At 41.3% G+C, this 49,418-nt stretch carries 40 protein-coding genes (1 of these 40 only partly in view); 7 read left to right on the top strand and 33 right to left on the bottom strand.

Annotation, left to right across the window (positions count from 1 at the left end):
- Window positions 1-183 (top strand): integrase core domain-containing protein (locus DW677_RS18730; RefSeq protein WP_242992138.1); only part of this gene is annotated, 183 nt, incomplete at its 5' end.
- Here the strand turns inward: DW677_RS18730 and DW677_RS08650 are convergent.
- The 14 genes from DW677_RS08650 to DW677_RS08570 form a co-directional block, all read right to left on the bottom strand.
- Complete coding sequence (locus tag DW677_RS08650; protein WP_147324946.1) at window positions 180-611, bottom strand: IS66 family transposase zinc-finger binding domain-containing protein; 432 nt, start codon at window positions 609-611, stop codon at window positions 180-182. The two genes, DW677_RS18730 and DW677_RS08650, sit on opposite strands and share 4 nt — an antisense overlap.
- 617 nt (window positions 612-1,228) lie before the next feature.
- Entirely contained in the window at window positions 1,229-1,588 is a 360-nt protein-coding gene (gene tnpB, locus DW677_RS08635; RefSeq protein WP_117566954.1) for an IS66 family insertion sequence element accessory protein TnpB, read from the bottom strand.
- Window positions 1,582-1,818 carry a hypothetical protein gene (locus DW677_RS08630; protein ID WP_117566953.1) on the bottom strand — a complete coding sequence of 79 codons (237 nt, stop codon included), beginning with the start codon at window positions 1,816-1,818 and terminating at the stop codon, window positions 1,582-1,584. Before DW677_RS08630 ends, tnpB begins: the two co-directional genes overlap by 7 nt.
- 474 nt (window positions 1,819-2,292) lie before the next feature.
- Window positions 2,293-2,985 (bottom strand): thioesterase domain-containing protein, encoded by a 693-nt coding sequence (locus DW677_RS08620; RefSeq protein ID WP_117566950.1) that lies wholly within the window; start codon window positions 2,983-2,985, stop codon window positions 2,293-2,295.
- Window positions 2,985-4,505, bottom strand: coding sequence for a hypothetical protein (locus DW677_RS08615; RefSeq protein ID WP_147324944.1), 1,521 nt, complete (start codon window positions 4,503-4,505; stop codon window positions 2,985-2,987). Before DW677_RS08615 ends, DW677_RS08620 begins: the two co-directional genes overlap by 1 nt.
- Window positions 4,506-4,518: 13 nt before the next feature.
- Entirely contained in the window at window positions 4,519-6,078 is a 1,560-nt protein-coding gene (locus tag DW677_RS08610; protein ID WP_117566946.1) for an MBOAT family O-acyltransferase, read from the bottom strand.
- 1 nt (window position 6,079) lies between these two features.
- Complete coding sequence (locus DW677_RS08605; protein ID WP_117566944.1) at window positions 6,080-6,322, bottom strand: acyl carrier protein; 243 nt, start codon at window positions 6,320-6,322, stop codon at window positions 6,080-6,082.
- A gap of 24 nt (window positions 6,323-6,346) precedes the next feature.
- Window positions 6,347-6,775, bottom strand: a complete 429-nt coding sequence (locus tag DW677_RS08600) for a MaoC/PaaZ C-terminal domain-containing protein (protein WP_117566943.1) — start codon at window positions 6,773-6,775, stop codon at window positions 6,347-6,349.
- On the bottom strand, window positions 6,772-7,692 hold the full coding sequence (locus DW677_RS08595; protein ID WP_117566941.1) for a transketolase C-terminal domain-containing protein: 921 nt from the start codon (window positions 7,690-7,692) through the stop codon (window positions 6,772-6,774). The genes DW677_RS08600 and DW677_RS08595 overlap by 4 nt, the downstream gene beginning before the upstream one ends.
- A gap of 3 nt (window positions 7,693-7,695) precedes the next feature.
- Window positions 7,696-8,529, bottom strand: coding sequence for a transketolase (locus tag DW677_RS08590; protein WP_117566939.1), 834 nt, complete (start codon window positions 8,527-8,529; stop codon window positions 7,696-7,698).
- The gene (locus DW677_RS08585; protein ID WP_117566937.1) at window positions 8,522-9,367 is read right to left on the bottom strand and encodes an aldo/keto reductase; all 846 of its coding nucleotides are present in this window, start codon (window positions 9,365-9,367) and stop codon (window positions 8,522-8,524) included. The genes DW677_RS08590 and DW677_RS08585 overlap by 8 nt, the downstream gene beginning before the upstream one ends.
- On the bottom strand, window positions 9,367-11,169 hold the full coding sequence (locus DW677_RS08580) for an HAD-IIIC family phosphatase (RefSeq protein WP_117566936.1): 1,803 nt from the start codon (window positions 11,167-11,169) through the stop codon (window positions 9,367-9,369). The genes DW677_RS08585 and DW677_RS08580 overlap by 1 nt, the downstream gene beginning before the upstream one ends.
- A 351-nt stretch (window positions 11,170-11,520) precedes the next feature.
- A complete protein-coding gene (locus tag DW677_RS08575; protein WP_117566934.1) occupies window positions 11,521-11,733 on the bottom strand; it encodes a hypothetical protein in 213 nt (70 codons plus the stop codon).
- Window positions 11,711-13,342 (bottom strand): transposase, encoded by a 1,632-nt coding sequence (locus tag DW677_RS08570; RefSeq protein WP_242992137.1) that lies wholly within the window; start codon window positions 13,340-13,342, stop codon window positions 11,711-11,713. The genes DW677_RS08575 and DW677_RS08570 overlap by 23 nt, the downstream gene beginning before the upstream one ends.
- Before the next feature lie 9 nt (window positions 13,343-13,351).
- Between DW677_RS08570 and DW677_RS08565 the strand changes: the two genes are divergently transcribed.
- Window positions 13,352-13,720 carry a transposase gene (locus tag DW677_RS08565; RefSeq protein ID WP_117566932.1) on the top strand — a complete coding sequence of 123 codons (369 nt, stop codon included), beginning with the start codon at window positions 13,352-13,354 and terminating at the stop codon, window positions 13,718-13,720.
- Here the strand turns inward: DW677_RS08565 and DW677_RS08560 are convergent.
- The 14 genes from DW677_RS08560 to DW677_RS08495 all read right to left on the bottom strand — a co-directional run bounded on the left by DW677_RS08560 (window position 13,717) and on the right by DW677_RS08495 (window position 31,402).
- The gene (locus DW677_RS08560) at window positions 13,717-15,129 is read right to left on the bottom strand and encodes an oligosaccharide flippase family protein (RefSeq protein ID WP_181968329.1); all 1,413 of its coding nucleotides are present in this window, start codon (window positions 15,127-15,129) and stop codon (window positions 13,717-13,719) included. The genes DW677_RS08565 and DW677_RS08560 overlap by 4 nt on opposite strands.
- 62 nt (window positions 15,130-15,191) lie before the next feature.
- Window positions 15,192-16,292, bottom strand: coding sequence for a polysaccharide pyruvyl transferase family protein (locus DW677_RS08555; RefSeq protein ID WP_117566929.1), 1,101 nt, complete (start codon window positions 16,290-16,292; stop codon window positions 15,192-15,194).
- A 10-nt stretch (window positions 16,293-16,302) separates the two neighbouring features.
- Entirely contained in the window at window positions 16,303-17,403 is a 1,101-nt protein-coding gene (locus DW677_RS08550; protein WP_207658983.1) for an O-antigen ligase family protein, read from the bottom strand.
- A gap of 91 nt (window positions 17,404-17,494) precedes the next feature.
- Window positions 17,495-18,664 carry a glycosyltransferase family 4 protein gene (locus tag DW677_RS08545; protein ID WP_117566926.1) on the bottom strand — a complete coding sequence of 390 codons (1,170 nt, stop codon included), beginning with the start codon at window positions 18,662-18,664 and terminating at the stop codon, window positions 17,495-17,497.
- Window positions 18,664-19,788: a glycosyltransferase gene (locus DW677_RS08540; RefSeq protein WP_117566924.1), complete on the bottom strand. Its 1,125-nt coding sequence runs from the start codon at window positions 19,786-19,788 to the stop codon at window positions 18,664-18,666. The genes DW677_RS08545 and DW677_RS08540 overlap by 1 nt, the downstream gene beginning before the upstream one ends.
- Window positions 19,789-19,794: 6 nt before the next feature.
- A complete protein-coding gene (locus DW677_RS08535; RefSeq protein WP_117566923.1) occupies window positions 19,795-20,829 on the bottom strand; it encodes a peptidoglycan bridge formation glycyltransferase FemA/FemB family protein in 1,035 nt (344 codons plus the stop codon).
- On the bottom strand, window positions 20,823-21,836 hold the full coding sequence (locus tag DW677_RS08530) for a hypothetical protein (protein WP_117566921.1): 1,014 nt from the start codon (window positions 21,834-21,836) through the stop codon (window positions 20,823-20,825). Before DW677_RS08530 ends, DW677_RS08535 begins: the two co-directional genes overlap by 7 nt.
- A complete protein-coding gene (locus DW677_RS08525) occupies window positions 21,833-23,128 on the bottom strand; it encodes an ATP-grasp domain-containing protein (RefSeq protein WP_117566919.1) in 1,296 nt (431 codons plus the stop codon). The genes DW677_RS08530 and DW677_RS08525 overlap by 4 nt, the downstream gene beginning before the upstream one ends.
- Window positions 23,129-23,131: 3 nt before the next feature.
- The gene (locus tag DW677_RS08520; RefSeq protein ID WP_117566917.1) at window positions 23,132-23,794 is read right to left on the bottom strand and encodes a sugar transferase; all 663 of its coding nucleotides are present in this window, start codon (window positions 23,792-23,794) and stop codon (window positions 23,132-23,134) included.
- A gap of 20 nt (window positions 23,795-23,814) precedes the next feature.
- The gene (locus tag DW677_RS08515; RefSeq protein ID WP_181968328.1) at window positions 23,815-25,092 is read right to left on the bottom strand and encodes a DegT/DnrJ/EryC1/StrS family aminotransferase; all 1,278 of its coding nucleotides are present in this window, start codon (window positions 25,090-25,092) and stop codon (window positions 23,815-23,817) included.
- 16 nt (window positions 25,093-25,108) lie between these two features.
- On the bottom strand, window positions 25,109-27,064 hold the full coding sequence (locus tag DW677_RS08510; RefSeq protein ID WP_242992136.1) for a nucleoside-diphosphate sugar epimerase/dehydratase: 1,956 nt from the start codon (window positions 27,062-27,064) through the stop codon (window positions 25,109-25,111).
- A gap of 244 nt (window positions 27,065-27,308) precedes the next feature.
- On the bottom strand, window positions 27,309-28,304 hold the full coding sequence (locus tag DW677_RS08505; RefSeq protein ID WP_117566915.1) for a kinase: 996 nt from the start codon (window positions 28,302-28,304) through the stop codon (window positions 27,309-27,311).
- 129 nt (window positions 28,305-28,433) lie between these two features.
- Window positions 28,434-29,741 (bottom strand): HAD-IIIA family hydrolase, encoded by a 1,308-nt coding sequence (locus DW677_RS08500; RefSeq protein ID WP_117566913.1) that lies wholly within the window; start codon window positions 29,739-29,741, stop codon window positions 28,434-28,436.
- A 47-nt stretch (window positions 29,742-29,788) separates the two neighbouring features.
- A complete protein-coding gene (locus DW677_RS08495; protein WP_181968327.1) occupies window positions 29,789-31,402 on the bottom strand; it encodes an O-antigen ligase family protein in 1,614 nt (537 codons plus the stop codon).
- 296 nt (window positions 31,403-31,698) lie between these two features.
- On the opposite strand from DW677_RS08495, the gene DW677_RS08490 reads away from it, so the two are divergent.
- Entirely contained in the window at window positions 31,699-33,288 is a 1,590-nt protein-coding gene (locus tag DW677_RS08490; protein WP_117566910.1) for a hypothetical protein, read from the top strand.
- A gap of 308 nt (window positions 33,289-33,596) precedes the next feature.
- Here DW677_RS08490 and DW677_RS08485 read toward each other — a convergent pair whose 3' ends face one another.
- Window positions 33,597-35,231, bottom strand: a complete 1,635-nt coding sequence (locus DW677_RS08485; RefSeq protein WP_165860009.1) for a hypothetical protein — start codon at window positions 35,229-35,231, stop codon at window positions 33,597-33,599.
- 557 nt (window positions 35,232-35,788) lie between these two features.
- On the opposite strand from DW677_RS08485, the gene DW677_RS08480 reads away from it, so the two are divergent.
- The 4 genes from DW677_RS08480 to DW677_RS08465 all read left to right on the top strand — a co-directional run bounded on the left by DW677_RS08480 (window position 35,789) and on the right by DW677_RS08465 (window position 42,083).
- Complete coding sequence (locus DW677_RS08480; RefSeq protein ID WP_117566906.1) at window positions 35,789-37,642, top strand: sugar phosphate nucleotidyltransferase; 1,854 nt, start codon at window positions 35,789-35,791, stop codon at window positions 37,640-37,642.
- 333 nt (window positions 37,643-37,975) lie between these two features.
- Complete coding sequence (locus DW677_RS08475) at window positions 37,976-40,210, top strand: GH25 family lysozyme (RefSeq protein WP_117566905.1); 2,235 nt, start codon at window positions 37,976-37,978, stop codon at window positions 40,208-40,210.
- 413 nt (window positions 40,211-40,623) lie between these two features.
- Window positions 40,624-41,058, top strand: a complete 435-nt coding sequence (locus DW677_RS08470) for a hypothetical protein (RefSeq protein WP_117566903.1) — start codon at window positions 40,624-40,626, stop codon at window positions 41,056-41,058.
- Window positions 41,055-42,083, top strand: coding sequence for a type II TA system antitoxin MqsA family protein (locus tag DW677_RS08465; protein ID WP_117566902.1), 1,029 nt, complete (start codon window positions 41,055-41,057; stop codon window positions 42,081-42,083). Before DW677_RS08470 ends, DW677_RS08465 begins: the two co-directional genes overlap by 4 nt.
- 78 nt (window positions 42,084-42,161) lie before the next feature.
- On the opposite strand, the gene DW677_RS08460 is transcribed toward DW677_RS08465, so the two are convergent.
- From DW677_RS08460 to DW677_RS08445, 4 genes are all read right to left on the bottom strand, one after another.
- A complete protein-coding gene (locus DW677_RS08460) occupies window positions 42,162-44,279 on the bottom strand; it encodes a glutamine synthetase III (protein ID WP_117566900.1) in 2,118 nt (705 codons plus the stop codon).
- A 212-nt stretch (window positions 44,280-44,491) separates the two neighbouring features.
- Entirely contained in the window at window positions 44,492-45,358 is an 867-nt protein-coding gene (gene fba / locus DW677_RS08455; protein WP_117515719.1) for a class II fructose-1,6-bisphosphate aldolase, read from the bottom strand.
- Between the two features lie 143 nt (window positions 45,359-45,501).
- On the bottom strand, window positions 45,502-46,989 hold the full coding sequence (gene thrC / locus DW677_RS08450; protein WP_015552275.1) for a threonine synthase: 1,488 nt from the start codon (window positions 46,987-46,989) through the stop codon (window positions 45,502-45,504).
- A 505-nt stretch (window positions 46,990-47,494) separates the two neighbouring features.
- Window positions 47,495-49,418 carry the 3' portion of a TRAP transporter permease gene (locus DW677_RS08445; RefSeq protein WP_117566898.1) on the bottom strand. Its footprint extends 50 nt past the window's final position, so 1,924 of the gene's 1,974 nt are visible here — the last part of the coding sequence; the start codon falls outside the window, past its right edge; it ends in the stop codon at window positions 47,495-47,497.

The raw sequence follows: 49,418 nt of genomic DNA, 5'->3' as shown, positions 1-49,418 counted from the left end.
TGGTTTCGTAGCTTCAAATATGAGGAAGGCTATCTTACGCAGTATGCCAATATCCGGGAAGCACGAGCGGCTATCAAAAGCTATGTACATACCTACAACTTTGAGCGCTGTCATTCAGCGATCAACAATCAGACACCCGCATCATATTATTATCCGGCACTGCTGATTGATCATGCTGCTTAACGGGGGCACCTCCCTAATTCAGCTACAGATATCGGTTCATTATAAAATGCTTGAATTTTTGTCTTGACAACTGAACCACTATAGTTGGCCATGGTCTCCCGGGGAAGTTTTACTCCCAACTGGAACATTCCTGATTCCTGACGGTAATACGGAGTACCGACAAATGTTTTGTGGTACATCACATACGCTACAATCGAAGCAGATGCAGGGCTATGTGGGAACAAAGCGGTTGGCGTAGTGGCTTTTACAAGCGTACCATCGCCATCTTTCCTGCATTCCGGACATACCGCAACCTCCTGTTTATAAAGAATACGTTCTACCTTTGCAGGTGTTATACGCAGTTCTTCGCGGACATCGGTATAGCCAATGGTTGTCATTTCTGCATTGCAGTACGGGCAGCGACGTTCTTCCTCCGTTAATGGAATCACGATTTCGCGAACCGGAAGGCTGGCATAAAGTTCTTTACGCGTAGCCTTGGGTTTTCTTTGTCGCGTATGGCTTTTTACTTCTACCGTTTTTGCTGGTTCTGCAGTTGCATTCTGCTGTTCCTGTTTCTTATCTGGAGCTTTTGTTTTTTCACTTCGAACGCCAAAGAACTGTCGCTGAAATTCCTTTAAGGTTTCTTCCAGATTTGCTTTTAACGATTGCAGTTCATCGACAAGCTTACGAAGATCTGCGATGACAGCATCTTTTTCCTAAATCCGTTTTTCCTGCTGATCAATAATGGTCTGCATCAGCTTGATCTGATCTTCTTTTACCATGAGCACTGCCTTCCTTTCATGATACTTCCATTATACAGGAAAGCAGTGATGCTGACAAACCGGTCTGAAAACAGTATCGTCATTTTGACGGAAGCAAATCTTGCTGAAATCGCATGAAAACCAAAGCTTTTTTCTTGATTATCAGCTACTTATCCACAGTCTGGGATCTATAAGTTTTGAACTGCACGAATAAGTTCCTCTATCCACGAAAGCTTGTGGATAGCATGAAAAAAGCGGGATAAAAACCAAAGAAAAGATTTTCATTTTCAGCTATTTATACAAAATCAGAAATCTTTTTTCTCTTTGGATGACCGGATCGCTTTTGGCTGGTCAATTGCAAGACCTTCCATAAGCCACCGGAATTCCTGACGTGTTAATAATCTGGCTTCCGAAGCATTGCGCGGCCATTGAAAACGACCATTTTCATCAAGTCGTTTCTGATAGAGCACAAAGCCATCCTTGTCGTAATGGAGTGCTTTTAATTTCCGGCTATCCCTGCCACAAAACAGATACAGTGCATTTGCATAAGGATCCAACTGATAGGTATCTCGTATAATAGCCATTAAACCATCAAAACTTTTGCGCATGTCGGTTCGTCCGGTGATGATGAAAATCTTAGCTACACCGGACAGCTCGCCTAACATAACTGCCGCAGCGCAGTGATGGTATTTCGAATGGTTTCACTTGCTGCCGTATTTTGAATCTCCACGGAAAATCCAGAATAGATTACGCGGATTGCCGGTGCGTATGCAGCTGTCTCATTGCGGGGCTGTTCTGTTATTTCACTTTCCGCAGGAACCGAAAAATCAACTGCTACAACTTCATGCTGTTCCTGACAGGAAGATACGGGATTCTCTGGGATTTCGCAAGCCATGTTTCGAAATCTCCGGATATGATAATAAAGACTGCTGCGCTGAATGTGATTCCGCTCACACCAGGCCTTATCAGTAAGACCACTTGTGCGGCATTCTTGAATCAGTTCCATCCATTCCTGGTCAGAACGTTTGGGATGTCTTTGAACCATTCTTGTCCAACTCCTTTGTTGTGTACTATGAGTATACTGGACAAGCAACACTTCACTTTGAACCAAACTTGTCCAATGTCTTAACTCACTTGGATTAGAATGATTGTCGCATGAATTAGCTGGAATGGAAAGACGGTGGGTTATTCAGCGCTTACAAAATATGATGAATGGTTTCAAAAAGAATGCAGTCACTCTGCAGTTTTGGGAGACCGGATGGGATGAAAGTAAAGGTCAAATCCTTCTCCCCACGCCAAATACAGCGCCGCTCATTTGGCGTGGGGAGAAGGATTTGACCTTTACGTTCCTTTTACACTCCAATTAGTCTTAATCTGATATCTCTAAATTTATCAGTTCTACAATTTTCTCAGTATTCTCTTTCTCATGAAAGAAAAAATGATTTCCCGGATAATAGTATTCTTTTATTTTCTTTTGGGAATACCTTTGCCATCCACACATTTCATTTGCTAATGGATCCTGCACAGCACACATACACACTATATTACAATCTATTGCTTCTCGGCTCGAATAAGCTCCAATAAAATTTTTCAATATTCTGAGATCATTTCGAATAGATGGCAACAAGTTTTCTCTGAAAAAATCACTATTCAAAACAGACTCCGGCATCTGATTGATTCGTTTCAGGAAAAGTTTAATTTCTTCATCATCCTCAAAGTTAAAATCTGTATCATTGATCTCATCTGGCGGCATACAGGCCAGTAAATACAGTCCCTTGACATTATAACCTGCATTGAGTAGATTTTTCCCTAATTCAAATGCTATGAGTGCACCCATACTATGTCCCAGAAGAAATATCTCATCTTGTAGAGTTATCTTCTCCCGGAGTTCCTGCATCTGATATTGTATACAATCTTCCATAGAATAATATAGTGGCTCCTCGTACCTGGACCAGTGGCCACTATATTCTGCACATATTGCAAAGCAATGAATCCCTCTAATAAGTTTTGCAAAACTTTTGGCATTGCCGCCCGCACATGGAAAACAGATTAATTTCTTCATTAGTTGTAGGAAATTTCCACCTTTCCATCTTCATTCACAGTTAAAGTCAGGCTTCCAATCATCTTCCGATAATTATTTTCAAAAATAATTACATTTATTTTTGTTTTATCGGTTAACATCTGTTGATCATTTAGTGTAATAACCGGAAACTCATTTTCAACCGAAACATGGTAACTGGTATCATCCCATATTCCCAATACACCCTCCGCAGTCAATGCTTCATCCTTTGCGTTTGTATATTTGATCTCTCCGCCCTTTATCACTCGTATATATCTGCCGCTATCCGAAGTCAATCCCCAGTCTGACAATACTCGCTGATCTGCAACATTTTCCGGCCATTGTATTTCCTGTGTACCAGCCACAATCAGAGTAAAGCGATTATCACTTACAAGTTTTTGCCATTCGGCTAATGACTTCGCCTCTTTCATCTGTTTCTGAATTTCGCTGCTCTTCTCAACATCTGCTTTCAAATCTAATACCGTCTGAGCATGCTGTTCTTCCTGTTTCTGAAATTCCTGATATGCTTCATCCCATGAAGCATATGCCGGATCTCCCTTATGATTTTCCAGATTATAATTTTGTGAAATGTACTTTTCCAGGAATTCTGTATATTTTTTGGCTCCAAACAGATTAACATGATTCTTGTTGTAAAAATCCGTAGAAAAGTCCAAATTCATCTCGTCATAATACTCATTCGCATTTAAATACTGAAATCCATAGCTTTGAATCATGTCTGCCATTGTATTATATTTTGCCTGATGTTCTTTCGTAATCCAATATGGACAAACCACAAACAGTACGTTCAGTTTTTCTGTTCTACAATATGTAAGCAGCTCTTTTAAAAGTCTTATATCGTTTTCTGGCAATTCCGCCCGTTCATCTGTATTGAAATTCTCCGGCTGTTCCAGATATCCATACTTATCGACCCATTCCCAGCCTTTATTTACAACATTTTCATCATTGTCAATCAATTTCCAGGCTTTACTTGATCCCAGATTTCCAACATTTGTATGATACTTCGCAATATCCAGATAATAGGATAATACATCTGTATCTTCTGGAATTTCACGATTTCTGAAATATTCATTCAAAATCTTATACCGTGAAAGTGATGTCATATCCATGGAATCTGTTCCATTACGCACACCCTGCTCTGCAGGCTCATCCGAATAATACTGAAACGCTCTTATTCCCACGACAAAAAGTTCTGGATTCTGAAGTTTTCGTGCCTCCTCTATATATGCTTTTATGCTTTCTGCTGGTATCGAATTCGTTGCATAGTTATAAGAAGTATAGCCACATTCATTCCATGCCTTAAGCGGCTGCCAATATACAAAAGCTGCACTGCCGCCTACATACACCATATCTACTTTTTCCTGTCTTAATCCTGCAATATGTCTACGGTCATCATCAGTATTTCGAAATAAATATGTAACGCCAAAGAATACCTGAACTATTATACCTACAAATATGCAAAACCCCAAAAAACTTATAACTCTTTGCCTATCAATTTTTTTCATTTACATACACCATCTAAAATCCCTGATATATGAACATCGACGCATCATACCCGGGTCCATACTTTCCATATATTAACACTAACACAAACATAGCGAGCCAGATAAACCAGCGAAATAACACACACTGATTCTGAATCCAATTCCGTGCATAACCATATTTTTCGCGTAAAACTGCTACAATCAGCATCATTCCTGTCACGAAAATAATCAAATTTATATCCTGCCAGGTAATCCCTGTCTTCAAAATACTTTGATCAAAAAATATCCAGGGATTCGCATAGCCTCTTTTTAATAAAACTTTTGCAGCATCTTTCAATCTGTTAATACCGCCTGTAACACCCACACTGAAAAAAGTTGCACCAACTGCATAAATTACATAGGTTCTGGCAGATTGAAAGAAATGCCAGGCAAAACACTCTGTTTTCATGTGAAGCTTCTCGGTAATCTGTTGAAACCATGGAGCACATAAATCTCCAAGCATGAGAATTACCCAGTACCACAGGCTGACACCGATGATATACCGCCAACCACCATGCCAGATTCCCATAATCATCCAAAGCATAAACATCCCAACGAGATTAACTAAAAATTTCCCTGTTTTTTTGCCATACTTTTTTCTTGCCACCTTTCCAAAATTAACCATTGACTTTGATTTTAACAACGGGTACAGCACATAGTCCTTTGCCCATGTGCCAAGCGTAATATGCCATCTCTGCCAAAACTCCTGCGAGGATCTCGAAAAGAATGGATTGTTAAAGTTTTCCGCCAGCGGAATCCCAAATAATTCTGACACTCCCAGAACAATATCCATGCAACCGGAAAAATCAGCATACATCTGCAATGGATATAATAAGATTGCAATCCAGGAATAAAATCCGGTATATGTACCAGGATCTGCATTAATGGCAGAAACGATCATTCCTACTCTTTCTGCCAGCACAATTTTTTTCATAAATCCCCAAAGAATCCGCTGTGAGCCAAACGCAAGATTCCGGTATTCAAACCTGTGGGGACTATAAAGTGTATTTAACTGTGTGTACCTGCTAATTGGGCCCGTTGTCAGCTGTGGGAAATAACATACAAAAAGGAACAGCTTAAGCGGATTCTTCTGTGGTGTAATATTCTCCCAATAGCAGTCAATAATATACCCCATAACCTGCAATGTATAATATCCCATTCCAAGAGATGCCGCTATTTTCCAGTTAACCAGCGAATCCAGCACAGAAACATCACGCCATGCCGTCAGTCTCAATGCAAACGGCACCCACAATCCACGTCCCTTTACAAAAAACCAGATTGCTATATTGACTGCCAATGCCACAAATGTAACAACCAATAACCCCTTTGCTTCTCTTCCTAATGCATCCCTTTTTTTCTGAATCCACATTGTAGACAAATAAGCTATCATTGTGGAAACCACAAGATAGCCTATTGTACATGGTGTTGCTGCAAAATAATAGAACACTGCGCTGAGAACCAGTAATATCATCCACTGAATGCTTTTAGGTACTACGTAATATACCAATACACCAACCGTTACCAGCGCTAAAAAATAAAACGATGTGATAGACATACTACTTCCCTAACTCCAGAATGATGTCTACCATTTCGCCAACATTCTTCATTGTAACCACTTTGCCCATAGGAATCTTAAATCCGAATTCTTCTTCTACACCAACAATCAGATTGATATGCTCAAAAGAATCCCAGCCATCAACATCATCCGCAACCGTCTCATCGTGCAGCTCGATGGAATCATCATCTAAAACCTCTCTGAATACCCCATTTAATCTTTCATAAACTTCTTCTCTTGTCATATTTCATTTCCTCCTGATAAATATTTATTTCATAACTAAGACTTTCATTTTTGCCTTAGACACGGGCTTATTATCCTGATTCTTTATTGTAACCTTTAAACGAATCAGCTTTAGTGCTATTTCTTTATCTGTCACTTCGGCTTCTACAGTTAAATCATCTCCCACAAATACTGGTTTCGTAAAGGATAATTCTTCAAAACTATGAATCAAACTGTATTTTCCCGGCAAATACATTCCGGCAACGGTTGAATATAGTGACGCAGTAAGCATTCCAAACGCTGCATGTCCCTGAAACTTTCCATTGCTTATCTCCAAAGCAAATGTATCATCCTTATGCAACGGATTTTCATCTCCAGATATCACCCTGAATGCATCTTCCATTTTTTTTGTAATGGTTTTATGAAAAACAGCTTTCATGCCAACTTCTATTTCCGCAAGGGTATATTCGTTCATAGCGCCACAGCCTCCTTCAATCGTCTGTAAATGCTTACTGCATCAAGCGCATTTACCTTCCGCACCATTTGCTGGGTTCCATATCCTTCCGCAAACGCGTCATTTAACCCAATGGGATATACTTTTGCGTGAAGCCCGTTATAAGCCACAGTTTCCGCAATGATACTTCCAAGACCGCCATAAATATTATGCTCTTCCACCACAGCTATTTTACTGATTGTCCTGGCCGCTTCTATAATATCCTGCGTATCAAATGGTTTTACGCCAACGATATTTATAATTTTTGCAGAAATACCATCCTGCCCAAGCAGATCACACGCTTGCACCACCTCATCCAGTATGCTTCCTGTCACAAATACTGCCAGATCTCTTCCATCTCTGATAAGGTCATTTTGCCCTGCATGATATGTATAATCCTCTGAAAAGTATTCTGCTTCGTGATTCATGCCAATTCGGATATACACCGGCCCATTATGCTCATATGCAGCCTGTACGCAGGCTACCACCTGTCTTGGCGTAGCCGGTGAAAGAATCAGCAGATTTGGAATTGCCCTAAGCACAGAAATGTCTTCTGTTGTATGATGGGTCGGTCCCAGTGAGCTCCATGCCAGCCCACTTCCCATTCCCACTATCTTTACATTCAAATTTTGAAAACAGATATCGTCTCTTATGAATTCCATAGAACGATACGCCAGGAATGCACCAGCTGTAAATACAAACGGCTTTTTCCCCGCTGATGCCATTCCAGCTGCTGCAGCGACCATGTTTTCCTCGCCTATGCCAAAATTATATATCTGATCTGGAAAATTACGACGAAACATCTCATCATATCCGGTTCCACTATCTGCAAGCATATGAATCACGTCATGATCTTTCTCGGCTAATTCCATCAGTTTTCCAATATATGCACTATTCATCGCTTACTCCAATTCACTATCCGATATTCCCAGTTCTGCTTTAAACACCTTAAGATCTTTTCGTCCTGGAAGTTTAAAATGCCAGTTGGGGTTATTCTCCATGACAGAAACACCTTTTCCCTTTACCGTGTTGGCAATGATTACTCTTGGCTTCTTTTCCTCTGTCTTCTGAAGTATCGCATTCTTAAAAGCTTCCATATCATGACCATCTGTCTCCAGGACTTCCCATCCAAAGCTTGCCCATTTTTCTGCCCACCGCGGATTACCTATCGTTTTTTCCACAAAATCCATCTTCTGAATTCTGTTGCAATCCAAAATGGCTATAAGATTATCTGCTCCCAGGGCGGGTGCTGTCATAATTGCTTCCCACACAACCCCTTCTTCCAGCTCCCCATCGCCAAGCATTACATAAACCTTTGCCGGACTATGATCCATTTTTAATGCCAGTGCGATTCCTAATCCCATAGAAAGCCCATGTCCTAATGATCCTGTTGTTGCTTCAACCCAGTCGCTGTCTCTCATACACGGTTCGCCGCCTATAAGTGAATTTTCCGTCAGATAAGAATCATACATCTTCTCCGAGATCATTCCTGCTTTCTGCATTACTCCGTATAAAGCTAACCCCGCATGTCCTTTGCTTAGAATAAACCGATCTCTGTCTTTCCACTTTGGATTACTCAGGTCATACCTGAGAATATCCTTTAAATACAACGCATAAAGCATCTCAAGGCAGGAATAACAGGATGCCAGATGCGCCATTCCACCCTTATAGCCTGTAATAAATATCTTCTTTCTTAATGCCTGCAGTTCCTCTGTCTCTAGTTTTGTATTAGCCAAAATCAAATACCTCGTCCGGATCGATGCCTATCCCACCACAATATGGAATTGCATCAATTTCCTTCATTTCATCTTCATCCAATGTAAAATCAAACACCTCGATATTTTGAACCAGTCTGTCTTTTGCGGTGGTTTTAGGAATAGCAACGATTCCCTTCTGCAACTCCCATCTAAGGCAGATCTGTGCTGGTGTTTTTTCTTTTCTGTTCGCAATTTCAACTAATTTTTCATTGCTTAATATCTGACCATTGCCAAGCGGACTGCTTGCCTCTACCTGAATGTTTCTTATCTTACAGTAATCTAGTATTTCAGACTGATTCAATCCTGGATGCAGTTCCAACTGATTTACCATCGGTATAATCTCTGCCGTTTTTTCCAGTGCCGTAAGATGATGCTCTTTAAAATTGCATACTCCAATTGCCCGAACAAGACCGTCCTTATATAACTGCTCCATCCCCCGCCAGGTATCTGCATTGACTTCTGCCCAGTCCGGATATAATTTCATAGAAGCCGGCCAATGAATCAGATACAAATCAAGATACTCTGTCTTCAATTTTTTCAGGGATTTCCTGCAAGCCTCCTGAACCGCCGCAGCACCTCTGCTTGTATTCCAAACCTTATCAGACAAAAACATTTCCGTTCTCTTTATTTCTGCTGCCGCCAATGCCTTTGCCAACGCAATTTCATTGCTATAAGCAGCCGCTGTATCAATCAAACGATAGCCCGACTGATAAGCACTTTCCACTATTTCAGCCATTTGAACCCGATCTGTGATCTGCCAGGTGCCAAGGCCAATCCGAGGCATCTCTACCCCATTCCTTAATTTTACATATTCCATTATTCTTTCCGTTCGTTTACAGCTATGACATGCTGTTTTTTCTTATAGGAATCATCAATCATAAATTCCCAAACCGTGTTTCCCGCTTCATCTTCTGTAATTTTTTTAAATCCCTGCAACGCATAAAATTCTTTTACCATCGCATTTTTTGCAGTCGGATAATAGTAACCTACTAACTTTTTAATACCCGCTGCTTTTGCCTTTTCCACCAGTTCATCCATCATCGCGAACTCCATATCGCGCTTCAGGACCCTGCAGCTCATAAGCCATAATTCCATATGCAGTTCATCACGATGATCACCATCTATTCGGCCAATCACAATACTTACAACTCCGTTATCACCAAACTTATCGCCTAATTTACCATATAATGTAATGCGATCTGGATCGGCAGCTACATTCTCAATATCACTCTGGCTATAACGTTTCGTAGTGAGATTAAACTGGTTACTTTTATTCGTCAACTGTGCTATTCGTGACATATACATCGGCACAAAACTTTGAATTTCACCCTTCATCTCAAGCGATTTCAAATAATCTTCATAATTTACAAAAGAAGACTGCAGTTTGCTTCTTTTTGCATTTTCCTGATACATTTCATTTCGCTTCAGATCATCCTGTGACAAAGCTGTAACCTCAAAAAATCCAGACTTATCCAGTATCTGTATATAATGCTCTACGCCATCCATGACCGGCACTGCCACTCCGGGCACCTGATCTTCTACAATCGCACGCTCAGCAGGATTGTCATCTACAAAAACAAAACTTTCCGGAAGCAGAGTAAGCTCCTGAGCTGTTTCCGTAATATTGATGCTCTTAGGATTCCAGTTCGCCTTAAAAACCACAAAATCATCTTTCTTCAACACACTATCCGGACGTTCAAAACCACTCACCGCATTCGCTTCATCATTTTTTGAATTGACAGTCAGCAGTATTCCTAACTGTTTATGCAGTTTAATATATTCTTGAAATTCACTATACGTCTGTGCAAGAGATGTCTCCTGACCGATTTCAATATTATCCGCTCCATCATCTCCAACAATTCCGCCCCACAGCGTATTATCCAAATCAAGATTGAATGCCTTTTTGTTTTTTCCATAAATAGATTTAATAATATTGGCTACATTAAATGCCAAATATGGAATTGCCGGCACTGCTACTGCGTACTTATACATGTGCCAATAATAAGGCTCCGACCATTTATCCAGTCCGTAAGAAGCAGAAATATAGTTTACATCACAAATATAGAAATTATCATGTTTCTGTGCATACTCATAAAAAGCGCAATTAAGCATCGTCACAAAATTCACTCTTCCATGATAATCACTTGCATCTTTATTTCCCATTAACCTGAAAAATGGATATTCAAAATTATTCTGAACAATCGGGCAATGATATCGCTCTGCTACAGAATCCCATAAGCCATAGAACTTATCAACAACAGCCTGTTTCTTTTGCTCGACTACCTCTTTCTGATCAGACAGCACAGGAAAATCTATAATATTTCTAACACATGTGCAAATATAAATAATATCCGGCTTAAACTCTTCCAATTCCTGATTCGGGAACATACCATCCTCATAATACTGATTATATTCAGACTCATAAAAATAGGGCTTAATTCCATAATTTAAAAGAAACAGTTCCAGAGTGAGTTTAATATTCTCTGTTGTTTCTCCCCCTAAAATGGCAATCCGCTTTTCTACAAAATTTCGATTCACGTCAGCCAATAACTGCCTTTTTAAGGATTTCTTTTTCTTAATAATATATTCAGCGTCAAATGAATAACTTAACTCTTTCATCCTCAATGTATCCTTCCCTCATTTTGCATTCATTAATTTTTAATGTAAGCGTTTAAATTTTAGCCGCTGATATAAAAATTCCCGGTCACCTTTCAGTGACCGGAGTACCTTGACAATTCTGACCTCCATAGTCGGTCAAAAAAGTTAAGTGCTCAACTTTTTTAATTCTGTATTGTATGAGACTATTATTGCAGAAAATGAATCAGAAAAACAGGTACTTACTATAGTGCGTTTACTCCATATCAACCCAACTGAATGAATTATACTATATCATGAAGTAAAGTAAAAGTCAAATCCTTCGCTCCACGCCAAATTATTGTGAACTCTGCAAAAAAGTTACACTAAACGCCATCATGGACTCAAAAACGTCATAATCTCATCAAAATTTTTACCGCTTTTCAGATAGGCTTCCATGATGGCGTCAGCTTCCATTCGGCGTTTCTGTTCCTGCAGTTCCTCAAGCTTTTCTGATAGTTTATCATATCGGTCTTGCAGCTTGGACATACCAGATTTCACTTTGGATATTTCGGTTTCAATTGCCTCAATCGTCTTCTTCCTCGCCATTATCCTGCGCCTCCTTGCTTATGTATGACTGGCTGATATTCAGAAGCTTACCATATTCCTCAGCTCTTTTTTTGATGTCTGTTTCATCAAAGCCAAAAGAGTTCAGAATTAACTTTTGAGTTCTGGTAACTGCATGATCTAATTTATAGTTTCTGCCGTGACGGCGGACAATTTCAATCTTTTCAAGCTCACGGATTGCGGCTGGAACAGTCATATACTTTTGTTTTGTTTCCATCCGGATCATTTGTTCTTTGAGAAGATTATAAATCCGGTTACGGACAATTAATGCCACAAATTCTATAAAAATTTTAGATGACATGCTTCGCGATGACTGAACACGTTCGCTTTTGGAACCAATAAATGTCTTATCAGATTGAAAAAGCTTTTCCGAAATATCCCGCCCTTTATACTGGATCAGAGCCTGAGAGGCTGTCATTTTCTCAGAAGTAATGATGCAAAAGTATCCGCACAGCTGCAACTCTCGCTCAATCACATCGGTTCGTTCATCAGCACCCAGAAAAATCCCCTGTTTGCTGTAATGCAGATGAAAGTACTCCTGATAAGTTTTACCAAACTTTTCATCTTTTCCGACGTGTCTGTCCATGAACTGCCGCAGCTTCTCAATTCGCTGTTCCAGGCGTTCCCTTTCAGCGGCCTGCTTCGATAGATTGTAATAAATGTGAAAATATCTTTCTGCAGTATCATCTTCATAAAGCCTGGCTGTCGTTGTGATGCCATACACCTTGTAAGCACGAATTGCGGCTTCCCGCTTTGCTTCAAATGTTCCTCGGTTTTCAAGCACAAGAGAAGATACCAGTGTTTTGCAGCCTTTGCACATGATGATGAATGAATATCCATTTTCATCAATGTAACGGATATTTTCTTTACTGAAATAACCGCGGTCAAGGATAAAGCCTATCTGCTTATATCCGTACTCCAGGACCTTATCAACCATAAAAGTAAACTGGGATACATCTGTAACAGAACCCGGATACTCTTCATAAAAGAGTGGAATCCGGTTTGTTTTATCCATGGCGATTGAAAGGTTGAATACTGGAAATCCCTTATCATCCTTGGCTTTTCCGAACTCGACAATGTCGATGTCTCCTGCTTCACTGTTCTTGTTCGTGGAATCATAAGAAACATAAACTCTGCTCTTATGATCGCGCTTGGCATTCCAATCATCCAGGAAGCCAATACACTGATCTTTCGAGATTGTGTTAAGGAGCCGGCTGACCTTAGAATCACTGTATATCGTCATTTTATCTGTCAAAAGAGGATGGGTAAAAGCAAAATCCGGATAGTATTGTCCCGCGTTTTCCTCTTCTATGATCAGGTAAGAAACAAGATCCAGAATCAATCCAGTGTCACTGCCAAAGCGTTTTTTTAGCATCGGAATAAGCTTATACTCATTCAGTATTTTCTGGATGATAACGCATGAACCAATCTTAAGGCAACAGCTTCGATATGCCAATGGAAGCTCCTCTGGTAGCTCTACATCCGGAAAATAGCTTTGAAACTTTTCATTCGGAATCATAAGCGTTGAATCAGAAGAGGATATTTTTCCGACGATAGTTCTTAGCGGTACGGAGTATTGTTTTTCCGCCATAAATTTGATATGGAGTATGATTCCATTATCAAAACTGCCTATGGGGAAAATCCATTCCCCGAAACTCCTGCAAAAAAGCGCGGTCGCAAGAAAAAGAGCAAAGTATTAAATTTGATCTGCAGACTGCATAATTACAAGGAATCAGTCTGCCTGTTTATAAAGAATCTCTGTGTACCATTTGATAATAATCAGGCGGAACGTGATCTGAGAATGGTAAAAGTAAAAACCAAAGTCTCTGGATGCTTCCGAAATGAAGAAGGTGCACAGGAATATCTTACAATTATGAGTTATATCGGATCAGCTCGCAAGCACGGAATAAATGTTTTCACAGCTATCCGCGAAGCACTGAACGGAACCCCTGATATCATTTTCAACTAACTGGGTTCTGAACAGTTACCGAAAAACTTAAATATATTAATTATATATTTATAATACAAACATACTATAGCTACAAATAAAATAGTCCCTACAAAATATTTATATGGACATTCAAATGTAATCACACATGCTTGTAGCATTAGGATCATATAAATAAAGGTATCCTTTAAAAGATTAGTTTTTAAATCAACCACTTTTTTTACGGTTTTACTTCGAATATAAAAGGTTATAGCGAAGCCAAGCAATGTTGTGAATGCAGCTCCAAGATTACCGAACAATTTTACAAAAAGAAGATTCAAAACTATGTTTACGACAGCCCCCCATGCAGTTGAACTCAGTAATCCACTAGTATATTTAGCGGCTCTAAAACTACTTGCAAGAAAACCTGCAAGGCCCGCAAATAGATATGCAATTAATAAGAATGGAACATATTTCCATGCATCAAAAAAATTTTTAGAAAATAAAATTTTAGCCATTGGTTTAGAAAACAATATTAAACCAGAGCAAGCTAACACATTTATTACATTAAAATAATTGTATACATTTGTTTGAAATTCTGAGTTATCATCTTCATTTACATTTTTAATTGCTGAGATTGTCCAAGCTGATACAAAAATATTAGTGAACAATGTTAAAATAGAAGGTATTTTATATGCTACACTGTAAACACCACTTGCTGCAACACCTAAGTATGCAATTATAATATATTTGTCTGCTGATGTGTTAATCCACCAAGCAATGCCATTAGGAATCGTAGGAATACTAAATTTTAGCATATCTCTAAAGAGTTGGACATTAATGGATGTTATTCTAATCTTTATCTGAGCCGCAACTAAAAGATAACTACAAGTAACTACATAACCGATTACCATTGCTAAAAGATATGCCGTTAATCCCTTATGAAATACTGTCAGCCCTAGAATATTTATTATTGCAACAACCAGGGTCTGGAGAATTCCTGAAACAGCAAATACTTTTGTCTTCCCAATTCCTTTTGTATATTGAGATAAAACTTGCTGTAAATTCAGACCGCCCAGAATAGCTAAAAACCATCCCCAATATTTAAATATATCTATATTGAAGATTTTTATTAACGGGGTAGCCAAAATAGCTATTAATTCACCTATACCTATAATGACAAGTGATATAAATAATACATCTTTGGAATCTTCTTTACTATCAAATGTAAACCTAAGCGTTGATTCCATAATACCCAGGGTTAAAATAGGGTAAACCATATTAATTGTATTAGTTATCAAATCAGCAATTCCATATTCTTCTGTTGTCAGAAATGCTGTATACAAAGGTAACAGAAAGAAAATTAGCAATTTTGATGCAAAATTGCTAATTGTAAATGCAATGGTATCTGAAAATAACACTTTAAGTTTGCTTGAACTTTTCTTACTCATTTTAATAGTGTCCTTTATTGAGTATATCATGTTTGTCTATCATATATATTAAGTATATATACTTATTTTGATTCAGCATGAATCATATCTAGAAGTACTGATTCGGATTCCTTTTGCAACTGCTGTAGAATCTTATTCACATTAGTATAGTCAATTTGAGTTGTCTCTATTGGCAACGGCATATCGATCATACGATTTTCAAGATTAAAAGTCTTCAAAATACTGTTCACTCTTGAATTGGTATTATTGTGCTTTAACGATTCCACATAGAATTCTTTGTTAAATAAAATACTTAAAGCTGTTCCGTGAAAAGAGTTCGTAACAACACATTCTGCACCAGAAATTAATCCCAGAAAAATATCAGGTCCTTTATCGGAAAAGCTTTTTGTGTTTTTTCCATAAGTTCCTTTGAAAACTGATGATACAATAAAGAGTTTACATTTTCTTGATTTGGCCAAACTATTAGCAAACTGAATCAGTGAAGGAGATTTTTCTGCTTGATATACAAAAATATACTTACCCGCCACAGGAGTCATTACGTTTTTCCACTCTTCGGAGGACAGCAACATTACTGGATCTACGACCATTGTAGCCTGTAAATCACAGGTTCTTTTTACAATATCAATTCCATTTTCTTCTCGGACAGTAATTTTATTAAATCTACATAAATGTTTTTTACAAGATTCAACATATTTCTTAGGAATGGAACTATATCCAAAGCTTGCAGCGTAACTATTTTTTTTAAAATCATCCTCAACAAAATCCAGAAAATAGTGATAGTCCTCAAAAGTACAATCGCAATTCCAAACTTGATCACTTCCAACAATATACACGCCAGCGATATTTCCTGCATTACTAATAGTGGTATCGAAATAAGGTTCTGTTAACTCTAAATATGAACGAAAATGATCAAAATTAGCATGTTTATGGCGGCGTAAAAATTGCCAAATTATACTCTTAAATGTTCTCAAATTGTATCCATCTGTCTTAAATGTAATCTTTTTATTCCAAAAATTCACACCTTCTGAAAAGTAATTCAATATTTGGGTAGAATAACCTAATTTCCTTATTTTTGTCTGTAATGCATAAGCTTGCAAAACAGCGCCATAATTATCCGATTGATGGAATGTTAAGGTAACGACATCTAGTTTCTTCTTTTCCATTGCGCTCCCTTCATTTTGAACTTAAACTGTATTTATGACAGCAGGCCAAACCCATTGCGCAAAAGACAGCATATGCTATCAAATACAATTGATCATAAAGTACATTTCCTGTTAATGAATAGATCAGCATAAAACTTTGCCCTGCTATAGAGATTGCTAAAAATGAGCTCATATCGTCATCATGAATTTTATGATATGTGTTTACACATGTCCATAATATTTTGCTAAATATTGTTATGAATATTAGGAAACCAATTACACCAGTTTCTGCCAACAGTTGCAAATATACATTATGAACTTCATAATAATTGTTTAAATAGACCATGTTGGATAAATATCTATACGAAGCCCAACCGTTTCCCCATAAGGGATTTTGCATAAATAATTCTATAGCTCTATAATAAAGAGCTGTTCTGCCAGAGGTCGCATCATTATCAAAAATAAATGAAACATCTGGGATTAAATCACAAGAAAATATAATTGCTATATATAAGGGGACTAATAGGATTACTAATACCCACATAATCCGCTTGATATTAGGCTTAGCCTTTATAATTAGTGTTCCGAGTATAGCGATGACACAAGCTAGAAACTGCCCTCGTTTACCGGTGAGTAAAAGTGCTACCGTGCCAATACTAACGCCCATTAGTTTAGTGATAATATTGCTCCTGTACGAAAAGAGTATTGTTATGATTCCTACAACTAAGTATAGTGCATTTGTAGCAACCGTTATTGCAATTCCTGCATTATAAACTCTACTGGATGTATCTAAAAATAAGTCTCCTGCAGTTCGAAAAAATTTGGATGCCATTACCCTTGCCACTGGAGCAACACCATTTATAATAGTAAAAATTGCAAAAAGACTTCCTATCCATTTATAACTGTATACGCATATCGGAATCCAATCATCGTATGCATATAAAGAAACAATAAGAAATACTGCTGTTGTAAAACATAAAAATCGTCCGTAATATCCATTTTGTATATCATAATTTCTAATCACAAACGTGAGCAATGGAACAATTGTGCCTAATGTAATCAATAAAAATTGCTTATTGGGTTTGAGTTTTCTTTGAGCTATAACCAGAAGTGTGCTCAGTAACATTCCCATAGTGATTACTGCACGCGGTATTGCCCCGATATATGAATACATATAGAAAGAACATAAATATATAACTATAGTTATACAATACATATTAGTTTTAAGCATTTATATATTCCCCAATAATTTTAAGCATATTTTGCTTACAAGCTTCAGCTGAGAAATTTCTCTCAAATAAATCGATAATTTCTGGTTCATACGCCTGTTTTTGTATAGTATCTTTAGAAGCATTTATGTCTTTTATAGCTGCAACAAATTCTTCCTTTGAATTCGCTTCATAACAGTAATTATTCCAAAATTCCTTAGGAATTATATTCCTATATCCTTCATAGCTCTCAGATGTTGCAATAATTCTCTTTCCAAATTGAAATGCTTCAGCTGTTTTTGTTTTCATACCGCCCCCAACAAAAATTGGTGAAATTACAACATCAGCATTAATATACCAAGAATCTAATTCATCTACTGTTCCAATAACTGTAACACCATGTTGATTAAATCTTTTTGCATATTTCTGCATGTTTTTTCCGATTATATTTAATTCAGAAATCGTATCTATTTCACTTATTACATTATGTATAAACCATTCTATACCTTGTACATTGGGATAATAATCTGCCCCAACAAATAAAAGACGCAATTTATTTGTTTTAGGTATATTATAAGATGTAAAATCAATTTTCTTTTCTATAACAGTATGGGGTAAATAAAATACAGATGTATCGCCATAATAATGTTGGTAAAGTGATTCATCCCGATCATTTAAGACTGCTATTTTATCAGCATACTTTGCAGTTAACTGCTCATTATAAATTAGACCGCTATTATACGGAATACTTTTTAGACCATTTTGTTTAATCCATTGTCTACATAAATCTGCCTTAATATCATGAAAAAAAGCAATTATTTTTATATGTGAATAGGCCGTTTTAATATCTTTACATAATTTTCCTAAAATAGATTCATCGATAAAAACGACAGAAATATTATTTTCTCTTATAATCCGTAAGATTTCAGTACGTACCTTTTTATTTGCGCAGAGACCATTCAGTAAAAAAAAGTTAAGAGTTCTTTCAGCCTTAGACTTATATGCATTAATAATATAATTTATCGGAAGCATTGTTTCTTGCTTTTGAAATCCTGGGTTAATAGCAACCGTGCAGATATCATCTTCATTAAATACTTTTTTAATTGCATTGAGGTGTGAAAGTGAACCTATATGCGCGCCTATATTAGGCATTAACAAATATGGTGATATAAATAAAATTTTCATTACATTTCCTCAGAAATTAAAATATTACCAAGAGCTTTTGCAGCATTAGCAATATTAAATACACTATGTTTTTTTTCTTCAACATTCGAGTTCCTTTTATGACATTTTGTGTTTTCGATGGCTTCAAGCCATTTGTACTCATCATTTAAGGAAACGTACTCGACCATTCCTGAAAAGTCCGCTTCCAAAGTTATTGCTGAGGATACTACACAAGGAAGATCTGCCATCTGTGCTTCAACCATTGTAACTGGTAAACCTTCAAATTTTGACGGCATTACCATAACATCGAATGCCCATAGCAATTGAGGGACATCTCCTCTAAGTCCCAAAAATTTTACAGCTTCTTGAAGTCCTAAAAGAACAGCCTTTTGCTCTAAATTTTTTCGTTGGTCTCCATCACCTACTAAAACCATTACACTCTTCGGATTTCTTTTATAATATTCTTTAAAGATGTCCAACAAAAAGCTTTGATTTTTTTGATATGATAATCTTCCAATATTTCCAATTACAAGATGGTTCTCAATTCCAAGTTCTTTTCTATATATCTTCCTAACTGTTTCGTCAAAAATATATTTTTGAACCTCGACACCATTATATATAGTACAGTATTTATGAGTACTTACATTTTTCTTGCCAAACATCCATGTGCCGGCTAATTTAGAACATGCTAAATATCTATTTGTATTATGGCATACATACTGTACACATATTTTATGCGCTATTGTTTTAAAGGTCCTTCTCAATACATTACTGTCATCAATTTTTGTACAATGAGAATGAACGTATATCTTTTTTATTCCACCTCTTTTTGCTGCGTAAATATATGCTGCTGCTACATATGCCGAATCAGAGTTTATATGGATTATTTCATAATTATTTGTTCTTACAATATCCTCAACCCATTTTATAATAGAAAAAGCCGAATGCGATCCAAGCGGCATTGTATATATTATTCCACCTTTTTCTGCTATAGCTTTAACGTATTTTTCTTCAGGTAAACCTCGTTGCATTAAATAGTCGTATATGATTACATTACTATCAAAATGCTGTCCCCATTTGTATACAATTGTAGCAACACCAGCTTTTCCAATGTTAGCAGCTCCTGTAACAAGTACTCTTTTCATTCTTTTTTATCCTCTATAACTTGGGAAAAAGGAGGAATTTGTGTTTCCTCTCATCCCAAGAAGTTCATTATAAATATTTTGAACAAATATTTTTTTTCCAATATAAAAACGTTTTTCATCGTCCAATCTATAAAATGATTTTTTAAATTTATAGAGATTATCATTCCCACTGCCAACACCACCTCCAAGATAAAAGGTTTTATAGCCGTTAGCGCATCCCCATAAAGCAACTTCATAAAGCAATAGATTAGTCGGTGCCAAGTTTGAGTATTCTTTGATAGAACCTGACAAATGATAATTCAATTTTCCATTTGCTGCTAATATAATAGAGGCTGCAATAATGTTGTTTTCATATACTGCATAAAACACTTGCGCATTTTGTGGTAAATCATTCAGAATACTTTGATAAAAATTTGAGCTAAAATAATAATACTTTTCTGCATTGTCCTTATCCATCGTAGAATTATAAATGTTTCTAAACGTTTGGAATATTTCAGGATATCTTCCAGAATATACTACAACTCCATTTTTTTTTGCTTTCCGTATCATGTTCCTATTTTTGCTCGTGATGTTATTCCAAATAATATCAGGTGATACGATATTCATCGCTATGGTATTCCCTAGAGGTATAACTTCATAATTTCCAGAACACTTTTTATAATTCTCTAGTAATGGATGGAATCTTGTAAATTCACTGATAATGTTATTGTTTACGCACCACCCTTCATAGTCTTCAAATAAATTACTATAACATTCGCCTTCAATAATCCATCCCCCATATCCATATGGACTCGAGAAATCAAAATATGTATTTTCCGACATCAAACCGCTGAAGTGAGGATCTCTTGCAATATCCCGTTTCATTACTACGTTAATTCCTCTTGTGTTTCCTTTCTCATAAAAAAAGAGAAGTGGTTCTCCATCTCCATGAATTTTAAATGCCTTAACATATCCGCTTAACCAATATACATCATAATCTTTAAATGATTTAACTATTTTATCCCATGTATCACTATCTTCTAGTGTATATGTACTTAACATTCAATAATCCCCTTTAATATTAAATCTGCCATTCTCTCAATATCTGAAGCGTTGTACCGCTGATCACACACAATACTTAATTCATGATTATATATATACAGCATTTGTTCTGTTAAAACATGATATTTAGACACTGGCCAGTGTACTGGACAATATACTTCTCGTTCTATTAAGAAATTTCTAATTGCATCTCGATTATTCAATAAAATAGGAACAAATAAAGGACACCCTCCGTCATCAAAGTCAGGTATAAATAAATATTGGGATAATTTGTCTTTTAAAATCTTTGCGTTTTGATGTCTTTTTTTTGTTACTGTATCTATATCAATGTGCTTAATCACATCAGCATCTTCTTGTTTTCCACATTGGATTTCTTTCAAATCATCTAAAAATTGTTCACTGCTACTAAATAACTGTAAGTAATCCTTTTGGTCAATTATACCGTTAATATAATTAGCTTTTTGTTCCATGGCTCTTTGACGATTATTTATATATTGTAAATCTGCATTATGAACTGCAATTCTGTCACTAAAGCCTTTTTTACTCCATGCGAATCCTCCCGTAACTATACCACACCATTTTCTAACACTTCCAAAATAGTAATCAGCATCATCTGCATATTTGGAAAATATACTATGTGTCAAATCACGAATAATAATACATGGATATGAGTCATAACGATCATGTGAAATGGTTCCAAAATAATCCATTACTAATAGTACATCTACTGTAATGTCATTTGGCCGTTGTTTCAACACACCATTTTCTAGGACTACTGGATAAAACTGTACCTCTAATCCTTCATCAATAAATGGGGTAATGATACTGTCACAGCACCATGAGGGTAGTCCTATTGTTTGGACTTTTTTCTTAAGCATTATGTCTTTGATAATATATCGAAGAGCAACCCTGCCTGAAATAAATAATCTTGCATATTCAGGCAGTAATGTATTGGCTTTTAAATTTACAGGAACATTCCAAAATTCGCTCCCTATTTCTTTTCTCATATCATTCGCCAATCTATTAAACATTCAAAGTTCGTTACATCAAATGTGGGGATACCTAGTTCTTTTTTTACCGCCATTCTTTCGGCGAATGCATTATCAATAAATATGGATGGAACCGTATTATCAATATATTTGTACTTAGGCTCATTATTAGGAACTTCAATAATCTTATTAAAAATGTTTAAACCTAATTTGATGTTCCTAGCAGTTTCGTATATATCATATGCGTGTTTAGTTATCAGGATTAATTCAATTTTTTTGTTTAAACACTGATATAAAAATCGCATTGCCTCTGTATTGTATGTTTCTCTATTGAATACTAATGTATCGTCAAAATCAATATATACTCGCTTATATTCATATTCCAAAAAATATCTATCAATATAGCTTTTATCCAATATTACTTTTTGCTTGTTCGGTAAGATATTTATATCCATACCCGAAAAATCGGCCAATGCTAATAATGGCAAATTTGCATCCAGATTTTTACTTAGATTAAAAGTACCTGCAAATCGCGTAGATATTTCTAATAGTTTATATTTCCCATTAATATCTTTTCGACACTGAATATACCAGTAACCTCTAAACTTAATTCGTGTATTAATCTGTTTTACAATATTACTTATTTCATCAGTTATATCAATGGCTACAGCTCTCGAACTAATTCCATTTAAAATACGCGCACGAATTCTTGGCTGGATAAATTTAATATCTCCATTACGATCTGTAAAACAGTCAATTGTAATCTCTTCTCCGGGCAAGTATTCGCATAGTACATACTCGACAGATTGATCAAGTTTGAATAATTCTTCATAGTTGTTTATAATAAAAGCGTTTCGTCCACCTTGTCCCTTATCATCCTTAGCAAATATCGGAAATTCGATTTCAGAGCTATTCCTTGAATAGGTCTTAGGAACAAAGCTTGTATCTTTAAGAGTTTTATAGGTTAATGATTTATACCTGCAAATTTTAGTTGTTTCATATGGTGAACAAACAATGGTTGCATTTATCCGTGACTCATTTTCCATTAGAATCATCGCATTGGTATCATGAGTCGGAATAATATAATCTATTGATCGTTCCCTAATTACCTTATTGAGCTGATCAATAAAACATGAATCATTATCATATGGTAAATCAGTAATTGCATTACTATCTATAAATATTGAATGGTTATCGTTACTGGAAGCGAGAATAGGATTATATCTAACAGTACCGCGCAATGCAAAGTATACCTCTTGTGCGTTATATGCTCCGCCGCCAAATATCAAAACGTTTTTCTTAGTGATCATTGCTTACTCACCTTCTTTATTAATAGAACTTCTTTCAACGTCTAATGGTTGATATAGAACTCCATCGTGAACAATAGAGCTCGCTGTTTCTATATTTTCCCTTTTTAATACGGTTTTAATGGTATCTGTAATGATTTTAAAATCACCTTTAAAGGATATAGTATTTACGTATTTAATATCCATTTTAAATTTTTCTTCCCAAGAAACATAATTTCGCCCATGGACTTGAGCATACCCAGTTAAACCTGGTCGGACATCATGGCGATGATGTTCCTCAGTACTATAATATGGCAAATACCTAACCAAAAGTGGTCTCGGACCAATAATACTCATATCGCCTTTGATAATATTGAAAATTTCTGGTAATTCATCAAGCGATGTTGATCTAAGAAACTTTCCATACCTGTTGAGCCTAATCTCATCTGGCAACAATACCCCGTTTTTATCCTTTCGGTTATCCATTGTGCGAAATTTAACTAACTTAAAAATCTTTTCATTTTTACCCGGGCGTTCTTGCAAAAAGAATGGATTTCCTCTCATGAAAAATATACCTAGAACAACCAAAATTATATATAACCAGCTAAACGCAATGATTGTCAGGACACCCAGGATAAAATCTAAAGGTCGTTTAAAATATTTTTCATATGGACCATGTGGTTTGTGCATCTATATTCTCCTAGCAAATTTTATTCGAAACATGCTTTAATAACTTCAATAATTTTATCTTGCTGAGCAAATGTCATTTTGTTATCACTAGGTAAACAAAGTCCTCTGTTAAAAATATTTGCACCAACATCATTAATTCCACCAGCAATGTAAGCATTGGTTGTTGCTCTTCCCGAACCACTAACTGTAATAAATTCATTCATTCTATACATAGGCTGCATATGCATTGGTTTCCAAGTAGGTCTTCCTTCAGCATTTATATTATTAATGGCTTCTAGTATTTCAGTCGGACAACTTTTGCTTGCTTCTGGTATATACAAAGCTTCACTATCGCTTCTGACTTGTTTACACATATATTGGGAATCAATGACAAATGCTGATAACCAATAATTAGGGTTACATTCATCCATGATTGGATTCATTTGAATCGGTAAACACTTAAGGCCCTCTTTATAGTGTTCATAAATTGCTTTTTTCTGGGAAATATGCTCTTCAAGATATTTGTATTGTCCTCTTATGACCCCGGCAATTACATTTGACATTCTGTAATTGTATCCAACTTCCTCATGCTGGTACCATGCAGCATTTTCTCTTGCTTGAGTGCTCCATTTTCTTGCCTTGTTAGCATCCTCTAAGCTATTTGTGAGAAGGCAGCCGCCAGATGAGCCTGTAATAATCTTATTGCCGTTATAGCTGATAGCTGCATAATCGCCAAAGGAACCACATTGCTTATCTTCCCATGTCGCGCCCATTGCTTCAGCAGCATCTTCAATCAACAGGGCACCGTGATGTTCACAGATTTCTTTAATTTTGCGGATATTGCCTGAAAAACCATATAATTCTGCGCTCACTACCAGTTTAACTTCAGGATACATTTCAAATGCTTTTTCCAATGCAACAGGATCCATGTTCCAAGAGGCGGGATCTGTGTCGATGAATACTGGGATTCCCCCTTCATACACAACTGGATTAAGTGTTGCATCAAATGTCATATCGCTGCAGAAAACACGTTTCCCCTGTACGGCACCATGCCCAATTCCTGGCTTTCCGTAGAGTTTTTCTCCTGCAAGCTTTACACAAAGATGCAGTGCTGCGGTACAGCTAGAAAGTGCCACTGCATATTTTACACCTGTCTTTTCAGCTGCGATTTTTTCTACTTCATTGATATTTGCACCTACTGTACTCATCCAGTTAGTCTCATATGCCTGCGTCATATACATCAGTTCTTCGCCATGCATGGTTGGCGAAGCCAACCATACCTTTTGCTCAAAGGGTTTAATACCTGTAGATTTATACATTGCAAACTCTCCCTTACTATTCTGCCGGGTGATAGGTAGAAACGACTTCCTTTAATACATCCCGGATGTTGTCTTTGTTCTTATATGCTGTTTCCATCAGTGTCTCAAGTTGCCCAAGAAACACTTCGATATCAAATGGAATCGGGCATCCGATATGGATCAGATCATTCTGAGTTTTTCTCAGACCTTCTTCCGCCATCAACTTTTCTTCGTATAACTTTTCTCCAGGACGGAGACCGCTGTATACGATTTTAATATCTACATCAGGCTTATGGCCAGAGAGTCGGATCAAGTTGCGAGCCAACGTATCAATTTTCACTGGCTTTCCCATGTCAAGAACGAAGATTTCTCCACCATGGGCATAAGTTCCTGCTTGTAATACTAAGCTAACAGCTTCCGGAATTGTCATAAAGTAACGGATAATGTCTGGATGTGTGACAGTTACCGGACCACCTGCAGCAATCTGTTTTTTAAAAAGTGGAATAACTGAACCGTTGCTTCCAAGGACATTACCAAAACGTACAGCAACAAACTCAGTCTTTGCATGTTTCAACGCCTCGACAACTTCCGGTTTAGTTGTCATATCGGTCATACTGTGGGTAAACAGCTGTGGAAGTTCATAGGCGCGTCCCGCCTTTACCATATGGTCAAAAGACTGAATAACCATCTCACAAAGTCTCTTGGACGCTCCCATGACGTTCGTTGGGTTAACGGCTTTGTCTGTACTGATTAAGACAAAACGTTTACAGCCATAAGCCAGCGCTGCATAAGCTGTTTTATATGTACCAATAGCATTGTTTTTAATTGCCTCACACGGGCTGTCTTCCATTAACGGCACATGCTTGTGGGCTGCCGCATGGTATACAATCTCCGGGCGATAGGTTTCGAAGATTTTAAACATCAGTCGGCTGTCCCGGACAGAACCGATCCGAACAACAAGATCAAGTTCTGGATATTTTTTCTTTAATTCTAGTTGGATGTCATATGCATTGTTTTCATATATATCAAAAATAATTAATTGTTTCGGTTCATGGGCTGCAATTTGGCGACAAAGCTCTGATCCAATAGATCCGCCTCCACCGGTGACCATAATGGCTTTTCCCTTCAAGTGCTGGAAAATTTCATCCATGTTGACTTTAATGGGATCACGTCCAAGCAGATCCTCCACAGCAACTTCTTTCATATTGCTGACAGTCACATCTCCGGTATATAACTGATACATGCCAGGGAGATTTAAGAGCTCACATCCCGTCTGGTTACAGATGTTTAAAATATCTTTCTTTGCTTCCGAAGATGCGCTTGGAATTACTACATAAATCTTCTGGATATGGTACTTGGCACATACCCGCATGATCTCGTCACGTCCACCCTCAACCGGGATTCCGTCGATGTAACGTCCCCATTTATTCGGGTTATCATCAATAAAGCAGCAAACTTTTTCTTTCACTGTTCCCGCATGCTTGATATCCCGCAGGATCATCTGTCCGGCAGCCCCGGCTCCAACAAGGAGAACATGCTTTAATGGGGCTTCGGGTTCCCTGACTTTTCCGACCAGCAGAAGGACAAAACGGTACGCAAACCGGATTCCCAATGTCATAACAAACTGGATGATCACTCCAAAGAAGTAATAGGAGATCGGCATTCTTCCCACTAACGCAGTAACTGCCAGGATCTGGGAAAGCGACGTGATCACAGTGGCTAACGTCATACGAATCAGCTCATTGTAGCTTGCGAACCTCCAGATACTCTTATAAAGCCGTAATCCCCAAAATACGAAAACACAGTACAGGGTGTACGGAATGATCGTTTTAAAATAGATATCCAGGTATTCTTTCGGGATTGCCTGAAAGCGGCAGTCAAACCGGATCCAGAGAGCAAAAAAATAAGCAGCCGCAATGACGATAAGATCATAAATCATCAAATATGCTGCCATGACTTGCCAATGTTCCGGGTGGAATTTCTTCTTAAGCATGTTTCAAAGTTCCTTTTACGATATATTTGGGAGCGAGGGGAATGTCCGGTTATCTTCGGATAATGATCCTTATCGGAAGTTCACTCCCATAAGAATGCCATGCGCAATCTTCGACTGCGCATGACAAATTCAGCTTGATTTATTATAACATCTCTCTTCTCTTTTTACAATCCTTAACTCCAATTGACCTAATATTGCCAGTATTTCCAGCTTGGATTTCCCTTTTAAGATGTCTGGTTCTTACTTATCTCTTCTCATACGTCTCCGGCGTATAATGGATCACTCTCGTACCGCTGTTCTCAAACTCAAATGGAACGTATAAGAGTTCCTCCATCGCCTTATGAACCGCTTCCTGCTTATCCGGCTCTACGTAGAAGAGAAGGAATCCACCGCCACCGGCACCGAGAAGCTTACCGCCGAGGGCACCTGCTGCCATTCCTTTTGCGTAAAGTCCATCAATGGAATCTGTGGAGATCCGGTTGGAGATTCCACGTTTCAGCTTCCATGTATAATCGAGAAGTCTTCCGAATTCATTGAGGTCTGTCTTGGATGTGAGAACCTTCTCCGCATCATCCACCAGGGACAGCATCTCAAGAAGCTGCTTCTGCTTATCTACCAATGCTTTTTCCGTTGTCTGCTGGATATCAGAAGAAAATCTTGAAAATCCGGTAAAGAACAGCATCAGATTCTGGTTTAACTGTGTCTTTCTCTCCGGTGAGATAATAACCGGATTTACCTCATAACCGTCGGCATTGAAGTTGATACGGTTCAATCCACCGAACGCCGCCGCAATCTGATCCTGGACGCCGCCGCTCTCGTTGCAGAGAACTCGCTCCAGATAGATCGCGTCATCCGCAAGCTTTCTCTTATCCGCATATTTTCCCTTTAACGCATAGAACGCATTTAACATTCCAACTGCAAAGGAGCTGCTCGTTCCGAGTCCAGATCTTGCCGGAAGGTCGGCCTCGTAGGTAAGGCGGATTTCCTGCATATCGAGATACTTCATCGCCTCACGGATCGCCGGGTGATTGATATCGTTGACATCTGTCACACGCTCGATCTTTGAGTAGGAAAGCTCTGTGGAATAATCGAAAAAGCGCGGTAAATGGCGCACATTTACATAGCAGTATTTATCAAACGTTGTTGAGATTACGGCTCCGCCATGTTCCTTATAAAAGTCCGGGAAGTCTGTTCCGCCTCCGAAGAAGGACATTCTAAAGGGGGTCTGTGTGATGATCATAATATTTCTCCTTATCAAACTTTTGTTTTAATTTCTTTCTTGAATCAAATATTCTAAATTGACTTGATCAACTCTCTGCTCAAAAAATATTTTCCTAATTAAGTAACTGCTTTCTCAGATACTTCATCGCTAATCCAGCTGTAGAATCTTTTCTACAGCATCCAAAAGGTCCCTGCAGACAAGATCCGGCTTCACATCATATTTCTTATCGTTTCCGGCTTCACCAGTCAGTACTAACGCCGTGCGCATTCCCGCGTTGATCCCGGTCTGGATATCCATCGTCGTATCGCCGATCATCCAGGATCCCGCAAGTTCGATATTATACCGCTCTGCCGCCTCCCGGATCATACCGGTCTTCGGTTTTCTGCATTCACACGGGATCTTGTAGGCCGGATTCTCCTCCGGATATCCCTTATCCGGGTGATGCGGGCAGTAGAATACATCATCCAGGAACACTCCCTCTTTTCCGAGAAGTGTTTCCATCTTTTTGTGAATGTTTTCCACATTTTCGATCTCGCAGAGTCCCCGCGCAACCACCGGCTGGTTCGTGATAACGATTCCGAGTCTTCCCGACTGGTTGATCTTCCGGATCGCGTCAACTGCACAATTTTCCAATGTAAAGTCCTCTTCCTTGTATACAAGGCCTTTATACTGGTTGATCGTGCCGTCCCGGTCCATAAAGATACAACGCTGTTTGTTTTTGAGACATTTTCCCGCAATCACACCGCGCTCAATATCTGCCAGTGTCTGATTTACGCGGTCCACAGTGCCGACATCCTTTACGTACTCCGGAGAGCAATATCCATAGATCGGCTCCCCCGTCTCCAACATGCCCTTAATCACATCATTCTCAAGGTTCCGTTTCACCGGCTCCGGCACATAATCACAGATCTTCTTTTCAAATACAAAAATTCCTGCGTTTACACAGTTCTCATACCAGTAATCCCGCACATTGTGCTTGGAATCAAACGCCGTGATCTTATCATCCTTATCGAGCACAAGAAGATCCGAATCAAACGGATGTCCATTCGGATGTACAAACAGTGTCGCGACCGCACCCTTTTCTTCATGGAAGTGGATCATTCGCTGAAAATCAATATCAAAGAACAAATCTCCGGACATCATGACAAACCGATCCCCGTGGATCATATCCTTTAAATAATAGAAGGATCCCGCTGTTCCAAGCGGCTCTGTCTCCTCGAAATACCGAATCGCAATACCAAATTTTTCTCCATCACCAAAGTATTCCCTGATCTTATTACCAAGATGTCCGATCACCATGATAATATCTGTAATTCCGTTTTCCTTCAGCCGCTCCACCTGCCATAAAAGCAGCGGTTTTCCGGCAACCGGGACCATCGGCTTCGGAATCTCATCCTTTGTGAGAGCTGCCAATCTTGTTCCCTTTCCACCGGCCATGATGACTGCCTGCATCATAATATTTCCTCCCTGACGCAAGCGCCTCTGCGCTCACGCGATCAAATTTATTGTTCAGTTTTCGTATCTTCTGCTGGAATCTTCTTTCTTCCTACCCCCATCGCTAAGAGCTGTATAATAATCGGCATGGCGATCGGGAGGTTGATATTAACAACTGCCTGAATCATATATGCAAGAACGACAATCATGATTGCCATGACTTCTGGCTGTTCCTTAATTTTCTTTGCCATCGCAACAACTGAGGCTAACATAAACGCAATATAAGTGCATACTCCAGTGATTCCAATTGTAATTAGATAATGAAGATATTCATTGTGGGCACTATCATAAATCGTTATAGATCCTCCGCCCTGAGTCGGCGGGAAATAGTACTGCATAATCAGTGCAAACGTATCTGCACCATATCCAAAAATTTTCTGAAGCGGAGTCAACTTGTCTTGGAAAATTTCCATAGAACGTTTCCAAACATATCCTCGTCCGGTACCCCATGAGTCATTGAATAATACGTAGTTTCTGATTGTTTCGTATCTTTCCACATGTCCGACCACATTTGCATCATACAACACAAAGACAACCACTGTACATACAATCACAATCACAGCTATCCAGATATAGACCAAACCATTCTTGGTTTCCTCCGTATATGTTTTGTTCGTCTTACTCTTTGATGCAAAGAATACCAGAATCCCACTGATAATCCAAAGTGCAACAATAAGCACCGGGAGAAATTTGTGACCCGCAATCAGGTCAAATGCACTGTTAATTCCAAGAACACTTGATGCATAAGCCTTATTAATCCATTCAATGCAGCAGATAACGGTAAAGAAAGAGGCCAGGGAAATCGTATATCTGCGGACACCTGTTTTTGTTTTGAAAATCCATAGCGGCGACAGACCAAAAATCGCCGCCAAGGACAGATACGCATTATCACTGGTTCCCATAATCAGCGCAAATGCCGACAAAATCATATTTCCGTAATACCACAGCATTCTCTTCTGATTCTTTTCCTGTGTGAAAAGAATCAGAGAAACTGCCATCAGAGCTGCAACATAAATTGTATACGTATTGATATTTCCGAATGTTGAGGTATAAATTGCCTTCTGGGTATCCATCATATTTACCTTAAATCCAAGAACATCCATCTGGAAATAATCCGTAATTCCGAAAACGCATACGAAGATTCCAACTGCAAGAAACGCATCCAGATACCATCTCTTCAGTTTAAAAAAGCGCGTCACCAGAAAATACACCGCCATATAGATCGTCATAAGGAAAACACCATTATAACGGCCCGACGTTCCCCAGAATGCTTCCCATTTCCAGTCTTTGCTCAACGCCCAGGAAATCACATTCGCAAGCCAGAATGCGATCATTGCCCAATCGCCAAAGCTCATCCCTTTACGCCATGTCTTAAAATCGAATTTTGAGAACCATTCGATCATTTTGCCGCTTGCAAGTCCATAGCCGCCCATAACAACGAGCGCCGCAATCGAGACGATACAGTAAAACTGGTATTTTGTCTCCAGAATATTAAAATAATAGTCCCGGAACACCAACGGCAGCACACATAAAACCGCCAACGTGAACACTCCCATGATCAGTGCCACATTATCCTGATAGCTACTCTTCGTCTCCTCTTTTTTCTTTATCCTATTTGCCATGAATGTATTCTTCCTTTCACATGTCATAAAAAATCGAGTTTATTATACCATCCTTCCCATTTTCCTGCAACTTACCCCGCCCTGTTTTTCCTGCCTTTTTCATGAATTTATTCTTAATTCTGCGTTTTCCGATCCCCGTTTCTTAAATTTCCCATCCTGTCTTTCCAATTTAATCCCCTCTCCCACCCCGTTTCCCAACTTGCGATAATTTTACTTATCGGAAGTATAATGGCTTCGTAATGCAATTAGGAATTTCAAAAAGCGTTTCAAAAAAACAAAAGGAGAGTGCATTAATTATGAGAAAGCAGACTAAAATTGCTGCAGTAGTATCCGCAGCAGCTCTGTTAGCATTAGGCGCTTCCATCACTTCCTTCGCAGCAGCAAAGGGAACCTGGATGATGGTTGATGGCGAGTGGTATTGCTACGACAAGAACGGTGACGCATACGAGAACACATTCTGCTCCAGCAATGGAAAAGAAGATTACGTAGGTGATGATGGACAGCTTGTTCGTTCCCAGTGGGTTGAGGACGGCGCTGACAAGTATTTCGTAAACAGCAGCGGTGCAAAGATCACAAACGACTGGAGATTAACAACTCCGATCGATGATGACAGTGCTGATGAGGAATGGTTCTACTTCCAGTCCAACGGTAAGATGGCTCATGACAAGAAGATCACTTACAAAAATAAAACATACTACTTCGATGGCGAAGGTAAGATGCTCACAGGCTGGGTAACTTATGATAAAGACGGCGAAGGCAACGTTGATGAAGCTAACGACTTCGATTCAGATAAGACATATTACTGTGATGAGACAGGTGCTCGCTTAGAGAAAGCTTGGATTAAGACCACAGAGCCAGATGTCGACGATGACAACGCTGATGCTGATGATTACTGGTACTACTTCAAGTCCTCTGGTAAAGCTCAGACTAAGAAAGGTACAAACATCAATGGTCAGACATATATCTTCGATAACAGAGGACGTATGCTTACTGGTTGGGTAGCAAAAGATACTGATTCTAATGCTTACCTTGAGATTGGTGATGAGAACAGCGACTACTACCTTAAACAGTTCACAGATGTTTATTTCTGTGGTGATGAGGATGACGGACACGCTAAGAAGAACAAATGGTTCAAGACTTGGAGACCGTCTGAGTACGATGCTGAGGATGATGACAACGATCAGTACTGGTACTCCATCGATAAGAACGGTAAGGTTTACATCCCGTCCCAGTCTAACGCTTCTAAGTTAGCTTACGGCGTTAAGTACAAATTAAAAGATGCTAAGCTTGAGGCTCAGAATAGCGGCGCAACAATCGAGTTCACAAAGAAGAACGTAAATTCTAAGTCTTACTTCTTCAACCAGGATGGTGAGATGCTTAGCCAGTTCATCGAAGTTTCTGCAGATAACCTTGGTGCAGACAGCGGACTTAAGGCTGGTATGTACTACTTCGGTGGAGACGATGATGGTTCCATGAAGACAGGTTCCCAGTCTGTAAAAGATGACAACGGTGATTCCTACAAGTTCTTCTTCGAGAACAAGACAACAGGTAACACTAAGGGTCTTGGTATTACAGGTAACAAGTCTGGATACCTCTACTTCAAGGGTCTCTTAATCAAGGCTGATGATTACAAGTATCAGTTAGCTACTATTACAGATGAGAATGGTGTTGAGCATACATTTATCGTTAACAAGAACGGTTCTATCCAGAAGAATCGTGTAGATTACAAAGAAGATAATGAAGTTCTGTTCACAACAAAGAACCTTCCTAAAGATGCTTTCGTAACAGATAGTACAGCTTGGAAGTATAGCCTTAAGGATGGCTTAACTGTTGAGGATGATATTACAACTCCGATCGACATCTACGACGTAATGCCGCAGAACTAATTTCGAATTTTACGAAATTCTAATTGCAAAGCGCGGACGGGAAGAAATTCCCGTCCGTTTTTGTTATGGGCTTTAGTCCAATTGATGCGGAGGATATTCCTTGCCAAGATTACTGAGCTTATAACAATTCTGAATGCATTGCTATTTTTTGATGTAAAGCATAGGTAATTGTTTTTATTTACACTGCTATTTACACAAAGGAGACCGGGTACAAAACGTACCGGCCTCCTATCTGCAATCGGATTTTTAGGTTGTCACCATCAGCAATTGTGCTGATTTGGGCGATAGAAAAGAGCTAATAGGGAAGATTATTTTGTAGCGTTAGAACCTGTAGCTACTGTGCTTGTGTTAAAGCTTTTGTAAAGTGCGCCCTTTGTACCGCTAAATGAGAAACCAGTAGCATCAACTACAACATCATCATCATCTTTGTATTCTTTTGCAGCTGTCTGAATGGAACCACTCTTATTAACGATGTAGCTTGCTACCTGAGCTGTAGCTGTAGTCTGACCCTCTGCTACAGTATAAATTGTTACATCCTTAATCTCATACTTATCATCATCTGCTGTCACAAGGAGACCATCGCTGTAAAGCTTGCCGCTCTTAGCACCATTGATACCAGCAGCGTTGAAGTAGCCCTCATCTTTGTTATCGCTTGTAGCAAAGTAGAAACGTGCTGCGGAACCAGACTCATCTTTGATTGTCTGGGAACCGTCTTTTCTATAGCCGTCATCCCAACCACCAAGATAGTACATCTTTGCAACACCATCTTCTTCGTCAGAGGCATCTGTCTTTACAAACTTGGAAAGCATCTGACCATTTGCGTTGAAGTAGTAAGTCTTGCTGTTAATTTTCTTCTCATACATTGTCAGACCAATCGTGTTGTCATCATCATCATAGTTGTCTTCTTTGAACTGATCGTCAAACGTATCCCCTTCGCAATCATCCAGTTTATATCTTGTAGCTCCGATGCCAGTCTCCTTGGAATCATCCGGAACGTAAACATCACCGCTCTTGTTGATCCAGAACCAATATTTATCATTGTCATCGTCATCTTCGCCGTACTGAGTGTTGCTGTATGCTTTGACCCACTTGTCCTTCTTCATGTGGCCGTCATCTTCATCGCCGCAGAAGTGGATCTCAGATGCATTAAGTTCGCTAAGAGTTGTCTCAAAATGACCATCTGTATCGTCATCGTCATTCCATGCCTGTGTATAGCCGTTGGAACCTGTCTTTACTACCCAGCCAGAAAGCATTTTTCCTTCCTCATCGAAGAAATATGTCTGACCTTTAACGTTTGATTTTTTGCCAGTTGCTGCCTTACCGCTGGATTTTAAGTAATACCAGTGTTCATCATCATCAGAGTTGATATCGTCCTGATCTACATCCGGAGCATAGTCATATACCCATGAATTTTCAAGACGCGCACCTGTCTCGTCACAGTAATATGTTTCGATTCCCTTAACATCAGCAGTGGAAGCCTCATCCCAGCCGTCACCGCTCTTCTGAACCCAACCAGTGAGCATCTCGCCTTCGCTGTCGAAGAAATATGTTTTTCCTTTGTAAGTGATCTTCTCATCCTCGGCTCTCTTACCGTTGGATTTGAAATAATACCACTGCTCTTCAGCAGAATCATCATCATACGGAGCAGTTAATCTCCAGTCGTTTGTGATCTTCTGACCAGCGCTGTTAACGAAATAGTAATTTCCGTCATCTTCAACCCACGCGGAGCGAACAAGCTGTCCGTCATCTCCTACATAGTAATCTTTACCATTGCTTGTGCAGAATGTGTTCTCGTAAGCATCGCCGTTCTTGTCATAGCAATACCACTCACCATCAACCATCATCCAAGTTCCCTTGGAAGCTGCGAAAGATGTGAGGGAAGCGCCTAATGCAAGAAGTGCAGATGCAGAAACAACTGCTACTAATTTAGTCTGCTTTCTCATAATGAATGCACTCTCCTTTTTGTGTTTTTGAAATTGTTTTAAAAATCCCAATTGCATTACGAGAGCATTATACTTCCGATAAGTAAAATTATCAATAGTTTTTTTACAAAAAATGAAGATTTTTTAATAAAGGGAACTATCTTACTTCGCTTCCAGAAATACTCTGTACCTCGAATACACTGGTATTATAGTATATTTTCTTAAGAATTTCCATATCTTTTTTGTTTTTATTTTCTTACGGAATTCTTACTTGAATGCTGTTTTTAGCTTATATTGTATAAATATTAGTACAATATGCCCATTTCCCCACTTTGTGGCAGCTTCGTGGCAAGGATGTGTCATTACAGGATGTTCATTTTAATGTTATTTTCAAGATATTTTGAACGCAATAATTCCATGTTCAAAATATCTTCTTGTATTATCAGAAGTACGTGTTATAATGTTCATATATATCTATTTATTTTTTCGTTTTGAACACGTTCATTTTTATCAGTTTCTTCCTTATTATTAAACAGTAATAATAAGCGATGCAAACATCTTTGATTCGGAGGACGACTATGGATCGTTTGGGATTACTCTGCAGGAATATTTATGAGAACAACAAGATGACACAGCGGGAGCTGGCGGCGGCGATGGATATTTCCCTTGGGACCTGCAACCATCTCGTGAAGGAAGGTCTGGACCAGGAGCTTTTTTCTTTTGATCCGGTGGACGGATCTTATTCCTTATTAAAAGGCGGTGTGGATCTTTTAAGAAATTACCGTATGGACAGCGCCGTGATCCTCGCGGCGGGATTCGGGTCCAGATTTGTACCGCTGACCTTCGAGATGCCGAAGGGACTTCTTGAGGTCTACGGCGAGCGTATGATCGAGCGGCAGATCAAGCAGCTGCATGAGGCGGGCGTCACGGATATCACCATCGTTGTGGGATATCTGAAGGAGAAGTTCGAGTATCTGATCGACAAGTTCGGCGTGAAGCTTCTCTACAACCCGGAATATCACAATAAGAATACGCTGACAACGCTCTACCGTGCCCGGGAGTGTTTTATCGGAAGAAACACTTATCTTCTCTCTTCCGACAACTGGATGCGCAACAATATGTACCACACCTACGAGTGCGGCGCATGGTACTCTTCTGTATATATGAAGGGAGAGACTTCCGAGTGGTGTCTTGAGACAAGCAAAAAGGGGCTGCTCACCGGCGTAAAGGTCGGCGGCGAGGACTCCTGGGTCATGTACGGACCAGTATTCTTCTCGAAGGAGTTTTCGGAAAAGTTCTTCCCGGTCCTCGAGGAGTATTATCATACTCCCGGAACGGAGCAGATGTACTGGGAGCAGGTTCTGGCGGACCTCTTAAACGGCGAGGTCGACAGCCACCTTCCCGGAAAGCACCATTTCCCGGTTCCGGAGATGTATATCAACAGGCAGCCGGACAACCAGGTATACGAGTTCGAGAATCTTGAGGAGCTCCGCCTCTTCGATGAGCGCTACCAGAACCATTCCGATAATATCGCCATGGAGCTGATCTCCGAGGTGCTACAGGTTCCGGAGTCTGAGATCACAGGCATTAAATGCCTGAAGACCGGCATGACGAACAAGTCTTTCCTGTTTAAGGTTCACGGCAAGTCCTATATCTGCCGGATTCCTGGTCCGGGAACCGAGCTTCTGATCAACCGGAAGCAGGAAAAGGCGGTCTATGACGCAGTACAGGATTACGGCATCACCGAACATGTTGTATACATGAACGGGGAGACCGGCTACAAGATTTCCGAGTATTATGAGGGGGCGCGCAACAGCGATCCGCGCGACTGGGATGATGTGGCACGGTGCATGGCACTTGTGGAGAAGCTCCATGATTCGAAGCTCCATGTGGACTATTCTTTTGATATCCGGGAGCGGATCACCTTCTATGAGGCACTGTGCCGTGGATACGAGAAGAAGCTTTTTGAGGATTATCCGGAAGTAAAGTCCCATATGATGACACTGCTTGACCGCCTCGACCACCTGAACCGTCCGAAGGTTCTGTCCCACATCGACAGCGTCTGCGATAATTTTCTGTTCCTGCCGGACGGGGATCTCCGCCTGATCGACTGGGAATATTCCGGTATGTGCGATCCGCTGATCGATGTGAGCATGTGCGCGATCTATTCCTATTATAATGATTTTGAGGTCGAGAAACTGATCAAGCTCTACCTGCACCGGGAGCCGACCTCCGAGGAGCGGTTCGTTTACTACGCTTATATTGCCCTCGGCGGATTCTTGTGGTGTTTGTGGGCGGTGTATAAGAGCAGTGTCGGCGAGGAGTTTGGCGATTATACGATCGTGATGTACCGGTATGCGAAACGGTTTTATAAGAAGATTATTACCTCGCCGGAATTTCTTGGAATCGGAGACGGCGGGACACTGAGATAACCGTACTGGCGGTCTGCGGCTTTCCTGGTTCGGCATTCGTAAGAACGCAGATCAGGGAACTGGTCCGGAAAAGCCGAATAATCGCCACATTTTCAATTGAATTTTTGCAAGACGTATGTGTATTTTTATGCTATACTGAAAATACGCAGATAACGTCCATAGAGTCCCGGGATGAAGCTGTGACAGAAATACAGTTATCCCGGGATCTTTTTTATAGCTGATCGACGGTTTCGGAAGTACAGCGCTGCCTGGTACCGGCAGTTACATCCGGCATCAGGTCTGTCAGCCTGCAAGATAAGAATTTTTATGTACAACATTTAAAGGGGGATTTCCATGAGACAAAAGAAACGGGCGGCGGCGCTTCTTTTAAGTGCCGTCATGGCTTTTTCCGCGGTGAGTCCGGCGGTTCCGGTATGGGCGGCTTCCTGGCAGAAGAACGCGTCCGGCTCCTATATTGGAAGTGATGGTTCCGTGCTTACCGGTATCCTGTCCCGGGGTGTCGATGTTTCCCAGTGGCAGCAGAATATCAACTGGTCCGCGGTCGCCGCTGATGATATCCAGTTCGCGATGATCGGAACGCGGTACAACAATGCGGTGGATCCGTATTTTGATACGAATGTGCGTGGGGCAGCGGCGGCGGGACTCCGCGTCGGTGTTTACCTTTATTCCTACGCGACGACTACGGCGATGGCCGAGTCTGACGCGGATTTTGTTCTGAATCTCATTAAGGATTATCCAATCTCCTACCCGGTGGTCCTCGATGTGGAAGCGCAGGAAATGAACGGGCTGACGCCGTCCCAGATCGCGGATATCATAAACGCGTTCTGTAAGAAGGTTGAGACGGCTGGATATTATCCGATGGTGTATACCAACGACTACTGGATCAGCAATAAGATCGATATGACGAAGGTCCACTATGATGTCTGGATTGCCCGTTATAACTCGAAGCCGACTTATCAGGGTGCTGCCCTCTGGCAGGCATCAAATCAGGGTACTGTAAACGGCATCAACGGAAATGTGGATATCAACTTTACCTTTAAGGATCTGAGCAGCAAGCTTCCGGCGAACCGGTGGCGGCTGATCGGGGATAAATGGTATTATTATAAGAATTATGTAAAGCAGACGGGCTGGATCAATGACGGGCAGAGCTGGTATTATCTGAACGCGGACGGAACCCAGTTTAAGGGCTGGCTGCTTCTCGACAACCAGTACTACTACCTTCTCCCTGCTACCGGACAGATGAAGACCGGATGGCTGAAGGCGGAGGACGCGTGGTATTACTTAAACTCCGACGGTACGATGGCGAAGGACTGGATTCAGGTTGATGGAACGTATTATTACCTGTTAAACGGTGCGATGGTGACCGGTTGGCTGCGGATCGGCAACGATTATTACTATATGCGCGGCAACGGCTCTATGGTGACCGGATGGCGGAAGATGGACGGGAAGTATTACTACTTTAACAGTGACGGTAAGCTTGTCCGCGGATGGGCAGATATTGATGGAAAGCGGTATTTCCTCCAGCAGGATGGAACAATGGTGACCGGATGGCAGACAATCGACGGCCTGCTGTACTACTTTGATGCCAGCGGCGCGATGGCAGCCGGGTGGACGAAGCTTGACGGTTACTGGTATTACTTCAATAACGAAGGAAAGCTGATGACCGGATGGATGCAGCTTGACGGAAAGTTCTACTATCTCCACACCGATGGGCGGATGGTCATCGGCTGGCAAAGCGACGGAACGAATAAGTATTATATGGACACCGTGTCCGGTGTGATGGCGGTGGGCTGGAAGCATATCGATAAGAGCTGGTATTATTTCAATCAGGCCGGACATATGATCACGGGATGGCTGAATGACGGCGGAAGGTATTATTATCTGAATCCGGCGGATGGCAAGATGATCGCCAACGGATCGTTTGTTGTAAATAATGTAAACTATACCTTCAATCAGAGCGGTGTGTGCCTGAGTGAGACGTCCGCGATCGACGGCGGCTCGGCGGGAAGTGTTTATACGCCGGGAACGGCCGGGACTGTGGCGAACGGAAATTATATGGGTACTCCGGCGGCGGGGAATGCGCAGAATGGGATTACTACGGGTAATAGCGGAAGCGGAAATGCTGCGGCTGGATCTGCGCCGGGTGGTTCGACGACCACTGCGACCGGATCCACGACTGCCGGATCTTCCCAGACGAATACGGGTATGTCGGCTGGTAATTACCAGACAGGCGGTCCGGGAACTTCAAACAGTACATCTACTTCCACTTCCAACAGTGGAACAAGCACCTCCGGCAGTTATCAGACCAGCGGACCTGGATACTCCAACAGCAGCTCAGGTTCCGGAAGCTCCAGTTCTGGCTCTGCATCAACTACAGTGCCGGGCGGCAATGCAACAGGCAGCAATAACCATTATTATACAAACACCGGCAGCATGACCGGGCCGGGAAGCTCCAATACAAACTATAACTATAGTTCCGGTTCTTCCGGTACGGCTGCGCCTGGAAGTCCAGGTTCTTCTTTCTCATCGTCGAATCTGACTGAATATCAGACGGGTGGACCGAAGTAATTCAAATCACAGCTTATTAGTTTAGGACTTAAAGGATCATATACTGGCATTCGAGTCAATATATGATCCTTTTTGTTTCTATGTACCCGGCAGCTGCTTTGGGCAGGTTCCATAGATATCTTTTCCCATCTCCGATTTATTGCATATATGGTACTATCAAATTTCCAGTTAATCTTTCATTGACTTTTAAAATTATGAACATTATAATGTAGGTATCAATTGATACCTGTGTGGATTGGAGGACAACTGACTTGGCTGAAACTACTGCAGCAAGAATAGAAAGTGAATTAGATGTAAAATCGTAACTGTTCAGTAGGTCTGCGCACTTGCTGCGCTGACCGTAAGAAAACATAGGCTGGAGGGCAAAAATCCCATCAGCGAAGCTGATCTGGAATGGATTTTTGCGTGTAACTATGAAGGTACTGAATAGTTACGTAAAATCTTATATTCAGAACTTAAGATTTGCCCTCACCCATGGGGCAAAAATCAATTTTCAGGAAAAACGTCTTGTAGATGAGAATCGTCCTGAAAAATATACCAACCAATATACGGTCCGTACCCTATTTCCGGATGAGAATCCTGTTGACGCATTAAAAAGAGAACTTTTATCACTATCTTCCGAGAATTATATGCGGACAGTAAAAGATCTGCGTTTTCCAAAAAGAAGTGAAATGCGTGAATTTGGCAAAGTATATAATAGCCATGATGATGTATATATTAAAATACGAGTTGAACTTCTGGGAATATACGGTGAAACCACAACCTTTATAATGTCATTCCATTTTGCCGAACGGGCATTTACACCTGATATGTTCCCCTACAATAAAAAACAGGAGGTGTTTTCATGATCATGAAGATCATTAATTCCGAAGAACATTTATGTACATGCTGTATGGAAAAGCATGAAGTGAAAACCGTTCTTGTTCGTGAACAGGCAACTTTCAAAAATGTAAAAATCACTTATGATGCTGTTTATTTTTATTGTGATACGGCCGAAGAATTCTATATGGATGAAAAGCTGCTTCAGGAGAATGATATCCGCCTGAAAGATGCATATCGCGAAGCAGAAAACCTTTTAACCTCTTCTGAAATCATCGCTATTCGGTCAAAATATGGGATCAGCCAGATTGATTTATGCACGCTTCTTGGATGGGGTGCTAAGACAATTACCCGTTATGAAAGCCACCAGGTACAGGATCGGGCGCATGATACAATTTTAAAAAAACTGGATCAAGACCCCGAATGGTTTTTATCCCTTTTAGCAAATGCAAAACAACATTTAGCGGCAGATGCATATCAAAGATATTTTTCAGCCGCAACCGCTTTATATGAAAAAGATCAGGATCTCTATTTACGAAAGGCAATTGAGGCAAACTACGCTATGTTCCAGAAGAACCAGCTTTTGCAGGGAAATACCGTGCTTTCTTTAGATAAAGTTGTAGATGTTATTCGCTATTTTGCTGCTTCTGATAAAATCACAAATCTTTATAAGGTAAAACTCATGAAATTGATGTGGTATGCCGACGCATTGTCATATAAGCTTCGGAATACCGCAATCACCGGACTAGTCTATCGGGCGCTGCCCATGGGTGCTGTCCCTGTAGCTCATAATTCTATTATAGATTTAAAAGATGTTCCTTGCGAGGAAGTTGATATGGGAGAAACCACTGCATATCACTTTTCTTTAGATGGAAATCACACTTTTCCCTCGCTTACAAATGAAGATAAACAAATTCTGGATATGGTAATCCAAAAGCTTGGGTATATGAGTAAAAATGAAATTATTGACTTTATGCACAAAGAGCAGTCCTATACCCAAACTGCACCACGGGACGTAATTTCCTTCAAATATGTCCAAAGTTTACAGATTTAAAACACGCCGCCCCGCAGGATCTTCTCCCGCAGGGCGGCGCTTTTATTGTCATACTATGTATTCTTATTTAGAGGTCTCTTACACCTCAAAGATCATATCCCCATAGCTCGGAATCGGCCAGTATTCCTTGTCTACGATCATTTCAAGCTGGTCTGCCGGGTCACGCAGAGCCTGCATCGCCGGGATGATCTCGTCGTAGCAGAAGTGGGCGCGCCTTTCCATGCTGTCGATGTGCTGATACTCTTCTACCAGGTCTTCGAGCTTCGCGCGGGCAACCTTCATGTCGGAGAGAAGATCTGAAACTTCGATGAGAAGCTCTGTCTGGACACTGTTGTCAGCTTCCGGGCATGCAGCCTTCACAGCGCTTAAGGACTGAGCGAGAACGGTTGTGTAGCGGACAACAGCCGGGATCAGCTGCTTTCCTGCGATATTGATCATCGCCTTCGCCTCGATATTTACGGATTTCGCGTAGGACTCATACTCGATCTCCGCTCTTGCCACCAGCTCTTCCTTCGTGTATACGCCAAAGTCACCGAACAGCTTGAACGCTTTCTCGGTAACGAGGGACGGGATCGCGTCTACCATGCACTTTAAGTTCGGAAGTCCACGGCGCTCTGCCTCTTCTACCCACGCCTCGCTGTAGCCGTTGCCGTTGAAGATGATACGGCGGTGATCAGCAAGAAGTTTCTTGATCATATCATGGACAGCGAGATCAAAATCGTCTGCCTTTTCAAGCTCATCAGCCGCCTCTTTGAACGCCTCAGCAACGATGGTATTTAATACAACGTTTGCAGATGAAACAGAATCGGAGGAACCGACCATACGGAACTCGAACTTATTTCCGGTGAACGCGAACGGTGAGGTACGGTTTCTGTCGGTTGCGTCCTTATCGAAGTCCGGAAGTGTGGTAACACCTGTCTTTAATGTACCGCCGGTCTTGGAGTGGGTCGCGGAGCCTGTAGAGATCAGCTGGTCGATCACGTCCTCAAGCTGCTCGCCGACGAAGATGGAGATGATCGCAGGCGGCGCCTCCTGAGCGCCAAGGCGGAAATCATTTCCCGGAACAGCCGCAGACTGACGGAGCAGATCCGCATGGCGGTCAACTGCTTTCATAATGCAGGCAAGAACCAGAAGGAACTGGATATTCTCATGCGGTGTTACACCCGGATCCAGCATATTGATGCCGGTGTCGGAAGCCAGGGACCAGTTGTTATGTTTACCGGAACCGTTGACGCCCTGGAACGGTTTCTCGTGGAGCAGGCATGCCATACCGTGACGGTTTGCAACCTTTTTCATTGTCTCCATAACAATCTGGTTGTGGTCAACAGCAAGGTTTGCCTTTGTGTAGATCGTTGCCAGCTCGTGCTGTGCCGGAGCGACCTCGTTGTGCTGGGTCTTTGCGGTAACTCCCAGCTTCCAGAGCTCTTCATTTAACTCTTTCATATAGGAACCGATCCGCTCGCGGATAACGCCGTAGTAGTGGTCATCCATCTCCTGGCCCTTAGGCGGCATTGCGCCGAACAGGGTACGTCCGGTGTAGATCAGGTCTTTTCTCTTTAAATATTTGTCGCGGTCGATCAGGAAGTACTCCTGCTCCGGTCCTACGGACGGGGTGACACGCTTTACTTCTGTGTGTCCGAAGAGGTGGAAGATTCTTGTCGCCTCTTTATCGATGGCCTGCATGGAACGGAGAAGCGGGGTCTTTTTATCGAGTGCTTCACCTCTGTAGGAGCAGAACGCGGTCGGGATACAGAGTGTAACGCCGGTTGCGTCTTTCTTTAAGAATGCCGGGGAAGTGCAGTCCCAGGCGGTATAGCCGCGGGCCTCGAATGTGGCGCGCAGACCGCCGGACGGGAAGGAAGAACCGTCGGTCTCGCCCTTGATCAGCTCTTTTCCTGAGAGATCCATTAAGACTTTGCCCTGGGAATCGAAGTTTCCGATAAAGGAATCGTGTTTCTCAGCGGTCACGCCGGTAAGGGGCTGGAACCAGTGGGTATAGTGGGTCGCGCCATTGTCGACTGCCCAGTCCTTCATCGCATGGGCAACCACGTCCGCGATCGTCGGATCCAGCTCACTGCCATCCTCGATGGTCTGCTTTAATTTCTTGTAGACGCTTTTCGGAAGGCGTTCCTTCATCACGGAGTCGTTAAAGACGTTCTCTCCGAAGATTGCCTCCACATTGATAGTTTCGCTCATAGCTTTCCTCCTCAATTCTGTATAATCTGCCCGTTATGGCATGGGGTGAAATCGTACTTTAAAAAGTATAGGAATTACCTGTAAATATTCAGCCTGTTCCAATCATGGTCTGCCAGGGTATTTCGGCTGAATTCCAATTTTAGCTTGAAAAAATGTTCTCCCTGATACGAGGGAGAACATTTTTAACTGCATGATAATGCAAGCTAAACGGCTTAGTCAGCTTTTCCGACAGAACCGAATAACTCCATTTTTGTCTTTACGGTCGCTTTGATTGCTTCTGCACCCGGGGCAAGAAGTTTTCTCGGGTCGAATCCCTTTCCTTCGAGATCCTTGCCTGCTTCGATGTACTTTCTTGTAGCGTCTGCGAATGCGAGCTGGCACTCGGTATTAACGTTGATCTTTGCTACGCCGAGGGAGATCGCTTTCTTGATCATATCTTCCGGAATACCGGTACCGCCATGAAGAACGAGCGGCATATCGCCAACCTTTTCTTTTACGGCTGCAAGTGTCTCAAAGCTTAAGCCCTTCCAGTTTGCCGGATATTTTCCGTGGATGTTGCCGATACCTGCTGCTAACATATCAACGCCGAGGTCAGCGATCATCTTGCACTCGTTCGGGTCTGCACACTCGCCCATACCGATAACGCCATCTTCCTCGCCGCCGATCGCTCCAACCTCTGCCTCGAGGGACATTCCCTTTTCCCGGCAGATACGGATCAGTTCTTTTGTCTTCTCAACGTTCTCTTCGATCGGGTAGTGAGAACCGTCGAACATGATGGAGGAGAATCCAGCATCGATGCACTTTAAGCATCCCTCGTAAGTACCATGGTCTAAGTGAAGAGCTACCGGAACAGTGATCTTCATCTCTTCCAGCATACCGTTTACCATACCTACTACGGTCTTAAAGCCTGTCATGTATTTTCCTGCGCCCTCTGAAACACCCAGGATAACCGGGGATCTCAGTTCCTCTGCTGTCTGCAGGATCGCTTTTGTCCACTCAAGGTTGTTGATGTTGAAATGTCCTACTGCGTACTTGCCGTCTCTTGCTTTCTCAAGCATTTCTTTCGCTGTTACTAACATATAGGCCTCCATTTGAATCGTTATTTTGACAGAACAGCCTGTCCCGCCGGATCTGCCGTCTGTTTCCATTTATATGCGGAGCAGACGCCATCTATTCCCAACAGGTACTGTTGTCATGATAATTTTATTATAACCGATTTACCCTACTTTGAAAAGGTTTGTTTCACAGTTTCTTCCATTTCCTCCGGCTTGCACTGGCGGTTGTGGAGGATCTTCGCGTCGCGGATCTCCTCGATGGCCTGCGGGATCTTCACGCCGGAAATGCGCTCCATCTCATCGATCAGGGCGAACTCATCGGCATCCTCTTTCTTTCCGAGGACTGCCTCCATAACGCTTCTGGAGAACTTGTACGGGCTTGCTGTGGACGCGATCACAGTCTTTGTGGTATCGCCGGTCTTCGCCTTATACTGCTCGTAGACGGCTGCTGCAACGCCTGTATGGGTGTCGATCAGGTATCCGGTATCATCGAACACTTTCCGGATCTCCTTCGCATTCTCTTCCATATCTGCGTAGCCTGCGGCAAAGTCCTTCATGAATTCCTTCATGTCCTCAGTGATCTCGTATTTTCCGTTTGTGGAGAGCTGCTCCATCATCGCCTTTGTCTTTGCGGCATCTCTTCCGCAGCTTAAGTAGAGCAGGCGCTCTAAGTTGCTAGAGACGAGGATGTCCATGGACGGGGATGTGGTCAGGATGAACTCACGGTTCTTATCGTATGTGCCTGTCCGGAAGAAGTCATACAGGACCTTATTGTCATTGGACGCGCAGATCAGCTTACCGAACGGAACACCCATCTGTTTTGCGAAGTACGCTGCCAGGATGTTTCCGAAGTTTCCGGTCGGAACTACGACGTTGACCTTCTCATTTTTTTCGATCTCACCGTTTGCGAGAAGCTTCGCGTAGGCGTATACATAGTAAACGACCTGTGGAACAAGGCGGCCGATGTTTATGGAATTTGCAGAGGAAAGCTGGAATCCCATAGCATCCAGTTCTTTCGCGAATTCTTTATCGCCAAAGATCTTCTTTACACCTGTCTGGGCATCATCAAAGTTTCCTTCGATTCCGACTACAGATGTGTTTGCGCCCTTCTGGGTCAGCATCTGAAGCTCCTGAACACGGCTTACTCCGTTCTTCGGATAGAAGACGATGATTCTTGTTCCCGGAACGTCAGCGAATCCGGCCATAGCTGCCTTTCCGGTATCTCCGGATGTAGCGGTCAGGATCACGATTTCGTTCTTCGCATGGTTCTTCTTTGCAGCCGTTGTCATAAGGTACGGCAGAATGGAGAGTGCCATATCCTTGAAAGCGATCGTCTTTCCGTGGAACAGCTCCAGGAAATACATGCCGTCCGCCTTTGCGAGCGGTGCAATCTCCTCTGTGTCGAATTTCTCATCGTATGCATGGGAAATACAGTATTTCAGTTCTTCTTCCGTGTAATCGGTCAGGAACTGTTTCATAACTGCGTATGCCGTCTCCTGATATGTCATTCCGGCAAGCTCGTCCATCGTCACGTCCAACGTCGGGATGCGCTCCGGAACGTAGAGACCGCCGTCATCTGCAAGTCCTTTTAACACTGCCTGGGATGCTGTCACGCCAGTCTCCCCGCCGCGGGTACTTCCATATAATAATTCCATCGTTTTTCCTTCCTCTCTTTACGCAGATACAGTGGTAAACTTTACGGAAAGTGTAGCATACTTTAATGTTGCTTGCAAGATAAAATCAATGAAAACAGGGATCTCCTCATACACAAATATTCCTCACAAAAGTCTATTTTTTATCTCTATTTTATACTGGAGTAACTATCAATTTTCTCCTGCCTATGATATATTCGTCTCGTTACCCACTCCAATCTGGTGACAGAAAGGAGGTGTAAATTTGGATTATGTTTTTTCTTTTATAGTTGCTGTCATGGCTGGTGTGGTGTGTCACTACATCATCAAATGGTTAGACAGTAAACTGGATCGGTAACTAACCTGTAGATGCTCAACTACATAAAACGAGAAGAAACCCCTCAGAGATGCCGCTCTGAGGGGTTTCATTTTGTGTAAATTTGAACTATGTTCTATTTCTTTCTTAGCCATTATATCATATGCAAATTTCCTTTGCAATATACTCCGATATAACTTTCATCCATTTCTTCTATGCCACAGCCGCTTTCTTCTTTTTCATGATCTGCAGCGCCGCTGAAATTCCGACAAGAACGATGCCGACAAGGTCAGTCACGGTTCCAGGAATGATCAGGCAGAGACCGCCGATGATCGAGAGAAGCCGCTCGATCACGTTCAGGTTTGCAAACATGTAGCCTTCAAGACCGGCTGCAACACCGAACAGACCGATCAGGGATGTTACGATGATCGTTACAACACCGAGAACGCCTGTATCGATAAATAACATTGCCGGGTTAAACGCGAAGATATACGGTACGATGAACGCTGCGATCGCAAGACGGGATGCGTTTAACGCGGTCTTCATCGGGTTGGATTTCGCGATCGCGGATCCTGCGTAAGCTGCAAGAGCAACCGGCGGTGTGATATCTGCTACGATACCGAAGTAGAATACGAACATGTTGGCAGCGATCTTGTTGATTCCCATACCGTTTACGAGGATCGGTGCACATGTGGTAGCCATAATGATGTAGTTTGCAGTTGTCGGAACACCCATACCAAGAACGATACAGGTTAACATAGTAAGGAATAATGCTACGATCACGCGGTCACCGGCAACGCCGACGATTGCGGAGATCAGGAGCTGTCCAAGACCGGTCATTGTTACGACACCGGCGATGATTCCGGCAACGCCGCAGGCAACAGCTACGGAAAGTGTATTCTTACCGCCTGCCTCCAACGCGTTGATGAATCTTGTCGGGTTCATTCTTGTTTCTTTATTCGGCATGCTGACAAGGATTGCAAGGGCGGTAGCGATGATCGCTGCACGGGACATTGTGTAGCCCATCATAACCATTGCAACAAGGGCAACTAACGGAATAAGAAGATAACCCTGACGGACAAATAACGGTCCGAATTTCGGAAGCTCATCCTTCGGGATACCCTTTAAGCCAAGTCTCTTTGCCTCAAGGTGTACAGTAATGAAGATACCTGTGAAGTAGAGGAGTGCCGGGAAGATCGCTCTCATCGCGATCTCGCCGTACTGAACGCCTACCATCTCAGCCATTAAGAATGCGGCGGCGCCCATGATCGGCGGCATGATCTGTCCACCGGTGGAGGAAGCTGCCTCAACGGCACCTGCGAATTCACCCTGATAACCGGTCTTCTTCATTAACGGGATCGTTACGGAACCGGTCGTTACTGTATTACCAACGGAGCTTCCGGATACCATACCGCAGAGAGCAGAGGAGATAACCGCTACCTTTGCCGGTCCGCCTGTGGAAGCGCCTGCCAGAGAGTTTGCCAGCTGGATAAAGAATTCAGAAATACCGGTCGCCTCAAGGAAAGCGCCGAACAGGATAAACAGTGCGATATACGTGGAGCAGACACCAATCGGAGTACCGATAACACCACTCGTCGTATAGAACAGGTTGTAAACGATGGACTTTAAGACTACCGCGAAGGCTCTGCCCTGTCCAAGTCCGTTATAAAACGCGTAACCCACAAAGAATGTCGCCACACAGAGGATCGGAATACCTACAACGCGGCGGCATGTTTCTGCTAAAATCAGGATACCGATCACGCCAACGATAACCTCTGTCTGGCTGATTCGTGTCGCGTGGCCGATAATTGTTTTAAAGTTAAATACGAAATAGAAGTAAGCACCGGCTCCGAGTACCATAAGGATAATATCGTAGATCGGAACGGAATTCTTTTTTGAGCTTCCCTTTTTCATCGGATATACCAGGAATGAAAGGATAATTACAAAACCGACAAACAGGGAACGTCTTACACGCTCATCCCAGTTTGCAAACAGGTTCATATAGAGCATTAATACTGAAAACGCTGCCAGAAGGAAACGAATGACCTGCTTCGGGGTGCCTTCCCAGATTCGGGTATTCGATTCACGGTCGTACTTTTTCATGATGGCTTCGACATCTTCGGCGGTGCCGGTCTCC

Source organism: Clostridium sp. AM25-23AC (assembly GCF_003435125.1).
Classification (GTDB): domain Bacteria; phylum Bacillota; class Clostridia; order Lachnospirales; family Lachnospiraceae; genus Pilosibacter; species Pilosibacter fragilis.
The sequence above is the reverse complement of the archived record's forward strand: the minus strand, read 5'-3'. Positions and strand labels throughout refer to the sequence as shown.

Coding starts and splice junctions, on each gene's coding strand:
- DW677_RS08620 (WP_117566950.1), bottom strand. CDS start 2,985: ATGAAGAAATTAATCTGTTTTCCATGTGCGGGCGGCAATGCCAAAAGT.
- DW677_RS08525 (WP_117566919.1), bottom strand. CDS start 23,128: ATGATCACTAAGAAAAACGTTTTGATATTTGGCGGCGGAGCATATAAC.
- DW677_RS08610 (WP_117566946.1), bottom strand. CDS start 6,078: ATGTCTATCACATCGTTTTATTTTTTAGCGCTGGTAACGGTTGGTGTA.
- DW677_RS08520 (WP_117566917.1), bottom strand. CDS start 23,794: ATGCACAAACCACATGGTCCATATGAAAAATATTTTAAACGACCTTTA.
- DW677_RS08490 (WP_117566910.1), top strand. CDS start 31,699: ATGAGAAAGCAGACTAAAATTGCTGCAGTAGTATCCGCAGCAGCTCTG.
- DW677_RS08510 (WP_242992136.1), bottom strand. CDS start 27,064: ATGCTTAAGAAGAAATTCCACCCGGAACATTGGCAAGTCATGGCAGCA.
- DW677_RS08575 (WP_117566934.1), bottom strand. CDS start 11,733: ATGGCGAGGAAGAAGACGATTGAGGCAATTGAAACCGAAATATCCAAA.
- DW677_RS08505 (WP_117566915.1), bottom strand. CDS start 28,304: ATGATCATCACACAGACCCCCTTTAGAATGTCCTTCTTCGGAGGCGGA.
- DW677_RS08585 (WP_117566937.1), bottom strand. CDS start 9,367: ATGGAATATGTAAAATTAAGGAATGGGGTAGAGATGCCTCGGATTGGC.
- DW677_RS08630 (WP_117566953.1), bottom strand. CDS start 1,818: ATGGCTTGCGAAATCCCAGAGAATCCCGTATCTTCCTGTCAGGAACAG.
- DW677_RS08560 (WP_181968329.1), bottom strand. CDS start 15,129: ATGAGTAAGAAAAGTTCAAGCAAACTTAAAGTGTTATTTTCAGATACC.
- DW677_RS08545 (WP_117566926.1), bottom strand. CDS start 18,664: ATGAAAATTTTATTTATATCACCATATTTGTTAATGCCTAATATAGGC.
- fba (WP_117515719.1), bottom strand. CDS start 45,358: ATGTTAGTAACAGCGAAAGAAATGCTTGAGAAAGCAAGAGACGGCAAG.
- DW677_RS08480 (WP_117566906.1), top strand. CDS start 35,789: ATGGATCGTTTGGGATTACTCTGCAGGAATATTTATGAGAACAACAAG.
- DW677_RS08580 (WP_117566936.1), bottom strand. CDS start 11,169: ATGAAAGAGTTAAGTTATTCATTTGACGCTGAATATATTATTAAGAAA.
- DW677_RS08555 (WP_117566929.1), bottom strand. CDS start 16,292: ATGGAAAAGAAGAAACTAGATGTCGTTACCTTAACATTCCATCAATCG.
- DW677_RS08475 (WP_117566905.1), top strand. CDS start 37,976: ATGAGACAAAAGAAACGGGCGGCGGCGCTTCTTTTAAGTGCCGTCATG.
- thrC (WP_015552275.1), bottom strand. CDS start 46,989: ATGGAATTATTATATGGAAGTACCCGCGGCGGGGAGACTGGCGTGACA.
- DW677_RS08595 (WP_117566941.1), bottom strand. CDS start 7,692: ATGAATAGTGCATATATTGGAAAACTGATGGAATTAGCCGAGAAAGAT.
- DW677_RS08550 (WP_207658983.1), bottom strand. CDS start 17,403: ATGGGAATGTTACTGAGCACACTTCTGGTTATAGCTCAAAGAAAACTC.
- DW677_RS08470 (WP_117566903.1), top strand. CDS start 40,624: ATGAAGGTACTGAATAGTTACGTAAAATCTTATATTCAGAACTTAAGA.
- DW677_RS08500 (WP_117566913.1), bottom strand. CDS start 29,741: ATGATGCAGGCAGTCATCATGGCCGGTGGAAAGGGAACAAGATTGGCA.
- DW677_RS08570 (WP_242992137.1), bottom strand. CDS start 13,342: ATGGCGGAAAAACAATACTCCGTACCGCTAAGAACTATCGTCGGAAAA.
- DW677_RS08485 (WP_165860009.1), bottom strand. CDS start 35,231: ATGAGAAAGCAGACTAAATTAGTAGCAGTTGTTTCTGCATCTGCACTT.
- DW677_RS08465 (WP_117566902.1), top strand. CDS start 41,055: ATGATCATGAAGATCATTAATTCCGAAGAACATTTATGTACATGCTGT.
- DW677_RS08565 (WP_117566932.1), top strand. CDS start 13,352: ATGGAGTATGATTCCATTATCAAAACTGCCTATGGGGAAAATCCATTC.
- DW677_RS08460 (WP_117566900.1), bottom strand. CDS start 44,279: ATGAGCGAAACTATCAATGTGGAGGCAATCTTCGGAGAGAACGTCTTT.
- DW677_RS08515 (WP_181968328.1), bottom strand. CDS start 25,092: ATGTATAAATCTACAGGTATTAAACCCTTTGAGCAAAAGGTATGGTTG.
- DW677_RS08535 (WP_117566923.1), bottom strand. CDS start 20,829: ATGTTAAGTACATATACACTAGAAGATAGTGATACATGGGATAAAATA.
- DW677_RS08530 (WP_117566921.1), bottom strand. CDS start 21,836: ATGAGAAAAGAAATAGGGAGCGAATTTTGGAATGTTCCTGTAAATTTA.
- DW677_RS08540 (WP_117566924.1), bottom strand. CDS start 19,788: ATGAAAAGAGTACTTGTTACAGGAGCTGCTAACATTGGAAAAGCTGGT.
- tnpB (WP_117566954.1), bottom strand. CDS start 1,588: ATGTTAGGCGAGCTGTCCGGTGTAGCTAAGATTTTCATCATCACCGGA.
- DW677_RS08600 (WP_117566943.1), bottom strand. CDS start 6,775: ATGAACGAATATACCCTTGCGGAAATAGAAGTTGGCATGAAAGCTGTT.
- DW677_RS08495 (WP_181968327.1), bottom strand. CDS start 31,402: ATGGCAAATAGGATAAAGAAAAAAGAGGAGACGAAGAGTAGCTATCAG.
- DW677_RS08605 (WP_117566944.1), bottom strand. CDS start 6,322: ATGACAAGAGAAGAAGTTTATGAAAGATTAAATGGGGTATTCAGAGAG.
- DW677_RS08615 (WP_147324944.1), bottom strand. CDS start 4,505: ATGAAAAAAATTGATAGGCAAAGAGTTATAAGTTTTTTGGGGTTTTGC.